This window comes from Bradyrhizobium sp. UFLA06-24 (assembly GCF_054967145.1).
In genome coordinates, this window is record NZ_JADFUE010000003.1 from 114,778 (window position 1) to 172,448 (window position 57,671).

Annotated in this window: 52 protein-coding genes (2 of these 52 only partly in view); 22 read left to right on the forward strand and 30 right to left on the reverse strand. The window is 64.7% G+C overall.

Going from position 1 to position 57,671, the window contains the following annotated elements:
* Positions 1-555, reverse strand: partial view of an FtsX-like permease family protein gene (locus tag IF809_RS04455; protein WP_462836939.1) — the 5' portion only. 1,908 nt of this gene lie to the left of the window's left edge; the window shows 555 of its 2,463 coding nt (coding positions 1-555); it begins with the start codon at positions 553-555; the stop codon falls past the left edge of the window.
* Positions 552-1,205, reverse strand: a complete 654-nt coding sequence (locus IF809_RS04460; protein WP_128968957.1) for an ABC transporter ATP-binding protein — start codon at positions 1,203-1,205, stop codon at positions 552-554. Before IF809_RS04460 ends, IF809_RS04455 begins: the two co-directional genes overlap by 4 nt.
* 144 nt (positions 1,206-1,349) lie before the next feature.
* Here IF809_RS04460 and IF809_RS04465 point away from each other — a divergent pair, with 144 nt between their 5' ends.
* Entirely contained in the window at positions 1,350-2,693 is a 1,344-nt protein-coding gene (locus IF809_RS04465; RefSeq protein ID WP_128968956.1) for an MFS transporter, read from the forward strand.
* Positions 2,694-2,741: 48 nt separating this feature from the next.
* On the opposite strand, the gene IF809_RS04470 is transcribed toward IF809_RS04465, so the two are convergent.
* From IF809_RS04470 to soxX, 11 genes are all read right to left on the reverse strand, one after another.
* Positions 2,742-4,457: an N-acyl-D-amino-acid deacylase family protein gene (locus tag IF809_RS04470; protein ID WP_462836940.1), complete on the reverse strand. Its 1,716-nt coding sequence runs from the start codon at positions 4,455-4,457 to the stop codon at positions 2,742-2,744.
* A gap of 131 nt (positions 4,458-4,588) precedes the next feature.
* Complete coding sequence (locus IF809_RS04475) at positions 4,589-5,797, reverse strand: MFS transporter (protein ID WP_128968954.1); 1,209 nt, start codon at positions 5,795-5,797, stop codon at positions 4,589-4,591.
* Positions 5,798-6,120: 323 nt separating this feature from the next.
* Positions 6,121-6,300, reverse strand: a complete 180-nt coding sequence (locus tag IF809_RS04480; RefSeq protein WP_128968953.1) for a hypothetical protein — start codon at positions 6,298-6,300, stop codon at positions 6,121-6,123.
* Between the two features lie 3 nt (positions 6,301-6,303).
* A complete protein-coding gene (locus tag IF809_RS04485; RefSeq protein WP_128968952.1) occupies positions 6,304-7,344 on the reverse strand; it encodes an MBL fold metallo-hydrolase in 1,041 nt (346 codons plus the stop codon).
* A 328-nt stretch (positions 7,345-7,672) separates the two neighbouring features.
* The gene (locus tag IF809_RS04490; RefSeq protein WP_462836941.1) at positions 7,673-8,131 is read right to left on the reverse strand and encodes a DsrE family protein; all 459 of its coding nucleotides are present in this window, start codon (positions 8,129-8,131) and stop codon (positions 7,673-7,675) included.
* Between the two features lie 2 nt (positions 8,132-8,133).
* The gene (gene soxB / locus IF809_RS04495; RefSeq protein ID WP_462836942.1) at positions 8,134-9,879 is read right to left on the reverse strand and encodes a thiosulfohydrolase SoxB; all 1,746 of its coding nucleotides are present in this window, start codon (positions 9,877-9,879) and stop codon (positions 8,134-8,136) included.
* 54 nt (positions 9,880-9,933) lie between these two features.
* Positions 9,934-10,239, reverse strand: coding sequence for a hypothetical protein (locus tag IF809_RS04500; RefSeq protein ID WP_462836943.1), 306 nt, complete (start codon positions 10,237-10,239; stop codon positions 9,934-9,936).
* Complete coding sequence (gene soxA, locus IF809_RS04505) at positions 10,236-11,099, reverse strand: sulfur oxidation c-type cytochrome SoxA (RefSeq protein ID WP_462836944.1); 864 nt, start codon at positions 11,097-11,099, stop codon at positions 10,236-10,238. The genes IF809_RS04500 and soxA overlap by 4 nt, the downstream gene beginning before the upstream one ends.
* A complete protein-coding gene (soxZ, locus tag IF809_RS04510; protein WP_128968948.1) occupies positions 11,099-11,410 on the reverse strand; it encodes a thiosulfate oxidation carrier complex protein SoxZ in 312 nt (103 codons plus the stop codon). The genes soxA and soxZ overlap by 1 nt, the downstream gene beginning before the upstream one ends.
* Positions 11,411-11,430: 20 nt before the next feature.
* A complete protein-coding gene (gene soxY, locus IF809_RS04515) occupies positions 11,431-11,916 on the reverse strand; it encodes a thiosulfate oxidation carrier protein SoxY (protein ID WP_462836945.1) in 486 nt (161 codons plus the stop codon).
* 22 nt (positions 11,917-11,938) lie between these two features.
* Entirely contained in the window at positions 11,939-12,295 is a 357-nt protein-coding gene (soxX, locus tag IF809_RS04520; protein WP_462836946.1) for a sulfur oxidation c-type cytochrome SoxX, read from the reverse strand.
* A 233-nt stretch (positions 12,296-12,528) separates the two neighbouring features.
* On the opposite strand from soxX, the gene IF809_RS04525 reads away from it, so the two are divergent.
* Complete coding sequence (locus tag IF809_RS04525) at positions 12,529-13,203, forward strand: DUF938 domain-containing protein (RefSeq protein WP_453980997.1); 675 nt, start codon at positions 12,529-12,531, stop codon at positions 13,201-13,203.
* A gap of 12 nt (positions 13,204-13,215) precedes the next feature.
* Here the strand turns inward: IF809_RS04525 and IF809_RS04530 are convergent, their stop codons facing one another.
* The gene (locus IF809_RS04530) at positions 13,216-15,285 is read right to left on the reverse strand and encodes a prolyl oligopeptidase family serine peptidase (protein WP_462836947.1); all 2,070 of its coding nucleotides are present in this window, start codon (positions 15,283-15,285) and stop codon (positions 13,216-13,218) included.
* Between the two features lie 188 nt (positions 15,286-15,473).
* Here IF809_RS04530 and IF809_RS04535 point away from each other — a divergent pair, with 188 nt between their 5' ends.
* Together IF809_RS04535 and IF809_RS04540 are read left to right on the forward strand one after the other, a co-directional pair.
* Positions 15,474-16,721 (forward strand): MFS transporter, encoded by a 1,248-nt coding sequence (locus IF809_RS04535; protein WP_128968943.1) that lies wholly within the window; start codon positions 15,474-15,476, stop codon positions 16,719-16,721.
* A gap of 173 nt (positions 16,722-16,894) precedes the next feature.
* Positions 16,895-18,130, forward strand: coding sequence for an MFS transporter (locus IF809_RS04540; protein WP_462836948.1), 1,236 nt, complete (start codon positions 16,895-16,897; stop codon positions 18,128-18,130).
* 259 nt (positions 18,131-18,389) lie between these two features.
* On the opposite strand, the gene IF809_RS04545 is transcribed toward IF809_RS04540, so the two are convergent.
* Together IF809_RS04545 and IF809_RS04550 are read right to left on the reverse strand one after the other, a co-directional pair.
* Positions 18,390-18,884 carry a VOC family protein gene (locus IF809_RS04545; protein WP_128968941.1) on the reverse strand — a complete coding sequence of 165 codons (495 nt, stop codon included), beginning with the start codon at positions 18,882-18,884 and terminating at the stop codon, positions 18,390-18,392.
* Between the two features lie 90 nt (positions 18,885-18,974).
* Positions 18,975-19,520, reverse strand: a complete 546-nt coding sequence (locus tag IF809_RS04550; protein WP_128968940.1) for a carboxymuconolactone decarboxylase family protein — start codon at positions 19,518-19,520, stop codon at positions 18,975-18,977.
* Between the two features lie 137 nt (positions 19,521-19,657).
* Here IF809_RS04550 and IF809_RS04555 point away from each other — a divergent pair, with 137 nt between their 5' ends.
* Both IF809_RS04555 and IF809_RS04560 read left to right on the forward strand, forming a co-directional pair.
* The gene (locus tag IF809_RS04555; RefSeq protein ID WP_128968939.1) at positions 19,658-20,872 is read left to right on the forward strand and encodes an acyl-CoA dehydrogenase family protein; all 1,215 of its coding nucleotides are present in this window, start codon (positions 19,658-19,660) and stop codon (positions 20,870-20,872) included.
* A gap of 157 nt (positions 20,873-21,029) precedes the next feature.
* On the forward strand, positions 21,030-22,169 hold the full coding sequence (locus tag IF809_RS04560; RefSeq protein ID WP_128968938.1) for an acyl-CoA dehydrogenase family protein: 1,140 nt from the start codon (positions 21,030-21,032) through the stop codon (positions 22,167-22,169).
* A 256-nt stretch (positions 22,170-22,425) separates the two neighbouring features.
* Here IF809_RS04560 and IF809_RS04565 read toward each other — a convergent pair whose 3' ends face one another.
* From IF809_RS04565 to IF809_RS04610, 10 genes are all read right to left on the reverse strand, one after another.
* Complete coding sequence (locus IF809_RS04565) at positions 22,426-23,463, reverse strand: amino acid ABC transporter substrate-binding protein (protein WP_462837012.1); 1,038 nt, start codon at positions 23,461-23,463, stop codon at positions 22,426-22,428.
* A gap of 88 nt (positions 23,464-23,551) precedes the next feature.
* Positions 23,552-24,145 carry a L,D-transpeptidase gene (locus IF809_RS04570; RefSeq protein ID WP_128968937.1) on the reverse strand — a complete coding sequence of 198 codons (594 nt, stop codon included), beginning with the start codon at positions 24,143-24,145 and terminating at the stop codon, positions 23,552-23,554.
* Between the two features lie 363 nt (positions 24,146-24,508).
* Entirely contained in the window at positions 24,509-25,483 is a 975-nt protein-coding gene (locus tag IF809_RS04575; protein WP_164938945.1) for a hypothetical protein, read from the reverse strand.
* Positions 25,484-25,567: 84 nt separating this feature from the next.
* Positions 25,568-26,134: a thioredoxin family protein gene (locus IF809_RS04580; protein WP_462836949.1), complete on the reverse strand. Its 567-nt coding sequence runs from the start codon at positions 26,132-26,134 to the stop codon at positions 25,568-25,570.
* A gap of 28 nt (positions 26,135-26,162) precedes the next feature.
* The gene (locus IF809_RS04585; protein ID WP_128968934.1) at positions 26,163-26,861 is read right to left on the reverse strand and encodes a cytochrome c biogenesis CcdA family protein; all 699 of its coding nucleotides are present in this window, start codon (positions 26,859-26,861) and stop codon (positions 26,163-26,165) included.
* A 292-nt stretch (positions 26,862-27,153) separates the two neighbouring features.
* A complete protein-coding gene (locus IF809_RS04590; protein ID WP_128968933.1) occupies positions 27,154-27,765 on the reverse strand; it encodes a sigma-70 family RNA polymerase sigma factor in 612 nt (203 codons plus the stop codon).
* Between the two features lie 269 nt (positions 27,766-28,034).
* Positions 28,035-28,775: a response regulator gene (locus tag IF809_RS04595; protein WP_128968932.1), complete on the reverse strand. Its 741-nt coding sequence runs from the start codon at positions 28,773-28,775 to the stop codon at positions 28,035-28,037.
* 24 nt (positions 28,776-28,799) lie between these two features.
* Complete coding sequence (locus IF809_RS04600; RefSeq protein WP_128968931.1) at positions 28,800-30,545, reverse strand: ATP-binding response regulator; 1,746 nt, start codon at positions 30,543-30,545, stop codon at positions 28,800-28,802.
* Positions 30,515-32,545 (reverse strand): sensor histidine kinase, encoded by a 2,031-nt coding sequence (locus IF809_RS04605; protein ID WP_164939077.1) that lies wholly within the window; start codon positions 32,543-32,545, stop codon positions 30,515-30,517. The genes IF809_RS04600 and IF809_RS04605 overlap by 31 nt, the downstream gene beginning before the upstream one ends.
* A 55-nt stretch (positions 32,546-32,600) precedes the next feature.
* Positions 32,601-33,596 (reverse strand): TRAP transporter substrate-binding protein, encoded by a 996-nt coding sequence (locus IF809_RS04610; RefSeq protein ID WP_462836950.1) that lies wholly within the window; start codon positions 33,594-33,596, stop codon positions 32,601-32,603.
* Between the two features lie 315 nt (positions 33,597-33,911).
* Between IF809_RS04610 and ugpB the strand changes: the two genes are divergently transcribed.
* From ugpB to IF809_RS04660, 10 genes are all read left to right on the forward strand, one after another.
* Positions 33,912-35,216 (forward strand): sn-glycerol-3-phosphate ABC transporter substrate-binding protein UgpB, encoded by a 1,305-nt coding sequence (gene ugpB / locus IF809_RS04615; RefSeq protein ID WP_462837013.1) that lies wholly within the window; start codon positions 33,912-33,914, stop codon positions 35,214-35,216.
* 184 nt (positions 35,217-35,400) lie between these two features.
* Positions 35,401-36,351: an aminoglycoside phosphotransferase family protein gene (locus tag IF809_RS04620; protein ID WP_128969517.1), complete on the forward strand. Its 951-nt coding sequence runs from the start codon at positions 35,401-35,403 to the stop codon at positions 36,349-36,351.
* A gap of 374 nt (positions 36,352-36,725) precedes the next feature.
* A complete protein-coding gene (locus IF809_RS04625) occupies positions 36,726-38,348 on the forward strand; it encodes an ABC transporter substrate-binding protein (protein WP_128968928.1) in 1,623 nt (540 codons plus the stop codon).
* A gap of 181 nt (positions 38,349-38,529) precedes the next feature.
* Entirely contained in the window at positions 38,530-39,543 is a 1,014-nt protein-coding gene (locus tag IF809_RS04630) for an ABC transporter permease (RefSeq protein WP_462836951.1), read from the forward strand.
* A 9-nt stretch (positions 39,544-39,552) separates the two neighbouring features.
* A complete protein-coding gene (locus IF809_RS04635; protein WP_128968926.1) occupies positions 39,553-40,452 on the forward strand; it encodes an ABC transporter permease in 900 nt (299 codons plus the stop codon).
* Between the two features lie 97 nt (positions 40,453-40,549).
* Positions 40,550-42,280, forward strand: a complete 1,731-nt coding sequence (locus IF809_RS04640; RefSeq protein WP_462836952.1) for a dipeptide ABC transporter ATP-binding protein — start codon at positions 40,550-40,552, stop codon at positions 42,278-42,280.
* Positions 42,281-42,298: 18 nt separating this feature from the next.
* A complete protein-coding gene (locus IF809_RS04645; protein WP_164938943.1) occupies positions 42,299-42,478 on the forward strand; it encodes a DUF4089 domain-containing protein in 180 nt (59 codons plus the stop codon).
* A gap of 7 nt (positions 42,479-42,485) precedes the next feature.
* Positions 42,486-43,880, forward strand: a complete 1,395-nt coding sequence (locus IF809_RS04650) for an AtzE family amidohydrolase (protein ID WP_462836953.1) — start codon at positions 42,486-42,488, stop codon at positions 43,878-43,880.
* A 12-nt stretch (positions 43,881-43,892) separates the two neighbouring features.
* Positions 43,893-44,285 carry an oxalurate catabolism protein HpxZ gene (hpxZ, locus tag IF809_RS04655; RefSeq protein WP_128968923.1) on the forward strand — a complete coding sequence of 131 codons (393 nt, stop codon included), beginning with the start codon at positions 43,893-43,895 and terminating at the stop codon, positions 44,283-44,285.
* Positions 44,286-44,289: 4 nt separating this feature from the next.
* The gene (locus tag IF809_RS04660) at positions 44,290-45,012 is read left to right on the forward strand and encodes a GntR family transcriptional regulator (RefSeq protein ID WP_164938941.1); all 723 of its coding nucleotides are present in this window, start codon (positions 44,290-44,292) and stop codon (positions 45,010-45,012) included.
* A gap of 147 nt (positions 45,013-45,159) precedes the next feature.
* Here the strand turns inward: IF809_RS04660 and atzF are convergent, their stop codons facing one another.
* Together atzF and IF809_RS04670 are read right to left on the reverse strand one after the other, a co-directional pair.
* Positions 45,160-46,965: an allophanate hydrolase gene (gene atzF / locus IF809_RS04665; RefSeq protein ID WP_462836954.1), complete on the reverse strand. Its 1,806-nt coding sequence runs from the start codon at positions 46,963-46,965 to the stop codon at positions 45,160-45,162.
* A 193-nt stretch (positions 46,966-47,158) separates the two neighbouring features.
* The gene (locus tag IF809_RS04670) at positions 47,159-47,653 is read right to left on the reverse strand and encodes a MarR family winged helix-turn-helix transcriptional regulator (protein ID WP_128968920.1); all 495 of its coding nucleotides are present in this window, start codon (positions 47,651-47,653) and stop codon (positions 47,159-47,161) included.
* Between the two features lie 151 nt (positions 47,654-47,804).
* On the opposite strand from IF809_RS04670, the gene IF809_RS04675 reads away from it, so the two are divergent.
* Positions 47,805-49,652, forward strand: a complete 1,848-nt coding sequence (locus tag IF809_RS04675; RefSeq protein WP_462836955.1) for a feruloyl-CoA synthase — start codon at positions 47,805-47,807, stop codon at positions 49,650-49,652.
* 286 nt (positions 49,653-49,938) lie between these two features.
* Here the strand turns inward: IF809_RS04675 and IF809_RS04680 are convergent, their stop codons facing one another.
* Entirely contained in the window at positions 49,939-50,445 is a 507-nt protein-coding gene (locus IF809_RS04680) for a MarR family winged helix-turn-helix transcriptional regulator (RefSeq protein ID WP_128968918.1), read from the reverse strand.
* An 83-nt stretch (positions 50,446-50,528) separates the two neighbouring features.
* Here IF809_RS04680 and IF809_RS04685 point away from each other — a divergent pair, with 83 nt between their 5' ends.
* The 4 genes from IF809_RS04685 to IF809_RS04700 all read left to right on the forward strand — a co-directional run bounded on the left by IF809_RS04685 (position 50,529) and on the right by IF809_RS04700 (position 55,155).
* Positions 50,529-51,737: a cytochrome P450 gene (locus IF809_RS04685; protein WP_462836956.1), complete on the forward strand. Its 1,209-nt coding sequence runs from the start codon at positions 50,529-50,531 to the stop codon at positions 51,735-51,737.
* Between the two features lie 12 nt (positions 51,738-51,749).
* Positions 51,750-52,073: a 2Fe-2S iron-sulfur cluster-binding protein gene (locus IF809_RS04690; RefSeq protein WP_453980973.1), complete on the forward strand. Its 324-nt coding sequence runs from the start codon at positions 51,750-51,752 to the stop codon at positions 52,071-52,073.
* A gap of 54 nt (positions 52,074-52,127) precedes the next feature.
* Entirely contained in the window at positions 52,128-53,339 is a 1,212-nt protein-coding gene (locus IF809_RS04695; RefSeq protein ID WP_128969515.1) for an ABC transporter substrate-binding protein, read from the forward strand.
* Between the two features lie 145 nt (positions 53,340-53,484).
* Complete coding sequence (locus IF809_RS04700) at positions 53,485-55,155, forward strand: tannase/feruloyl esterase family alpha/beta hydrolase (protein ID WP_244659474.1); 1,671 nt, start codon at positions 53,485-53,487, stop codon at positions 55,153-55,155.
* Between the two features lie 85 nt (positions 55,156-55,240).
* Here IF809_RS04700 and IF809_RS04705 read toward each other — a convergent pair whose 3' ends face one another.
* Positions 55,241-56,506, reverse strand: coding sequence for an NAD(P)/FAD-dependent oxidoreductase (locus tag IF809_RS04705; protein WP_462836957.1), 1,266 nt, complete (start codon positions 56,504-56,506; stop codon positions 55,241-55,243).
* Positions 56,507-56,808: 302 nt separating this feature from the next.
* Between IF809_RS04705 and IF809_RS04710 the strand changes: the two genes are divergently transcribed.
* A protein-coding gene (locus tag IF809_RS04710) for an ABC transporter substrate-binding protein (RefSeq protein WP_462836958.1) crosses the window boundary here: on the forward strand, positions 56,809-57,671 show its 5' portion. Its footprint extends 310 nt past the window's final position; 863 of the gene's 1,173 nt are visible here — the first part of the coding sequence; its start codon is at positions 56,809-56,811; its stop codon lies beyond the right edge, outside the window.

Here is a 57,671-nt window from a genome sequence, read left to right on the forward strand (position 1 = left end):
CGCGACGCCGATATCGACCACCAGCACGTCGGGCACGAGCTGCGGCAGCACATGCAGCGGCGGCAGCTTCGCGCCGCTGCTGATCGACGGCGTTGCGCCTTCACTCTCCTGTAAGTCTCGGAGCGTCTCCCGCGCCACCAGCGTCTGCCCGGGCGCCGCGACGAAGCTGCTGAGATCCGCGGCGCCGAGGCGCGGCGCATTGCCAACATCGGCCGGCAGCGTCACCGGCTCGATGCCGAGCAGCCGCATCGATCGCCCGTTGATCTGCACCCGCCCTTCCAGGGCAGGTGAAACCGGCCAGCCCCCGCGGCGAAGCTTGACGAATAAATCCTGCGGGAACGTCGCCGCCTCAGGCGCGACCAGCGTCGCCGTGCGCACGCCGCCGAACGTCGCCGCCGCGCGGTCGTAGGCTGTGCGGGCCTGCTGGTTGATCGCCTGCACGCCGCTCCACAGCGCGGTGGCCGCGATCAGCCCGATCAGCAGCGTCGCGAACTGCATTCGGTGTCGCCGCCAATGGCTGAGCAGCACCGCCAGCACCCACAGCGCGCGCCTCATGCGATCCGCCCTGCGTGCAACACGATGTGGCGGTCGAGCGTTCCGGCCAGATGCAGGCTGTGCGTCACCATCAGGAAGCCGCAGCCGGTGCGCGCGACGAGGTCGCGCGTCAGCGCCAGCACGTCATCGGCGGTGGCTTCATCCAGATTGCCGGTCGGCTCGTCCGCCAGCAGCAGCGACGGTTTTGTCGCCAGGGCACGGCCGATCGCGACGCGCTGCTGCTGACCGCCCGATATTTGCTCGGGATAACGCCTGAGCAGGCCGCCGAGCCCGAGCCGCTCGACCAGCTCCCTGGTCCAGGCGGCGTCATGCCGACCGGCAATGCGCGCCTGGAAGGCGAGATTGTCCGCGACCGACAGGCTCGGGATCAGGTTGAATTGCTGAAACACCAGGCCGATCCGGTCGCGGCGCAATTCGGCGCGGCCCGCATCCGTCAGCCCGGTGATCTCGGTATCTCCCAGCCGGATCGAGCCGGCATCGGCGGCGTCCAACCCCGCGATCAGGTGCAGCAGCGTGCTCTTGCCGCTGCCGGATTCGCCCGTGAGCGCGACGCGTTCACCTGCCCTGAGGTCGAGGTCGACCCCGCGCAGCACATGGACCGGCTCGCCGGCCGAGGTGAAGGTCTTTGAGAGGTTTCGGATGCTCAGCAAGATCAGTGCGCCGGACGGAATTTACTCGATGTTGCGTAGCACACCTGGCGTGGAAATGCCGGGGTTGCGTTGCCGTTCAAGCCGTTGTTAGCTCGCGGGACGGCCAAATCAAAAGTGCCGACAAAAGAACATGCGGGGAGAACGATGAGCGCTCAGGGAACGCCCAATATGGCGGGCAGGACGGCAGGGACGTCCCAGGGGACGACGGCGACGCCGAAGGGCGCCTGGACCGTCACTTTTCTCCTCTTCCTCTTCATGGTCGTGAACTTCGCGGACAAGATTGTCGTCGGCCTCGCCGGCGTGCCGATCATGACCGACCTGAAGCTCCAGCCGGAGCAGTTCGGCCTGCTCGGCTCCTCGTTCTTCTTCCTGTTCTCGATCTCGGCCATCGTGGTCGGTTTCATCGTCAACAAGGTCGCCACGCGCTATGTGCTGCTGACCTTGGCGGTGATCTGGGCGCTGGCGCAGTTTCCGATGGTCGGCACCGTCTCCTTCACCACGCTCTTGATCTGCCGCATCGTGCTCGGTGCGGGCGAAGGCCCGGCTTTCTCGGTCGCGGCGCATGCGATCTACAAATGGTTCCCGGACGAGAAGCGCACGCTGCCGACCGCGATCCTGTCGCAGGGCTCGGCGTTCGGCGTGATCCTGGCCGTTCCGGCACTGAACTGGGTCATCGTCAATCATTCCTGGCACTATGCCTTCGGCGCGCTCGGTGTCGTCGGCCTGATCTGGGTCTGCGCCTGGCTCGCGCTCGGTGTGGAAGGCCCGCTCGAGGACACGCAGGCGCTCGCGGTCAATGAGCCGAAAATTCCCTACCTCCAGCTTCTCACCTCGCGCACCTTCCTCGGCTGCGTGATTGCGACCTTCGGCGCCTATTGGGCGCTGTCGCTGGGGCTCACCTGGTTCACGCCCTTCATCGTCAAGGGGCTCGGCTTCTCGCAGAGCCAGGCCGGCTTCATCTCGATCCTGCCCTGGGTGTTCGGCGCCACCATCGTCATCCTGACGGGCTGGATCTCGCAGGTGATGATGGCGCGCGGCTACACCACCCGCATCTCGCGCGGCGTGCTCGGCTCGGTGCCGCTGATCATCGGCGGCCTGATCCTGGCGATGATGCCGCATGTTGCGGGTGCGGGCCTGCAGATTGCCCTGCTCGTGGTCGGCTCCGGCCTGTGCGGAGCGATCTATGTGGTCTGCCCGCCGATGCTCGGCGAATTCACGCCGGCCTCGCAGCGCGGCGCCGTCATCGCGATCTACGGCGCGCTCTACACGCTCTCGGGCATCATCGCGCCGATGGTGATGGGCACCGTGATCCAGCGCGCCGGCAGCATGCTCGACGGCTACATGACCGGCTTCACCATCAACGCAGTGGTGATGATCGGCTCCGGCGTCATCGGCCTGCTGCTGTTGTGGCCGAACACCGAAAAGGCGAGGCTGACGCGCGGCGCGGCTCCGACCGCTTCGCTGAAGCGTGCGGTGTCGCCGACGTAACGGCGGCGCGCTTTCTTACCCTCCAGGGGGAGGTAAGCGGCAGCCGCGCTACTGCATCCCCTGCGTGCCACGAACCAGCTTCCCCGGCCGGCGTCCGGTTGCCTCGCCGTGCCGCCGCGTCACCACGCCGGACACGATCGTCGCCTCATAGCCGTCGACATCCTGCAACAGCCTGCGGCCGCCGACCGGCAGGTCGTAATGCACCTTCGGCGGATGCAGATGCAGCCGGTCGTAGTCGATCACGTTGACGTCGGCCTTGTAGCCCGGCGCGATCAAGCCGCGGTCGGTCAGCCCCACCGACAACGCGGTCTTGCGTGACTGCGCGGCGACCACGAACGGGATCGTCAGCTTCTCGCCGCGCGTGCGGTCGCGCGTCCAGTGCGTCAGCAGATAGGTGGGGAAGCTTGCGTCGCAGATGATGCCGCAATGGGCGCCGCCGTCGGAGAGGCCGGGCACCGATCGCGGATCGATCAGCATCTCGCGCGTCGCATCGAGATTGCCGTCGGAATAGTTGAGGAACGGCACGTAGAGCATGCCGCGGCCCTCGTCCGACAGCATCGCGTCGTAGGCGAGCTCCTCCGGCTGGCGTCCCTGCCGGCGCGCCTGCGGGCCCAGCGCGTTCTCCGGCGGCTGCTCATAGTCGGGGGGATCGCCGAGCAGGAACATCTTGTCGTAGTTCGGACGGAAGAACAGCGGGTCGTCGGTCGCGGTCGCCGTCTCGCTCAGGATCGCTTTGCGCATCTCAGGTTGCCGCAGCCGCGCCAGCCTCTCCCCAAGCGGCAGATGCGCGATGGCCTTGTAGCTCGGATGGGTCTGGAACGGATTGCGCGACAGTTCGAGCCCGAGCAGCAGCCCGACCGGACGCGCCGCGATCTGCGCGGTGATGGAGAGGCCGCGCCTGGCGGCCGCATTGATCTCGTCCAGCGTCTGGCGCCAGCGGTTGGGTGATCTGTCGTTCTGCGTGATCGAGAACGAGATCGGGCACTTTGTGCTATCGGCCACCCGCAGCATCATCGGCAGGTCTTCGTGGATGGTGGAGAGGTCCAGCACGAATTGCAGCACGCTGCGGCCTTGGCTGTGCATCGCGCCCGCGATCGCGGTGAGCTCGTCCTCGCCCGCCTTCAAGGTCGGGGTGAAATCGCCGGTCGAGGTGCGATGGTTGAGCGTGCGCGAGGTGGAGAAGCCGAGCGCGCCCGATCGCACCGCTTCGCCCGCGAGCTTCGCCATTGCTGCGTTGTCCTCGGCGGTCGAGGGATCGCGGCGCGCGCCGCGCTCGCCCATCACATAGACGCGCAGCGCGGCATGCGGCAACTGCGCACCGATATCGATGTCGAAATCGCGCTTCGACAGCCAGTCCATGTAATTGGGAAAGCTCTCCCAGGCCCAGGGAATGCCGGCGCTCAGCACCGGCTCCGGAATGTCCTCGACGCCTTCCATCAGCTGGATCAGCCTGACGTGGTCTTCAGGCTTGCAGGGCGCAAAGCCGACGCCGCAATTGCCCATGATCGCGGTGGTGACGCCGTTTTGCGACGACGGCGTGATGTCCTGGCTCCAGGTCACCTGCCCGTCGTAATGAGTGTGGACGTCGACGAAGCCCGGCGTCACCAGCTTGCCGCGCGCATCGATCTCTTCGCGGCCCTTGGCCGAGACTTTACCCACCTCGCTGATCCTGCCGCCTGTCATGGCGACATCAGCCTCGAACAACTCGCCGCCATTGCCGTCCGCGACGGTGCCGCCGCGGATCACGAGATCAGGGGTGCTCATGTGTTTCTTCCCGTTTTGTTGTTTATTGTGTTGTCGCTCTATCGTTTCGTCGTCCGGACAAGCGCAGCGAAGCGGAGCGCCGATCCCGGGACCCATAACCACGGGGAACAATTTGGCGAAGACTCGGATGCTTAAGCCTTCGCTTGCGCCTTCCGCTCAGTGAACGGCGACAGCACCACGGTCGCCACCATGAAGATCACTGACGCCCCGAACACCCAGTGCGGCGCGCTCTGGTCCATGATCCAGCCGAACAGCAGCGGTGAGATGATGCCGCCGAGATTGAAGCCGGTGGAAACGATGCCGAAGGCGCGGCCTGCGGCACCGGGAGGCGCGGCGTTGCGCACCAGCATGTCCCGCGACGGCGCGATCACGCCGGAGAGGAAGCCGGCAATCGCCATCGTGGCGGTGAGCACCCAGACAGGCAACGTGATCAGCGCGATCAGCAGCACGATGGCGGCATTGGCGGCAAAGCAGGCGGCGGCGACATAGCCGTGGCGCTCGGTGTGATCGGCGAGGAAGCCGCCCGCGAGTACGCCCGCGGCGCTGGAGCCAAGGAAGGCGGTCAGCATGACGTTGGCAGAGGAATAGGAGGCGCCGTAGCCACCCATCAGCGCGACCACGCCGAAATTGTTGATACCCGCGACCGATAGGCTGAGCAGCATGAACAGCACGGTGAGCGCGATCAGGGCCGGCGTGATCACGGCCTGCTTCGGTGCGTTCTCGGCGCCGGGCTTCGTCTTGTGCGCACCGGCATCGGGAATGCTCATGACCACTAGCAGCAGCGCCACCGACACGCCGATTGCGCCCGAGGCGGTCAGCGCGCCGCCGCCGCCGGAGACGGTCACGAGCGCGGCGACAATCGCCGGTGCCACGGCGCCGCCGAGAAAGCCGGCGAAGGTGTGGATCGAGAAGGCGCGGCCCATGCGGGCCTCGTCCATGTGCTCGGCCAAAATCGCGTAGTCGGCAGGATGATAGACGCTATTGGCGAGCCCGAGCAGCACGGCGCAGGCGATCAGCGAAGCGTAGCTGAGGTGCAGGCCGAGCATGATCAGCGCGAGCCCGCCGAGTATCAAGCCGCCGAGCAGGATCCTGCGCGCGCCAAAATGGTCGACGAGATAACCGGTCGGCGCCTGCGTCAGCCCGGAGACGACAGCCGACACGGTCAGCGCAAAGCCGAGCTCGACATAGCCGACGCCGAGCTGGTTCTTGAGGAACGGGAACAGCATCGGCAGGACCAGCAGATGGAAATGGCTGACCCAATGGGCGATCGAAATCCCGATCAGCGTGCGTAGCGCGCTGTCCGCCTTGCCTTGTTGCGGTGCGGCGAGAACGTCGACCATTGCAGTTCCGTTTCACGTCCTGGAAGCGCGCAAATTATCGAGGACGGCGGTTGTTTGTCCATGAACGCAGGCGCATGGCAGGTAGCAGAGGTCGCTCGTTGCGATCGCGACCATCCAGTAGAGCACACTGCGCTCCCTCCCCCCTTTGTGGGGGAGGGTGGGGGAGAGGGGTAGCCCAGGAAAAGGTATTCGTTGTCGCGAAGAAGATCTTTCGCGCGATCGATGGAGTCCCCGTGTGGCACCCCTCTCCCTAGCCCTCCCCCACAAGGGGGGAGGGAACGTACCGTTCGTCGTGTAAGATCACCTTCTACTACGACTTCCCCTCACAGCGGCTCGTCGTCTGTCCCGTAACGATCAAGCTTCGGCGTCGCGATGTCGCCGTCTTCGTAATCGTCGTCGGGGTCGCGTGGCGGCTGGGGCTTGCCGGCCTTGTGGTTCACAGTCTTCGGTGGTTCGCCCGGCTTGGCGGTCCTGTTTCCGGTCTTGTTTTCGATTTTCGCCATGACTCAGCCGTGCACCACCGGCCCGCCCGCCTTCTTCCACGCATCGATGCCGCCGGCGATATGGGCGGTGTTGGCAAGGCCTGCGCCTTTCGCCGCGGCGACAGCCATCGCCGAGCGCTCGCCGAAGGCGCAGAAGAACACGACGCGGCGGCCGGTGGCGGCGGCGACCTCGCGCAGCATGCCGCCGGGCTTGAGGCTTTCCTCGACGCTCGGATAGGGCGTGTGCAGCGCGCCTTCGAGCATGCCGTGCTTGATGCGCTCGCTGGTCTCGCGCAGATCGACCAGCAGGATGTCGGGCCGGTGCAGGGAGCGGATCGCCTCGACGGCGCTGAGCGCGCGGCCCTCTTTCTCCAGCTCTTCCTGATGCAGGCCGACATGCATGTTGGCCGGCACCGCCACGTCCATCATCTTCGGGTTGGGCAGCTTCAGGTTCGCCATCAACTCGATATATTCGTCGACCGAGCGCACCTGCAGCCGCGGATTGTAGCGTTTCTCCTCGCCGATGGTCGAGACGGTGTCGCCCTTGTAGTCATGCGCCGGGAAGACCATCGTCTCGTCAGGCAGCTTGAGCAGCCGGTTGAAGATCGAATCGTATTGCGCGCGCGACGAGCCATTCTGGAAATCGGTGCGGCCGGTGCCGCGGATCAGAAGCGTGTCGCCGGTGAAGACGCGATCGCCCATCAGATAGGAATAGGAATCGTCGGTGTGACCCGGCGTGTACATCACGTCGAGCGACAGGCCCTCGATCGTCACCTTGTCGCCGTCGGCAACCCGCATTGCCACCACGTCGGCCTTGGTCTGGTCGCCCATCACGGTCATGCAATGGGTGCGGTCGCGCAGCTCGCCGAGCCCGGTGACGTGGTCGGCATGAAGATGGGTATCGACCGCCTTGACCAGCTTGAGATCGAGCTCGCGCAGCAGCTGGCAATAGCGATCGACCTTCTCCAGCACGGGATCGAGGATCAGCGCCTCGCCGCCGGCGCGGCTGGCGAGGACATAACTGTAGGTGCCCGAAACACTGTCGAAGAGCTGGCGGAAGATCATGGCAGGAACCCGGCGTGGACTCGTTTCTAACAATTCTACTACGCCAGAGCCTCGGGAGAGAAGTAATTCACTGCAGAAACAAGAAAATCTAGAAGATTCTTATTGTAGGGGGCGGCTGGGGTGGCTGCTTATCGTTGCCGCGAAGGAGGTGCGCCCCCTCTCCCGCTTGCGGGGGAGGGGTGGGGATGTCTCCGCAACGGGACAGTCGCCAAGAGAAAACAGCCCCCACCCGGCGCTTCGCGCCGACCTTCCCCGCAAGCGGGAGAGGTTGAGCAAGCCCGCGGCCTACTCATCCCATCAAATAACCATCGGAGGGTACGCAGGCCTGTTACGGCCGCACCACCGTGTACCCGTTCTCCGCCAGGAACAGGATCTGCCCTACGCCCACCTGCACCGGGGTCGCAGCCGGAATGAACTCCGGCCGCTTGCCGGTCTCCCGCTCGATCGTGTCCACCGTGTTGAGGCAGATATCGAAGCGCACGCCCTGCGCGATCAGGCTTTCGACCTGCCTGCGGCGCTCGTTGCCCGACAGCAACAGATCGATGCCGGGACCGAAGGTAACGACCTCGACGGCGATCTTGTCGGGGTCGTAGGCCTTCAGCAGATTGTTGGCGACGCTCAGCACCAGCGCCTGCTTCTTCACGTCGCTATCGGAAAGTTGGAGCACGATCTTGTGCTCGGCGAACGGCTTGTCCTGGAGCGGGACCTGCTGCGCGAGAGTGAGCGGCATCGCCGCCCATGTGAGCAGCGCCACTAGCATCGCGCTGAAGATTTGCGACCGCGTCATCGCTATCCTGCTATGCCCGGATTGCCGTCGACGCCTTTCAGTGTGACGCCGGTGCCGAGCCGCTCGGGCATCATCCGCCCCGAGCGCAGATATTTGGCGACCACGTCCCACACCGGCGCGCCCTGCTGAGCATTGACCGAGGCCCAGCCCGCGACCTTGTAGTGCCTGTTGGCACTCAGCGCCTTGCCATTGGCGAGCTTTAGCTCGGAGATGCGGCTGCCTATCGCGTTGGTGGGACTGCAGGCGTAGCTGAGGCCGCCGGCGCGCACCATGTCGCCGCCTTGCTGGTAATAGGGATCGGCGTTGAAGAGATTGTCGCAAACGTCTTCCAGCACGTCCTTGATCTGCGCGCCGGTCATCTCCTGCACATAGGTTTCGGGATAGGTGATCGCGGTCTCCGCGAGCACGTCCTCCATCGTCAGCGGCTGGCCGGACAAAGCGGTGAGGCCCCAGCGGAAGCCAGGCGACAGCGCGATCTCGGCGTTGAGCTCGGTGCGCAGCGCGGTGCAGATCAGTTCGTCGACGGGGCCCGCGAAATTGTCGCGCCGATAGAGCAGCCGATCGGGCGTGGCGATCTTCTCGGACCAGTCGGTCACATGCTGTGCGCGCAGCTTTCCGATCAGATCGGCCATCGCAGGATCGGGCTTCAACAGCTCCGAATAAACCGGCAGCAGATGATATCTGACATCGCCCACCTTGCCCTTGTCGAGCGCGAGATCGAGCACGCCGAGGAATTTTCCGTTGGAGCCGGCGTTGGTGACGAGCGTCGTGCCGCCGGCGTTCTTCACCAGGATCGGCTGCGGTACGGCGTCATGGGTATGGCCGCCGAGAATGACATTGATGCCCGTGACGCGGCTTGCAAGCTTGAGGTCGACGTCCATGCCGTTGTGCGACAGCAGGATCACCGCATCGACCTTGTCCTTGCCGCGCAGTGCATCGACATGCCTTTGCAGCTCTTCCTCGCGGATGCCAAAGCTCCAGTCCGGCGTGAACCGCTTGGGATGGGCGATCGGCACGTAAGGAAAGGCCTGGCCGATGATCGCGACGCGATGGCCGCCGAGCTCCTTGATAACAGACGGTTTGAATACACGGCCCGTCGCCTTGTCGAAGGCGGGGGCGTCGTTGAACGCGGCCTCTTCGGTCAGGAAGACGTTCTGCGCCAGGAACTCGCCCTTGAAGTGCTCGAGATTTTCACGCAGCACCTCTTCACCATAGGTGAATTCCCAATGCCCTGTCATCGCCTCGATGCCGAGCAGATTGGCGACCTCCACCATGTCGCGGCCTTGCATGACATTGGCGAGCCCGGTGCCCTGCCAGAGATCGCCGCCGTCGACCAGCATGGCATGCTTGTCGCCGACATCGTTGCGCAGCCGGTCGATCAGCGTCTTCAGATGGGCGAAGCCGCCGAGCTTGCCGAAACGGCCGGCGGACCTTTCGAATTCGACACAGGTGAAAGCATAGGCGTCCGCGCTGTCAGGCCGGATGCCGAAGCGCTCCAGGAAGGCGCGACCGACCAGATGCGGCGGCCGCCCCGCCATCTCGCCAATGCCGATATTGACGCCGGGCTCGCGGAAATAGACCGGGTTGAGCTGCGCGTGCGTATCGGTGAGGTGCAGGATCCGCGCGTTGCCGAAACGCTCGATATCGTAGATGCTCGCGGCTTCAGCGCCGCGCGCGAGCCGCGGCAGGCCGAGCGAGCTGGCGACAGCAACTGTACTCTTCAAAAAGTCCCGGCGGCGGATCGCCATGCCACATTCTCCGCGCCGATTCCCGGCAGGTCGATAGTTCCACGAGAACTCACTCTAGCGGATTTCCATCGCCTTCCAGGCGTCTTTTTCCGATGTCGCCTGCACAATCGATGCCTTTGCCAGCGCTTCGGCCTCTTTTGCGGCGGCCACGGCGCGGTCGAAATCGCCGCCATCGCCCGCCTTCTTGGCGGCCGCCAGCGTCGCGACCGTCGTGGTCCACTGGTTGCGCATGCCGGCTGCCTCCTTGGACGCGGCCTCCGCAGCAGCATAGGCCGCTTTGTAGTCCGCTTCATTTGCGGCATGCGCCGCCGGCGCAAAGCTCAAGGCGAGCAGCATGGCGAGGGCAAGTGACCGCTTCATGGCCGCGCTCCCGGGCCCGATATCGGCAGGCCGTTGGCGACGTAGGACAGGAAATATTCGACGTCGCGATATTCGTCCGCCTGCGGCTCCAGCGGAACCGCGCGGGTCTGGCTGTTGCAGGTCATGAGGCGGCGGGTGGTGGTGCCCATGCCACTCCATTCGGAGCGGTAGATCGGCATCGCGTTGAGGATGCCGAGCGCGGGCGCCAGGATCTCGGCGCGGATGCGCTGGCCCGGGCTCTGCACATGGCAGCTCGCGCAGGAGAAATTCAGCTGGCCGCGGCGCGTGTAGAAATAGCGCTTGCCGTTCTCGAACGCCTCGAGCGCGCGCGGATCATCGGGAATCTTGATGTCCATCGGCTTGCCGCGCGAGGTGAAGGCCATGTAGGCCGTGAGCGAGGCCATCTCGTCCTTGACGTAGGAATAGGGCTGTTCGCCATTGGCCTCGCGGCAGCGGTTGAGCGCGAGCTCGAGCGTGACGACCTTGCCCTCCTTGGTGTCGAAATAAGGATAGTTCTGGCGAATGCCGATGCCGCCGTTCGGGAAGCAGTCGGCATAGGTCTTGCCGTTCTTGAACGGCGTCGCGAACATCTCCTTGCCGGCATCGAGCGCGAACTCGTAGGGCGGGAATTCTTCCTTCTCCTGCCACTGCCGCTTCATGTCCTCGTTCATGGAATAAGGACCGTTGACGAAATCCTCGTGCTTCACGTCAGGAAACTTCTGGAAGAAGAAGTTCTGGAACGCCTTGGCGTCGGCGGCGGGATCGACCTTGTCGGCCGCGATCACGCGCGGCGAGGTGAGCACGAACGCGATGAGCGCGGCGCTCAGCGAGCCAAGCAGGAGGGAGGAGCCGGCCTTCATCACGCGATCTTCGCGGTGGTCTGGTCGGACCCGCCCTTGTTGTCGGTCCAGGAGATTGTGAGATCGTCGCCCTTCTTGGCGCCCTTGAAGCTGAACTTGATATAGGGGTCCTTGGAGACCGCCGGTCCCCAATCGGCGACGAACACCTCCTTGCCGTTACAGGCGAACTTCAGCTCCTGGATGAAATGCGGCGGGATCAGCTCGCCCTTGGCGTCCTTGACGAAGCCGGAATCCATGGGGTGCTGGATCAGCGCCTGCACTTCGGTGATGTCGCCGTTGGCGGTGGCGCGGACGCGAATGCTGGATGCCATGTTCGATCTCCTTTCGCGCCTCAGCCGCCGCAGCCGCCGACGGTGACCTTGACTTCCTTGGTCGCGCTGAAAAGCTTGCCGTCGGCTTCCACGATCGCGACCACATTGGTGGTCTTGGCCATCTTCAGGCGGTTGGCGACGACGGGCATGGTGCCGTCGGGAATCTTGTAGGACGCCGCGAGCGCATTCGGGTTCTCGGCGACGAAGAACGAGATCGAGGTGACCTTGTCCAGCGTCGTCGTCACCGAGATCGGCACTACCGCGCCGTTCTCGGCGATCTCGGGCGCATCGAGCTTGACCTTGTCGGAAGGCTCGGCGGTCTTGCCGTAGAGCGCCTTGACCGCGTCGGCCTCGCTCTTCTGCTTGAACGCCTCTTCCGGATATTTGTCGTTCGCCGCGGCCTGCCCCGGCGTGAACGGTAGATTGCCGAGGCCGATCAGCGCGACCGTAACGGCACCCTGAAGGATCAGGCGCCGGGTCGGTTGAGGGCCGATATGCGTCGTCATCTCGAGTCTCCTTGGCCCGCCGTTACAGCGTTTGCAGGAAATCAACGATCGCGTTGATCTCCCGTTCAGTGAGGATTCGGTTGCGGCCGAACGGCGGCATCATGGTCTGCGGGTTGCGCTTGGTCTCGTCGAACAGGATCGCGGCCAGCTCGTTACGATCAGGGTATTTGGCCTTGAGGTCCTTCAGCTCCGGTCCGATCGTTCCCGGCAGATCGCCGCCGTTGATGACGTGGCAGGTCAGGCAATTGCCCTTGCCGCGGTCGAAGGCGAGCTTTTGGCCCTCGGCGACGGTCGATTGCGCCCACGCCGGGCGCGCGGCGAGGCCAGCGAGGACGACCAGCGCGAGGAGCAGGGCGGGCTTGCGAAAAAAGGCGGTCAAGGCGTCGTTCCGAGGCGTGATTTCGAAGGTCTGGTAGCGGAAATATGGTGCTCAAAGCACAAACGACATGCCCTGACAATCAACACTATGCAGGGCGCAAAATGGCGTTAATATCTGCCGCATTGCAACTGAAGAGATAGATCGTTCATCAAGCCGGCTTTGCCGGGCTGCGTTTTGGGGCGTTTGGTCCTTGCTCGCGTTTTGGACTGCTTTCTCATTTCCGGGGACGTGAATTGGCTGAATATGTCGTCGAATTTGGCAGGGACGGCGGCCGGGTCGAGCCTGACGGTCGCCTTGATGCGCCCGCCTTCCACCGCAATCACGAACCGCTCTGGGCCGCGCTGGCAAAGCATCTCGCCGGGCGGTCGGGCGACGTCGTCGAGGTCGGCAGTGGAACCGGCCAGCACGTGGTGTATTTCGCCCGCCATACGCCCGATCTGGTTTGGTGGCCGAGCGATCTCAACCAGCGGCACGTGAAGAGCATCGAGGCCTGGCGCGTGCATTCGGGCCTGACAAACATCCGCAGCCCCCTGCGGATCGATCTGTCCGATCCCGATTGGTGCCCCGAGATGCGAAACGGGCAGGGGCCGAGCGATCTTTCGGCCGTGTTCTGCGCCAATGTCATTCATATCGCGCCCTGGGCGGTGGCGGAGGGGCTGTTTGCCGGCGCTGGCCGCTACTTGCGGTCCGACGGCGAATTGTTCCTTTACGGCCCGTTCAAGCGCGACGGCAAGCACACCGCGCTCAGCAACGCCGTGTTCGACACCTCCTTGCGTGAAGGCAACCCCGAATGGGGCGTGCGCGACCTCAGCGACGTCGAGACGCTCGCGCGCGGTGTGGGCTTTCGTCTCATCGATACGATCGAGATGCCCGCCAACAATCTGACGCTGGTGTTCGCGCGTGGGTGAGGCGCGGGGCCGTCAGGCCTCGCCGCCCCGCCACCCGATCTTCTCCTTCAAGAACTGAAAGCCCAGCACCTGGAAGCCGGCGCGCTCCTTGTTGTCCTTGCCGTAGCCGTGGCCGCCGGCGGCGGGCTCGTAGAACCAGGCTTCATAGCCCATCGCCTGGAGCTTGGCCGCCATCTTGCGCGCGTGGCCGGGATGGACACGGTCGTCGCGCCGCGTCGTGGCGATCAGGATCGGCGGATAGGCCTGGCCGGGCTTTGCGTTGTGATAGGCCGAGTAGGTCTTCAGCCATTCCCACTCTTCCGGCTTGTCGGGATCGCCATATTCGGCGATCCAGCTCGCGCCCGCGAGCAGTTTCGTGTAGCGGCGCATGTCGATCAAGGGAATCGTGCAAAACAGCGCGCCGAAGCGCTCGGGATAGCGCACCAGCATGTTGGTGATGAGGATGCCGCCGTTCGATCCGCCCTGCGCGGCGATGCGTTTCGGCGTTGTCACGCCGCGCCGGACCAGATCGGCGGCCACGGCCGCGAAATCATCGTGCGACAGCTTCTTGCCGGCGTAGCGGCCGGCATCGTGCCAGCGCGTGCCGAACTCGCCACCGCCGCGCAAATTGGCCTGCACAGTGGTGCCGCCGCGCTCGAGCCAGAGCTTGCCCAGTGATGAATTGTATTGCGGCCTCACTGCGAGGCCGAAGCCGCCATAGGCGGTCATATAAACCGGCGCATCGCCTGACACGCCGGCCGGGCCGGTCTGCACATAGGGGATGCGCTCGCCGTCGACGGAAACCGCCTCGTGCTGCGTCACCACGAGGCCGTCGGCGTTGAAGGTCTTCGGTGCCTGCTTCAGGACGACAGGGCTTCCGACGCCGCGCTCGAGCAGCATCAGCGAAGGCGGCGTCAGCGGGTCCTGCACATTGGCAAGCAGGTCGCCATTGCTCTCGGATTCGTGGGCATCGAGACCCCAGACGTCGACCACACCGATGTCGGGAAGCCCTTGCAGCTTCTGCCGGCTCCAGCCCGACGCTGAGGGCGTGCAGAGCTCGAACACCGGCCGCAACTCGTCGAGGATGGAGAGCAGGAGCTTGCCGCCGCTCCAGGAGAAGCCTTGCAGCGCCCGCCGCGGGCCCGGCTCGAACAGCACCGTGAAGTCGCGGCTGCCCGCCATGAACGCGGACAGCGACATGCCGAGCATTGCGTCGGCTTCATAAGTGTGTCCCGCAACCGACCAGGTCTCGCGCGGCTTGACCGACAGCCAGTCGCCGTGGGTCTGCATCCAGATATTGCTGGGCAGGTCGAGGGTGGTGGTTGCACCGGCCGTAGTGCCGAGCGAGGTACGGAAATTGAAGAAGTCGGTCTGGTCGATGAACCAGATGCGCTGTGACGGCACGGTGTTATCGACGTAGCTGTACACCCGCATGTGGTCGGCGCTCGTCTCGAACACCACCGGCGCCTGCTCGACGCCGGTCCCGCGCCGCCACAGCCGCACGGATCTCGCGTAGCCCGAGCTTGTCGCCATGCCCTCGCCGAGCGCGCTGGACAGTAGCAGCGTGTCGGCATCGACCCATTCGGCGCTGCTCTTGGCCTCCGGCAGAAAAAAACCGTCCACCACAAAGCTCCTGGTGTCGGTGTCGAATTCACGCAAGGTCACGGCATCGCTGCCGCCGCGCGAGAGGGCCAGGATCACCCGCGTGCTTCCGGGCCGGGACGACGCGCCGCTGAACAGCCAGTCCTTGCCTTCCATCGCGGCGAGCTGGTCGATGTCGAGCAGGATCTCCCAGGACGGCGTCGCCGTACGAAATTCCGCAAGCGTGGTGCGCCGCCATAGGCCGCGTGGATGCTCTGCGTCCTGCCAGAGATTGTAGAGGTAGCCGTCACGCCGCCGCACATAGGGAATGTTGTCCGGCCGATCGAAGATCGCCGCGAGCAGGTCACGATCACGCTCGAACGCCGCGCCGCCGTATTTTGCCAGCGTCAGCTGGTTCTGCCGCTCGACGAATTCGAGCGCGCGGGCGCCTTCAACCTCTTCGAGCCAGAGCCATGGATCGTCGTCGGGAGCGCTGAGCGTGGGCCTGCTGTCGACGGACATGAGCGAAACTCCCTGTAACGGCGGCGGGATAGGATTTGATCGAACGCAAGCCGTCAAGGGCGCGGGCCTGATATCATGCGCCTGATTGCGTCAGAGGCATGGCCTGCGCCCGTTTGCGCCGGTTGCCCGGCTGTTTCGGCCCCTCCATAGTGCCGGGAATCAAGAAGGCCCCTTGGGCTGAAGTGCCGATGATAGACGTGACTGCCACCAACGAGATTGCCGATGACGCCCGTGCGCGCGCCAATGTGCTGCGCCTTGCCGCTGCGCAGGCGCTGACCGGCGCCAACTCGGCGGTGATCTTCGCCACCGGCTCGATCGTCGGTGCCATGCTCGCACCCGACATCTCGCTCGCCACCGTGCCGCTGTCGATGTACGTCGTGGGCCTCGCCGCCGGCACGCTGCCGACCGGCGCGATCTCGCGCCGCTTCGGCCGGCGCGTCGCCTTCGTGATCGGCACCGGCTGCGGCGCGCTCACCGGCCTTCTCGGCTCGTTCGCGATCCTGCATGCTTCGTTCGCGCTGTTTTGTCTGGCGACCTTCCTCGGCGGCCTCTATGGCTCGGTGGCGCAATCCTATCGCTTCGCGGCTGCGGACGGCGCCAGCGCCGCGTATCGCCCCAAAGCCGTGTCGTGGGTGATGGCGGGCGGCGTGTTTGCCGGCGTGCTCGGTCCGCAGCTCGTGCAATGGACCATGGACGTCTGGTCGCCTTATCTGTTCGCCTTCAGCTTCCTGGTCCAGGCTGCGGTCGCGCTTGTCGCGATGGGCATCGTCGCCGGCGTCGACATACCCAAGCCCGCCCCATCAGATCTGCATGGCGGCCGGCCCCTGCTCACCATCGTGACCCAGCCGCGCTTCATCGCCGCCGCGCTGTGCGGCGTCATCTCCTATCCCATGATGAATCTGGTGATGACCTCGGCGCCCTTAGCCATGAAGATGTGCGGGCTCTCGGTCTCCGATTCCAATTTCGGCATTCAATGGCACATCGTCGCGATGTATGGGCCGAGCTTCTTTACCGGCGCGTTGATCTCTCGCTTCAACGCACCGAAGATCGTGGCCGCCGGCCTGTTGCTGGAAGCCGGCGCCGCTACCATCGGGCTGTCGGGCATCACCGCGATGCACTTCTGGGCCACGCTGTTCGTGCTCGGCGTCGGCTGGAATTTCTCCTTCATCGGTGCCTCAGCGCTGGTGCTGGAGACGCACCGTCCGCAGGAGCGCAACAAGGTGCAGGCCTTCAACGACTTCCTGGTGTTCGGCATGATGGCGATCGGCTCGTTCTCTTCCGGACAGCTGCTTGCGAATTACGGATGGTCCGCGGTGAACCTGGTGGTGTTCCCGCCGGTGGTGATCGGCCTCGTCGCGCTCTCGGTGGCGTCCTGGGCCCGCCGCCGCAAGGCCCGGCTCGAGGCCGCGATGGGCGAGTTCCCGGACGCGATCTGAATTTGGCAGGAGACTGTCAGCAACGTTGATAGTTTGATCGCTGTCGAAGTGATTTTCTGAGATGATTGACTAGATGATGCGTCATGGCCGGGCTTGTCCCGGCCATCCACGTCTTGAACGCGCAGATCGACGAGGATGTCCGGGACAAGCCCGGGCATGACGGAGTGGTTAGTATGCTTGACAATCCACAGATTCCGCCGGTCGACGAATCCTCGCTCCGCTATCAAGGCTGGCGCATCGTCGCCGTCTGCTTCCTGCTCGCGACGTTCGGCTGGGGGCTCGGCTTCTACGGCCAGAGCGTCTATGTCGCCGAGCTCCAGCGTGCGCATGGCTGGTCGGCCTCGCTGATCTCCGCAGGCACCACGTTCTTCTACCTGTTCGGCGCGCTGCTCGTCGTGTTCGTCGGCGAGGCCGTCCAGAGATACGGTGCGCGCCTCGGCCTGATCGCCGGCACGCTGGCGATGGCGGCAGCGAGCGTCGCGATCGGCGCGGTGCGCGAACCCTGGCAGCTTTATCTCGCCGACGCGGTGCTCGCCTTCGGCTGGGCCGGCACAAGCCTTGCCATGATCACCAACACCATCAGCCTCTGGTTCGACCGCAAGCGCGGCATGGCGATCAGCCTGGCGCTCAACGGTGCCAGCTTCGGCGGCATCGTCGGCGTGCCGCTGCTGGTGAGCCTGATCAGCCACATCGGTTTCGCCAACGCGATGTATACCGCCGCCGGCGCCATGCTGGTGCTGCTCGTGCCGGTGATCCTGCTCGTGGTCGGCCGGCCGCCCGATCTTCACGGCTGGCGTGGTGTCGCGAAAGCAAAGCCGCAATCCTCCACGGAGGTTCGCAAGCGCGCGCTGCGCGATATCGGCTTCCTCACCGTCACGATCGCGTTCGCGCTGGTGCTGTTCGCGCAGGTCGGCTTCATCGTGCACCTGATCTCGTTCCTCGATCCCGTGATCGGACGCGAGCGCGCGGCGGTCGCGGTCGCGGTGCTCACCGCGATGGCGGTGGTCGGCCGCGTGCTGTTCTCGCTGGTGATCGATCGCCTCAACCAGCGGCTCGCGTCAGCGCTGTCGTTCCTGAGCCAGGCGGCTGCGCTCTGCGTCGTGATCAATCTGCACAATGACTACGTGTTGATCGCGGCCTGCGCCGTGTTCGGCTTCTCCGTCGGCAATCTCATCACGCTGCCGTCGCTGATCGTGCAGCAGGAGTTCGATTCGGCCTCGTTCGGCGTGCTGATCAGCCTGAACACCGCGATCAACCAGGTCACCTATGCGTTCGGCCCCGGCGTCGTCGGCTTCTTGCGCGATTGGTCCGGCGGCTATTCGCTGCCGTTCTATCTCTGCATCGCTCTGGAAGTGACAGCTGCGGCGCTGATCATGATGCGGGGCAAGTCAAGAGCAAAACTCTCGTAGGGTGGGCGAAGGCGCACAGCGCCGTGCCCACGACCTATATCTATATCGCGAGATCGGTGGGCACGCTTCCGCCTTCGCTCTTCGAGCTACGGCGGACAAGTCGCTTTGCCCACCCTACGGCAGCTGCGCAAAGACGCGACGCCGCCTCCACACACACCGTCATTGCGAGCGCAGCGAAGCAATCCAGAATCTTTCCGCGCAGGGATCCTGGATGGCTTCGTCGCAAGGGCTCCTCGCAATGACGAGGAGAGAGCGGGGCTCACGCCTCGCGCTGCTTCAACAACCCCTCCACATCCAGCCGCTTGGTGAACATCGCGAGCTTCCCATCCGGCCCGAACGGCCATTGCTCTCGCGGCTTGTCCCAATACAGCTCCACGCCGTTCTGATCAGGATCGCGCAAATACAGCGCCTCGCTCACGCCGTGGTCGCTGGCACCGTCAAGCGCAATGCCGGCCGAGAGGACGCGGTGCAGCGCATCCGCCAGAGCCGCCCGTGTCGGATAGAGGATCGCGGTGTGAAACAGTCCGGTGGTGCCCGGCGGTGGTGGCGAGCCGCCCTTGCTCTCCCAGGTGTTGAGCCCGATGTGGTGATGATAGCCGCCGGCCGAGATGAAGGCCGCGCCCGAGCCCATGCGCTGCATCAGCTCGAAGCCGAGCACGCCGCAGTAGAAGCCGAGCGCGCGATCGAGGTCGGCGACCTTGAGATGGACGTGGCCGATGCGGGTGCCGGCGGCAATGGCTGATGTTTGCGACATGATGTGGCTCCGTTGATCAACCCCACATAAGGCGCGCTTCGGAATGCCGCCACCGGCTCATCCCGAAACCCATCGTTTCCGGATATGAAACTATGACAGCTCCGGCGCTTCGCCCTCCGGCAGCCCGAACTCGAATGTGTTCAGCGTCATCGAGACCATCGTGTAATAGCCGCACAGTCCGATCACCTCGACCACGCCGCGCTCGCTGAGCAGTTTCACCGCCTCGTCGTAGAGTCCCTTCTCGACCCCGCGGCCCTCGTGCAGCGACTTCGCGAGGTCGTAGATCATCTTGGCCTTGGGATCGTCGAACGCAGGCGTGCGGCGGTCGCGGATCGCATCGATGATTTCGGGGGCCATGCCGCCGGCGAGCGCGAGCCGTTTATGCGCATACCATTCGTAATGCGCGGTCCAGTGCCGCGCCGTCACCAGGATCGCGATCTCCGACAGCTTTGCCGGGAAGATCGTGTCGTAGCGCAGCACCTCGCCGAGCCGCGTGGCGTGACGGGCCATGTCGGGGCTGTTGAGCCAGGCCATCATCGGCGCCGGCGGCTTGCCGCGTTTGCCGGCAATCGATTCGTCATAGGTCTGCCGCTGGCTCTCGCTCATTTCGCCAGGCGAAAGAAGTTTCAGGCGCATTCGCGTTTCCTCTTTGTTTTCAAGCACCGTCGTGTAGCGACTATAACCCATGACGGAGTGCGGAAGTGGTTGAATTCCGCGAGGGCTTGGCCCAGAGTCGCCGCCAACAAGTCTGATGTGATTGATGGAAACGACCCATGCCTGACTCCCAAGCCAGTGAGATCGAGAGCGCCGAGCTCGAGCAATTCCGTAACGAAACGCGAGCCTGGCTGGAAGCCAATTGCCCGCCGGAGATGCGCAAGCCCGCGACCTCGGATGCCGACGTGTTCTGGGGCGGACGCAACGCAAAGTTCTCGTCCGAGCCGCAACGCATCTGGTTCGAGCGCATGCGCGACAAGGGCTGGACCGTGCCGGACTGGCCGAAGGAGTATGGCGGCGGAGGCCTCAGCGCTGCCGAGCACAAGGTGCTGCGCAGTGAAATGGCGAAGATGGGCGCGCGTCCGCCGCTGTCGAGCTTCGGCATCTGGATGCTCGGGCCGGCGTTGCTGAAATACGGCAACGAGGCGCAGAAGAAGGAGCATCTGCCGAAGATCGCGGCGGGCGAAATCCGCTGGTGCCAGGGCTATTCCGAGCCGAACGCCGGCTCCGACCTCGCTTCGCTGCAGACCCGCGCCGAGAGCGACGGCGACGACTTCGTCATCACCGGATCGAAGATCTGGACGTCCTACGCCAACTACGCCGACTGGATCTTCTGCCTGGTCCGCACCGATCCCACGGCCAAGAAGCACGACGGCATCAGCTTCATCCTGTTCGACATGACTTCGAAGGGCGTCACCACCAAGCCGATCCTGTTGATCTCGGGCTATTCGCCGTTCTGCGAGACCTTCTTCGACGGCGTCCGCGTGCCGAAATCGCATGTGGTCGGCACCGTCAATCGTGGCTGGGACGTCGCAAAATATCTGCTGCAGCACGAGCGTGCGATGATCTCGGGGATGGGCGAGCGCGGCGTCGGCCGCCCGCTCGGCCAGATCGCGGCGGATTCCGTCGGCACGGACGCGCAAGGCAGGCTCGATGATTCCATGCTGCGCGGCCGGATCGCGACGTTCGACGTCGATGAAGCTGCGCTTGCCGCCTGCGCCGAGCGCGCGGTCGATCTCGCCAAAGCGGGGCAGGCGCATCCGGCGTTTTCGTCGGCGATGAAATATTACGGCACCGAGCTCAACAAGCGCCGCTACGAGATCCTGATGTCGGCCGGCGGCGTCGACGCGCTGGAATGGGAGAGCGAACGCTCCAGGCAGGGCGCCCGTCCGCGCGCCTGGCTGCGCACCAAGGCGAACTCGATCGAGGGCGGCACGTCCGAGGTCATGCTCGGCATCGTCGCCAAGCGCATCCTGGATCTGCCGGGAGCGTAAGGCACGCACTCACCACCCGTCATTCCAGGGCGCGCGGAGCGCGAGCCCGGAATCCATCAGGCGGCATTCTCTGCGGCGAAATGGATTCCGGGTCTGGCCCTTCGGGCCATCCCGGAATGACGAGCTACAAATAGAACGTTGATCGGAAAACACACCCATGGCCCTCGTCCTCACCGAAGAACAATCAATGCTCCGCGACTCGGCGCGCGGTCTGATCAGCGACAAGGCGCCTGTGTCGCACCTGCGGTCCTTGCGCGACTCCAAGGATCCCACCGGCTTCTCCAAGGAGCTGTGGCATTCCTTTGCCGAGATGGGCTTTGCCGGCCTCCTGGTGCCGGAGGAGTTTGGCGGCTCGGGCCTCGGCTTCATGGAAGCCGGTGTCGTGATGGAGGAGATCGGCCGCACCTTGATGCCATCGCCCTTCCTCGCCACCTCCGTGGTCGCGGCCTCCGCCTTGAACCGCGGCGGCAATGCCGCGCAGAAGTCGGAATATCTGCCGAAGATCGCAAGCGGCTCGCTGCTGGCGACGCTTGCGATCGACGAAGGCGCCAAGCATCGCCCGCTCCAGACCAACCTTCAGGCCGTGCGCGCCGGCAACGGCTTCAAGCTTTCCGGCGCCAAGGCGCTGGTGGTCGACGGCCACGTCGCCGACCTCCTCATTGTGGCCGCGCGCACGGCCGGTTCGGCCGGCGAGCGTGATGGCTTGACACTGTTCCTGGTGAACCCTGCGGCGAAGGGTGTCGCGATCGAGCGCACCATCATGGTCGATGCGCACAATGCCGCGCGGCTCGAGCTTTCCAATGTCGAAGTCACCGCCGACAGCGTGCTCGGCGAGGTCGATCAGGGCGCTTCGCTGCTCGACGGCGTGCTCGACATCGGTCGCGGCGCGGTCGCCGCCGAGATGGTGGGGCTCAGCGACGAGGTGTTTGGCCGTACCGTCGAGTATCTCAAGAGCCGAAAGCAGTTCGGCAAGCTGATCGGCGAATTCCAGGCGCTGCAGCACCGCGCCGCCGAGCTCTACATCGACATCGAGATCACCCGCGCCGCCACCATCAAGGCGCTGCAGGCGCTGGATGCGGACGTCGCCAAGGCCGCATCAAGCGTTGCGGTCGCCAAGGCCCGCGCCGGCACCACCGCCACCCGCGCGGTGCAGGAAGGCGTGCAGATGCACGGCGGCATGGGCATGACCGACCAGTTCGACATCGGCTTCTTCATGAAGCGGGCGCGGGTGTGCGAGGAGCTGTTCGGCGATGCCAATTACCACACCGAGCAGCTCGCGCGCGCGCGGGGGTATTGAGTCGTACCGGCACATACGTTGTCATCGCCCGCGGAGGCGGGCGATCCAGTACGCCGCAGCCCCTCCGCATACGATTGACTTCTCGGATTACTGGATCGCCCGGTCAAGCCGGGCGATGACAATTGAGTGGGTGGAAAGTGCACGCCCCAATCTCATCATTGCGAGGAGCTCTTGCGACGAAGCAATCCAGACTGTCACCACGGAGGGATTCTGGATTGCTTCGCTTCGCTCGCAATGACGAGTGGAGAGAGCTGCCCTACCTCATCGGCGGCGCATATTGCACGCCGCCCGCGTTCCACAGCTGGTTCATGCCGCGCGGGATCTTCAGCTGCGACTTCTCGCCGATGTTGCGCTCGTACATCTCGCCGTAATTGCCGACATGGCGGATGATGCGCACCGCCCAGTCCTTGGTGAGGCCGAGCTGCTCGCCGTAATTGCCTTCGGTGCCGACCAGGCGCATCACCTCGGGTTTCTTCGACTTGAGGGCTTCGTCGATATTCTGGGAGGTGACCCCGAGCTCTTCCGCGTTGATCATTGCGTAGAGTGTCCACTTCACGATCATCATCCAGTCGTCGTCGCGCTGGCGCACGACGGGAGCGAGCGGCTCCTTGGAGATCATGTCGGGCAGGATCATGTGGTCGCCGGGCTTCGACAGGTTCAGCCGCAGCGCGTAAAGCTGGGAGACGTCGGCGGTCAGCGTGTCGCACTTGCCGGTGTCGTAGGCCTTCACGACGTCTTCCAGCTTGTCGAACTTCACCAGCTCATACTTCATGTTGTTGGCTTTGAAGTAGTCGGCGAGGCTGAGCTGCGTGGTGGTGCCTGATTGCACGCAGACCTTGCTGTCGGCGAGATCGAGCGAGGTCTCCTTGTTGCGCGACCGCGGCACCATGAAGCCTTCGCCGTCGTAATAGGCGACGGCAGGGAAATAGAGGTCGTAGTCGAGCTCGCGCGCCATGCTCCAGGTCGAGTTGCGCGAGAGGATGTCGACTTTCCGGCTCTGCAATTCCTTGAAGCGCTCGCTGGCGTCGAGCGGAACGAATTTGGCCTTGTTCGGATCGTCGAAGATCGCCGACGCCACCGCGCGGCAGAAGTCGACGTCAAAGCCGGTCCAGTTGCCCTTGTCGTCGGGGATGGAGAAGCCCGGCAGGCCCTTGTTGACGCCGCACAGCACTTCGCCGCGGCGCACGGTGCGCTTCAAGGTGCGGGTGTCGTAGAATTCGTAGGTGATGGCCAAGGCAGCGACCAGCACGGCGACCGCGAGCCCGATCAGCAGGCCGCCTCGAAATGTGCGCATCATGTTGCTCTCTCGAAAAATCGGGAAAAGGAATTTTGGCGAAGGCGGGAGAGCATGGTCGGGAGGACCATGCTCCGAAGCATGGCCGTCAGAGTTCGGGCTTCTGCCGGATGACTACCTTGGTCCCGACAGGCACGCGATCATAGAGATCGGCGACGTCGTTGTTGACCAGACGGAAGCAGCCCGAGGACACCTTGGTGCCGATCGTATCAGGACGGTTGGTGCCGTGGATGCGGTAGACCGTGGTGCCCAGATACATGGCGCGCGCGCCCAGCGGATTGCCGGGGCCGCCGGCCATGAAGCGCGGCAGATAGGGCTGGCGCTGGATCATCTCCGGCGGCGGCGTCCAGTCCGGCCACTCCTTCTTGTTGGTGATCTGCACCAGCCCCTGCCATTGGAAGCCGTCGCGGCCGACGCCGATGCCGTAGCGGATCGCGCGCCCGCCGGGCTGGACCAGATAGAGGTGACGCTCCGATGTCGAGATGATGATCGTGCCCGGCGCCTCGGTGGTGCGGTAGTACACGACCTGCTTCTGCCATTCCGGATCGAGCTGGTAGCTGTCGTCGGCGATCAGGCCGGGCTCATCGCCGCGGTCGGGCTGCTGGGCGAAGGCTTGGGGCGAGGACAGGATCAGGCCGATCGCAGCGACAAACGCCCCGGTCAGGCGACGAACATCGGTCATTTCAGGCTCTCCCCCGCTGCCACAGCGCAAATCAATCCGAACCATCTGAACTCAGGGGCAGCTTCGTGGCAAGTTCAAGGCGTGCCCAGCGAGTATGTCACGAGAATGCTTTGGTTTTTTGACGACGCGGCGCAATGCCATGAATGAGGGATGGCGCGAAAAGCAGTGAGCTTGGCTCGATGCGCTCCCTCCCCCGTTTGTGGGGGAGGGTTGGGGAGAGGGTGTCTCCGCATTGGGATACTCCCCCAGAGGAAAGAACCCTCACCCGCCCCGCGCGGGACGATGCTTAGCATCGGCCGGGGCGTGTCGACCTCTCCCGCAAGCGGGGAGAGGCGCAGAGCGAGCCCATGGCAACAGGGGGCCTTAGATCTGGTTCGCCTCCGGCCCGATCCCGAGCCGCCGCACGATCTCGGCGCCCACGGCGCGGGCCTCCGCGCGGGAGCCGATGCGCGGGCTGCGAAACCGTCGTCCTGAAAGCAGCCGGATCACGACGATGCAATGCTCGTCCTCGGAGCGGCCGCGACGCTCGATCGTGATCGCTTTGACGTCATGTCCTTCGATCTGGTCCGTGCGCGGCTGCCCATTGCCCCAGAGGCGTTCGATGCGGATATCGGCCTCGCGGACAATCCAGAAGGCGCCGGTGAGGAGATTGGCAAATCGGTAGACGCCGAACGCCGCGATCGCCCCAAGCGGCAGCAGCATATAGTCGATCCACTGGGGCTGCAGGCCGCGCCAGAGCCTGTAGGCGTAAGGTGCGACACTCAGCGCGACGACGATCAGCGCCGCAATCCTTATGTCCCTCTGGGAAAAAGGCTCGATGGGGTCGCCGAGACGCATCTCGGGATTGCTGGCATCAAGCGGGTTGACGGGCGCCTCGACATTGGGGACGTCGAATTGCGTTGCGATCCTCGCCACGGTGTCATGCACATGGGTGACGTCGGCGAGCGGCGGGGAGATCAGGCGTTCGCCCGAAGCCAGCGTGAAGGCCAGCTGGAAGCGGGCTTTGGCGGTCTTGCTGCCGGGAACCTGTAATCCAGCGATGTCATCCTTCGTGACGACCCGGGTCTGCAGCTTGCCAAACGGACGCTGTCGTCCGATCAGGATCTGCTCCGGCGTGATGATCCACACCACGGCCGGTGTCAGCATGATCACGCCGACAAACGCCGCGCCCGCCAGCAGTGCGACCACCGAGATGATGATCTCGAGCGCATCGTGCGTGAACAGGCCCGGAGTAAAGCACAACGCCACGGCCGCCGCCGAGCCGGCCACGACCAGCCGCTGCGCGATCGAGGAGCCTTCGCGAAGGCGGATGTCGTTGCTGGCGGTCGCGTCGTCCATTGCGGGCGGCTGATTTCGTCGCTCGCGAACCTCCACGGACGGGTCCGTGGAGTCAAGCAGCAACGCAATGCCGCTGACTCGCAATCAGCTACTGGCGTTCAGCAGCTTGGCCACGGTGCGGTCGATCTCGTCATAGCGGCCTTCGCCTTCGTGCTGGAACACGATCTTGCCGCTCTGGTCGATGATGTATTGCGCCGGCCAATATTGGTTGCGGTAGGCGTTCCAGGTCCTGGACTCGTTGTCCTGCGCCACCGGATAGGTGATGCCGTGGCGCTTCAGCGCGGCCTGCACGTTGGAGGCTGACCGCTCGAACGGGAATTCCGGCGTGTGCACGCCGACCACGACGAGGCCCTTGTCCTTGTACTTGGCATAGAGGTCGGTGACGTGCGGCAGCGTGTTGACACAGTTGACGCAGCCATAGGTCCAGAAGTCGACCAGCACGACCTTGCCGCGGAGGTCGGCCATATGAAGCGGCTTCGAGTTGAACCAGTTGCTGATGCCGGCGAAATCGGGCGCGGTCGCCGCCTCGCTCGCGGCCGCGACCTTGACCGGCGCAGCTTGAATCGCCTCGTCGCAGAGGCCGGGGATGACAGCGCCGGTGACAGAGACGCCGATCAGCGCGGCGGCAACAGTGAGCAGTTTGAAAGTCATGGTCGTGTTCTCCGTTGAGGTGAAGCCATCACAGGCCGATCTGGCCGATGGGATAGATCGAGGTGAGCCACGCCACGATCAGCGTGTCGTATTGGAAATAGGCGGCGAGCGCGAAGGCGATCACGACCACGCCAAAACCCTGCTGTATCAGCGGCGAGATCCGCGCCAGGCTGCGCACGCGCGTGGTCGCGGCCTGACCGCCATAGGCGATCGCCAGCATCGGGATCGCAGCACCGATCGCGTAGGCGATCAGCAGCGTGCCGGCCCAGGCCAGATTCTTCGACGTCGCGACCAGCGTCAGGATCGAGCCGAGCACGGGGCCGGCGCAGGGCGTCCAGACCAGGCCGAGCGTGGTGCCGAGCACGAGGCCGCCGAGCGCGCCCTCGCGTTGCGCGCCGCCGGCGTTGCCGAGATTGAGCCAGCCATTGAGCCGGATCGAAAGCCATTCGAACGGCGCCGGCCACAGCATCAACAGGCCGAAGCCGAGCAGCAGGATCGCGGCGGCCTCGCGCAGCACGTTCGGATCGATATCGAATGCCTGCGTCAGCGCGCCGAGCAGCAGCGCCACCGATGAGAACGAGACGACGAAGCCGAGCGCGATCATCGCCGGCCGTAGCTGCGACGTCCGACCGATCGAGGCGCCGAGCAGGATCGGCAGCATCGGCAGCGTGCAGGGCGCGGCGATGGTGAGGATGCCGGCGAGGATGGCGAAGAAAAGCTCGAGCATGGGGCACTCGTGATGGAGGTCACGAGGGCAGTTCGCGCCCGACGCACCCGTCGTTACGCGCCGTCACGCGCTCGTGACGGGCGCCCACATACAGAACGACCCGGAGGGGGGCATCCCGTCCGGGTCGTTGGAGGTCCTTGGGAGGTTTAAGCAAAACCGTATGTGAGCTTTATAGGGACGAAGTTTTTCCGCCTGATGTTGTGCTTTGTTTCATTTGTTTCGTCGGCGGTAACGCTTTCGTGTCCCGGGATGGGGCCGGAAATCCGGCCCTATCCCCTTGAAATCGTTGACTTCACGCGGCGAACCGGTCGACCCCGCAACCCTTAAGCAGACCGGCCAGCTGCTTGCGGGCGTAGAACATCCGCGTCTTCACCGTGCTCTGGGGGATGCCGATGATCTGTCCGACCTCCTCCACCGACTTCTCATGGTAGTAGACGAGGGTGATGATCTCCCGATGCGCGGGCGACAGTTTTGCGACGCAGGCGCGCAGGATGGCGCTGGTGTCGCTGCGGTCGAGCGAGGTCTCGGGCGTGTCGCAGCTATCAGGAATCTGGCGCACGTCTTCCTGGTCGATGTCCTCGAACCGGCGCTGGCGCATCGCGGTCAGCGCCTTGAAGCGGGCGATCGAGAGCAGCCAGGTCGACACCTGCGAGCGGCCCTGGAATTGGCCGGCGGTCCGCCACACGTCCAGAAACACCTGGCTGACCAGATCTTCCGCGGTGGTGGCATCGCGCACGATGCGCAGGATGAAACGGTAGACCCGCACATTGTGCCGGCAATAGAGGATGTGCATGGACGTCCGGTTGCCGTCGGCAATGCTTTCCAGAAGCATGTCGTCCGAAGTCGCCTGAGCGGCAATGATGCTCTGACTGGCCTGGGCGTTGATGGCGATGACGTTCCGCATTGACTTGGCTCCCCGGTGCGCCGCAACCGAGCGGCGTTTCCTTGGACCGAAGTGTTAATGAGCCAACGTTTCGGGACGTCTGCACGAAAAGCGGAAAATGGTTTCGTGCGCCGCTAAATTGTTTCGTCGGCCACGCCGCGACGAAACATTCGGGCCAAAAAAGCGTGGAATTTCAAAGTGCGGAAAATGCGGTCCTGCGGATTTGGACTGGGAGGAACCAATTTCCGGGACTTGCGTTTGGCCGGGCCACCCTATGGCCCCTACTGTCCCTACGCCTTCTCGCCCTGCGGCGAGAACAGATAGCCGCCGCCGCGGATGGTGCGGATCACGGCGGGCTTGGTCGGGTCGGGCTCGATTTTGCGGCGGATGCGCATGATGCGCAGGTCGACGGCGCGGTCGAACGCCTCGGCGTCGCGCGCATTGGCCAATTCCAAGAGGCGCTCGCGCGACAGCACCCGCTTCGGATTGGCCGCGAACACTTTCAGCAGCCCGAACTCGGACGCCGTCAGCGGATGCTCGTTGCCCTCGTCGTCGCGCAGCGCCTGGGCTTCGAGGTCGAGCCACTTCGTCCCGAACCGTACCAGTTGCTGGTCCTTGTCCGATTTCGCCGGCGCTGCGTCAGTACTTGCGGTCTTCGCCGGCACGCTCCGCCGTAAGACGGAGCGGATGCGCGCCATCAGCTCGCGCAGCTCGCAGGGCTTTGCCACGTAATCGTCGGCGCCGAGCTCGAGGCCGACGACGCGGTCGATCGGGCTCGCGGTCGCCGTCAGCATGATGACGGGAACGTTGGTGCGGCTCTTGAGGTCGCGGATGATCGAGAGGCCGTCTTCCTCGGGCATGTTGAGGTCGAGCACGACGAGGTCGGGCATGCCGCCGTCGATCGCGGCGCGCAGACTCTTGCCGCCGTCGCACAGCGTCACGGTGAAACCGTGCATCTTGAGGTAATCGCCGACCATCTCCCGGGCCGGGGCCTCGTCGTCGACGATCATGATGTGCTGGCTTTGGGTCATGTCACTCAGATCTCAGGACTTGAATCACGGCATATCGGTCGCGGGCAGGGTGATGGTGAAGGTCGATCCCTTGCCGGGACCTTCGCTCTCGGCCGTCACCTCGCCGCCATGCATGTCGATAATACGCTTGACGATGGAGAGCCCAAGCCCCGTCGAGCTCTCGCCCGCGGTCGGCTTGGCTGACAGCCGCTGGAATCGGCCGAACAGGCGGCCGAGATCTTCCGGCGACAGGCCGGCGCCCTCGTCGCTGACGCGGACGGTGGTGTCGCCGTCATCATGGCTGACGGCGACGAAGATCTTGCCGCCGATCGGAGAATATTTGATGGCGTTGCTGATGAGATTGTCGATCGCCTCGCGGATCCGGTCGGTGTCGCACATCGTGACGATGTTGGCCGGCGCGCTGACGCTGATCGTCTGCTGCTTGTTGACCGCGAGCGGCTGGTTGGCCTCGGCAACCTCTTTCACGAGCGTCGCGACGTCGACCGGCTCGCGGCGGATGGTGATGTCGAAGGCATCCGCCATCGCATCCGAGATCAGATGATCGACCATCGTGGTCAGGCGCTTGGTGGCGTCTCTGATATGATCGACCTGGGCGACCACGCCTGACGAGGAGGCGCCGGTCGAGATCAGCTCCTTCAGCATCTCGGTGCGGCCGAGGATGACGCCGAGCGGGTTCTTCAGATCGTGCGCGACGGTGCCGAGGATCTCGTTCTTGAAGCCGTTGGCGCGCTGCAACCGCAGCCATTGCGCCGAGAGGCGCCGGTTGGCCTGCATCAGCGCGCGGGTGCGCTGGGCGACGCGGTCTTCCAGCTGGGTGTTTGCCTCCTGGAGCTGCTGGTAGAGGATCACGTTGTCGAACGCGATCGAGAGCCTGGAGGAGAAGATCTCGACCAGCGAGCGGTCGGTCTCGGACAGATCGCGCTCGGACTGCAGCAGCACCACGACCTCGCGGCCGGAGCCGGTGCGCAAATAGATCACGCTGCGATGGTCGGCGAATTCATTCTTGCGGCCCTGGAAGGCGGCTTCCACCATCGCCCGCAGGTCGGGGTCGAGCGCCTTCGACGAGGTCGTGCCGATGAAGCGGCTGTAGCAGCCGCTGCCGGCGAGCACCGAGAGCTCGGCGTCCATGCCGCCATTGTCGCGCAGCACCAGGATGCCGGCGCAGTCGACATTGAGCAGCGAGGCGAGCTGGGTCAGCACGCCCTCGGCGAGCCGCTGCATCGACTTGAAGTCGTACAGCGTCGAGGCCGCATCGATGATGATCTCGAGCCCGCGCCGCGTCTGCACCATGCGCTCGAGCTGCTGGTAGGAGCGCAGCGCCGCGGTCAGCGAGGTGAACAGCTTGTCGGCGGTCAGCTCGGTCTTGGCCTTGTAGTCGTTGATGTCGTACTGGACGATGACGCGCCGCTCCGGCGCCTGGCCGGGCTGGCCGGTGCGCAGGATGATGCGCACCGTCTCGTTCTTGAGCACGTTGCGGATGTATTCGACCAGCTCGAGGCCGGCGACGTCGGTCTCCATGATGACGTCGAGCAGCACCGCGGCGATGTCGTTGTGCTCGGCCATCAGCTTGCGACCTTCCGCCGCGGAATGGGCCGAGAGGATTTCGAGGCCAAGGCCGTTGAGGTTGTAGTCGGACAGCGCGAAGCGGGTGCCGTCATGCACGGCCGGATCGTCGTCGATGACGGCGATCTTCCATTTCCGGGCGTCCAGATCCTCCGACGCGGTACCGGTGTCGTCGATCAGGTGGAGGACATCGTCCTGTTCGGCCATTGAGAAGTCCCGTCGCTTTCAGTGCTTTGCGCGCCGCCCTTGGCGATCCGCGGCATGATAATCCGGAAAGTCGTGCCTTGTCCCAGCTTGGATTCCAGCATCATCCGCCCGCCGAGCTGCTGGGTGACAAGGTTATAGACGATATGCAAGCCCAGTCCCGTCCCACCTTCATTGCGCCTGGTGGTAAAGAATGGGTCAAAGGCCTGCCGTTGCACGTCGGGGGTCATGCCGGCCCCGTCGTCGGCGAAAATGATCTCGATATCGTCGGTGCCGCGCGGCCGGGCCGAGATCGTGATGGTGCCGGCCCGGCCGTCGGCAAAGGCGTGATTGGCGGCGTTGAGGAAGAGATTGGTCAGGATCTGGCCATAGGAGCCGGGATAGCCGTCCAGCAGGAGCCCCTCGGGCACGTCGACTTGCAGCGTGATCGGCGAACGCTTCAGCACCGGCCGGAGGCTCGCGATGATCTGGTCGGTGGCTTCGCCGAGCGAGAATTGCCGCCGCTCGGCATGGGAGCGGTCGACCGCGACCTGCTTGAACGACTGGATCAGCTCGCCGGCGCGTTGCAGGTTGGCGACCAGCTGCTGCGAGGCGTCGCGCGAGGACTGCACGAACTCCTCCAGCTGCGAGCGGCGCAAGCCGCCCTCGCCCCTGAGCTGGGCCTCGAAGATCTCGCTGCGCCTCGCAAGACTCGAGGCCACCGTCAGGCTGATGCCGATCGGGTTGTTGACCTCATGCGCGACGCCCGCGACGAGGCCGCCGAGCGCCGCGAGCCGCTCGGCGTCGATCAGGTTCTGCTGCGCGGTGTTGAGCTCGAGCAGCGCGCTCTCGGCCTTTTCCTTGGATGCGCGCAGCTCGTCCTCGGTCTTGCGCTTGGCGATCGCATTCTCGCGGAACACTTCCACCGCGCGCGCCATGGCCCCGACCTCGTCGCGCGCCCCGGTGCCCTGCACCTCGCGACCGAGATCGCCGAGCGTGATCGCGCGCATCGCCGTCATGATCTGCTGCAACGGCAGCCGGATCGAGAGTGCGATCAGTACGCCGGCGGAGAGGATGATGCCGAGAAAGATCACCGCGATCGACAGCACGCGGCGAGAGATGTCCGCCAGCGTGCGGTCGAAGGTCTCCTGCGCCTTCTGCTCGCGCTGGCGCATCTTGGTCGAGAGGTCGTCGATCGCCCCGATCGCCTCGGCCTGGCTGGCGTCGATGGTGTTGCGCAAGAGTTCGGTGCGGTTGGTGAGCTGCTCGCTGAGCTTGGCAAAGCCTTCGCGCAACGCGGCGGTACGGGCGCCGAGCTTTTGCAGCGCCATCTTCTGGAGATCGTTGTCGGCGAGATCGATCATCACGGGAATGGTCTTCTCGATCGTCTCGGTGTTGCGGCGTGCATCGTCGGCCGCACCAGGCGACAGCGACAGGTAATAGGAATTGGCCGCGACCAGCATCGCGGTGAAGGCCTCGCGCGACTTGCCGAGCGAGGGCCAGATCAGCGCGTCGCGATGGCCGGTGGCGCCCTCGATGATCGAATAGAGGCCTGCCATGTCCCTGGCCGGGCCCTGCACCTGCTCCTCGTAGGTCTTGGCGATGGTGGCCTGCACGGTGCGCAGCTCGCCGAAGCCGTTGAGGAAGCGGTCGGTGGTGCGCTCCAGCTCCTCGACCGACCCAGACAGCATCGGGTCCTTGGCGGCGCGGTCGGTCAGCGTGCCCAGCACGGCCTCGCGCAGCAGCAGGATCTCGGCGAACAGGTCCGGGCTCGGCTGGTTGATGTAGCGGTGGATCAGGTTCTGGAGCCGTCCGGTCTCGCTTTCGAGCAGCGCCAGGATACGGTCGGATTCGCGCACCTGGCGGACGTCGTCCCAGGCCGAGCCCAGCACCTGCGCGCCGTTCCAGATCATCGCCACCAGCACGATCACCACGGCGGAGTTCAGCGCCGCGATCGACAGGATGCGCCAGCGGATCGGCACAGCCCGCAGCAGGCCGACAAGGCGCGCGCGGAGCCGCCCGATTGGGCCGGGTGGCCGTTCCGCGATCTCGCTGGTGCCGGGCGCGATCAAAGCAGCGTCACTCCACCTTGCGAATGCGTTCGATCAGCGCCGCCGCAGCGGGGTCCTGCGCCGCCTTGGCGTAAACAGGCGCCATGGCGTCTTCGAACGGCTTGCGGTCGATATCTCTGGTCACGGTGATGCCGGCGGCCTCCGCCTTGTGCTGCGACTGCTCTTCGAGGTCGCGCCATTTCTCGCGCATGAACCGGCTGGAGCGCAGCGCGGCCTCCCTGAAGATGGTCTGGTCCTCGGCCGACAGGCTGCGCCAGGCCTTGAGCGAGATCACCAGCACCTCCGGGCTCATCGTGTGCTCGGTCAGGGTGTAATAGCCGGCATATTTGTAATGGTCCGTGGTCACGAAGGAGGGCCAGTTGTTTTCCGCGCCGTCGATCAGATGGGTCGCGAGCCCTGTCAGCACCTGCCCATAGGGCAGTTCGACCGGCTCGGCGCCGAGCGCGCGGATCATCTCGCTCATCAACTCCGATTGCTGCACCCGGATCCGCAATCCCTTGAGGTCGGCAAGGCTCTTCACGGGGCGTACGGCATTGTAGATCGAGCGCGCGCCGGAATCGTAGAAGCAGAGCCCGACGAAGCCGTAGGGCTCGAAGCTGTCGAGAATCTCCTGGCCAACAGGTCCGTCCAGCACCTTCTGCATGTGCTCGATGGATCGGAACAGAAACGGCATGGCGAGCACATTCATCGCCGGGACGAAGTTGCCGATCAGGGCAACGTTGGTCCGGTTGAGGTCGATCGCGCCGGCGCGGGTCTGTTCGATCGTCTCCTTCTCCTCGCCGAGCTGGCGGGAGTGAAATACCTTGATCTCGTGGCGGCCCTTGGTGCGCTCGGCGATCAGCGCGCCCATGTAGCGCAGCGCCTGGACGGTCGGGTAGTCCTCGGTCTGGGTGTCGGCGGCGCGGAATTCGCGCGCGACTGCGCTCGTCGCGCAGATCGCGAGCAGAAGCGCGACGAAGATCACCCCGGTCCGCGAGAGTTCGGCACGGTTCAGCACTGGCACACTCAACCCCTCGGTGATGGAGTCTATGGCGGGACCAAAAGGTTCAATGCAATCTAAAGCGTTTTCAAGCGAAGTGGATACCGGTTCGCGTAAAGAAAACGCGTCAAACTGAGAATCTGGAGCCCCGTTCCGGTCGGAACGGGGCTCCAGCAAATGGTAAAGGGAAGGCCATCCCGGTCCGCCCGTGGCGCGATTGTGCGGCGCGGCCGGCCTTCATTCCTGGTTGAAACCGGAAGTGGCGCGCCTTAAGCAGGGTGCGGTCGCCTTTTACCGCGTGATCCGGGAAGAGCCATTGTGATTTCACGTTTGCGCCTTTTGCAGGTCGCCGCCGCCACTTTGGCCGTCGCCTTGAGCTGTGAGGCGCGCGCGACCACGGACATCGCCTGGTGGCACGCGATGTCGGGCGAGCTCGGCAAGCAACTCGAAAAGCTCGCTTCCAACTTCAACGCCTCCCAGTCCGACTACCGGATCGTACCTGCTTACAAGGGCAACTACACCGAGACGGTGACGGCTGCGATCTTCGCCTTCCGCTCGCGCAGCCAGCCCGCCATCGTTCAGGTCAACGAGGTCGCCACCGCCACCATGACCGCGGCGAAGGGTGCGATCTATCCGGTCCACAGCATGATGCGCGACATGGGTGAGCCGTTCTCGCTCAACGATTACCTTCCGGCGGTCTCCGGCTATTACACCGACGCATCAGGCAATCTGTTGTCGTTTCCGTTCAACTCGTCGACGCCGATCCTCTATTACAACAAGACCATGTTCCGCGACGCCGGCCTCGATGCCGAGGCGCCGCCGAAGACCTGGCCCGAGCTCGGCGCCGCGGCAAAACGCCTGCGCGAACGCGGCGCGGTCTGCGGCTTCACCACGTCCTGGCCGTCCTGGATCCATGTCGAGAATTTTTCGGCGTTTCACAATCTGCCGCTGGCCACGCGCGCCAACGGTTTTGCCGGCCTCGATGCCGAACTGACCATCAACAATCCGGTCCTCGTCAAGCACGTCGCCCAGCTCGCCGAATGGCAAAAGACGAAACTGTTCGACTATAGCGGGCGCGGGCAGGCGGCCGAGCCGCGCTTCCAGAACGGCGAATGCGGCATCTTCATCGGCTCCTCGGCGACGCGCGCCGACATCAAGGCGAATTCGAAATTCGAGGTCGGCTACGGCATGCTGCCGTATTGGCCCGAAATTGCGGGCGCGCCGCAGAACTCCATTATCGGTGGCGCCACGCTGTGGGTGCTGCGCGACAGGCCGCGCGAGGAATACAAGGGTGTGGCGCGCTTCTTCGCCTATCTGTCGCAGCCCGGCGTGCAGGCCGCCTGGCACCAGAACACCGGATATCTGCCGGTGACCCGCGCCGCCTTCGAGCTGACGCGCGCGCAAGGCTTCTACGATCGCAATCCCGGCTTTTCGATCTCGTTCGAGGAGATCACGCTGCATCCGCCGACCGAGAACTCGAAAGGCATCCGGCTCGGCTCCTTCGTGCTGATCCGCGGCGCGATCGAGGATGAGCTCGAGCAGGCCTTTGCCGGCCACAAGAGCGCCCAAGCCGCGCTCGATGCCGCGGTCGAACGCGGCAACAAGCTGCTGCGCCAGTTCGAGCGCGCGAGCCCGGACCGGTAATGTTACGAATGAGCGTAGCTGTGGCCGCGAGCACGGTGCGCTCCCTCCCCCGCGTGCGGGGGAGGGTTGGGGAGAGGGTGTCTCCACTCGCGAGAGCCCCCCAGAGGAGAAAGCCCTCACCCGGCGCGTTGCGCCGACCTCTCCCGCAAGCGGGAGAGGTGCACCGTTTGCTTGGTTTGCAGCGATGACTACCGCTTCATTGCCGACTTTCGCCGACCCCAAGGCCTTTCGCGCCTGGCGTTCCCAGCCCCAGCAATGGCTCCCGATCGCCCTCGACATCGCGCGCAGCCACGGCCTCGACGTCGCTTCGTCTCATGTGTTCTCGACCGGCACCAATCTCGTGGTCGGGCTCGGCGATCATCTGATCCTGAAAATCTTCCCGCCGCTGCTGCGCGCGCAATTTGTCTCGGAGCGCGGCTCCTTGAAGCAGCTTGCTGGCCGGCTGCATCTGCCGATCCCCGAGATCATCGCGGAGGGGGAGCGCGACGGCTGGCCCTATCTCGTCATCACGCGCCTCACAGGCACGCTCGGTTCGGAGGTCTGGCCTTCATTGCCGGAGGCCGAGAAGGATCGCGTGCTGCGCCAGATCGGCGAGACCATCGCCGCCGTGCAGCGCGCGCCGCTCGGGCCGCTCGCAGAGATCGAGCCGCGCTGGGATGCGTTCATGCGCGCGCAGATGCAAGGCTGCAAGGCACGGCACACCCGACTAGGCCTTGCACCGAAATTCCTCGAAGGCCTCGATGACCTCTTGCGCGATGCCGCGACGGTGATCCCGATGGACGCGCCGCCGGTGATCCTGATCGGCGAATACATTCCGGAAAACTTCCTGCTCGCCTGTCACGACGATCAATGGTCGCTCGCCGGCCTGTTCGACTTCGGCGACGTCCGCGCCGGCTGGCGCGATTACGATCTGCTGGGCCCGAGCGCCTTCATGGCCGCGGGCTGGCCGGGGAGGGTGCGCAGCCTGCTGGAAGGGTTCGGCTACGCGAAGCCCGATTTCGCGCTGAAGCGGCGCCTGATGGCCTTGATGCTGCTGCACCATGCCAGCGATCTCAACAGCCACATCTGCATCGAGGGCTGGCAGGACAAGGCCGGCGATCTCGTGGAATTGCAGGATCTGATCTGGGCGGAGTGACAGCGCCAGCCGTCATTGCGAGCCCAGCGAAGCAATCCAGGCTGCTTCAGCGGAGAGACTCTGGATTGCTTCGCTACGCTCGCAATGAGGAGTTTGTTGCACGACCCCGATCCTCTCCAAGGGCCAGCCCGTGGATGAGGCGCCCGAAGGAGGTGGCGATAAATCGGGCTCCCTAGTGCGTCTGCTTAATATTTGATCAATGTCGCATCTTTGTATGCAATTTTCAGGTTTGATTGCGGTCATCCCTGTAATCGGAAATGCTCGTATGTTCGTTGCTTATCAGAGGCTTATGCGGCCTTCAGGTCTCCAATAAACCTTGGCACGAACCTTGCGATCCCCGTTCCAACCAAAAACGTTTGTGTTGGAGCGATTTCATGAAGCGTCGCGATTTTCTCAAGTCCGTGTCCGGATTGGCCGCCGGCGCAGCGCTTCCGACGGTGCCGCAAGTGATCTCCTCGGCCTATGCCGATGCGCGCTCGGAGACACTGCTGATCGTCTCGGAAGGCGGTCCCAACAATCTCGACATCCATGGCGTCGGCACCAACGTGCCGGGCTATGAGGTTTCCTGGAATTGCTACGACCGCCTGATCAGCCACGAGATGAAGAGCGGCCCCGGCGGCGTGCCCTATTACGATCGTGACAAGTTCAAGGGCGAGCTCGCCGAGGATTTCAAGATCGACGACATGTCGGTCACCTTCAAGCTGCGCAAGAACGCCAAATTCCACGACGGCACGCCCGTCACCGCCAAGGACGTGAAATGGTCGCTCGACCGTGCGGTCAGCGTCGGCGGTTTCCCGACCTTCCAGATGAGTGCGGGCTCGCTGACCAAGCCGGAGCAGTTCGTCGTGATCGACGACTACACCGTCCGGGTCGACTTCCTGAAGAAGGATCGGCTGACGATCCCCGACCTCGCCGTGATCGTGCCCTGCATCGTCAACTCCGAACTGGTGAAGAAGAACTCCAGTGAGAAGGACCCTTGGGGGCTCGAGTTCACCAAGCAGCAGACGGCGGGCTCCGGCGCCTACAAGGTGACGAAGTGGACCGCCGGGACCGAAGTGATCATGGAGCGCAATGACGACTGGGTCTGCGGTCCGCTGCCGAAGATCAAACGCGTGATCTGGCGCATGGTGCCGCAGGCCGGCAACCGCCGCGCGCTGCTCGAGCGCGGCGACGCCGACATCTCCTACGAACTTCCGAACAAGGATTTTCAGGAGATGAAGGCCAACGGCAAGCTCAACGTGGTGTCGCTGCCGTTCTCCAACGGCATCCAGTATATCGGCATGAACGTCACCAAGCCGCCGTTCGATAACCCGAAGGTGCGTCAGGCGGTCGCCTATGCGCTGCCCTATCAGAAGATCATGGACGCGGTGATGTTCGGGCTCGCCAACCCGATGTTCGGGGCGCCCCAGGACAAGCCGACCGAAGTCGCCTGGCCGCAGCCGCACAAGTACAACACCGACATGGAGAAGGCGAAGGCGCTGATGGCGGAGGCCGGTTACGCCGGTGGCTTCGAAACCACGATCTCGTTCGATCTCAACTTTGCCGGCGTCAACGAGCCGCTCTGCGTGCTGGTGCAGGAGTCTCTCGCGCAAATCGGCATCAAGGCCACCATCAACAAGGTGCCCGGCGCCAACTGGCGCACCGAGTTGAACAAGAAGGAGATGCCGCTCTTCACCAACGTGTTCTCGGGCTGGCTCGATTACCCCGAATACTTCTTCTACTGGTGCTATCACGGCAACAATTCCGTCTTCAACACCATGAGCTACAAGTCCGCCGAGATGGACAGACTGATCGACGGCGCGCGCACCGCGGCCGCCGCCGGCGACACCGCGGCCTATGATGCGGACGTCAAAGGCTTCGTCGATCTCGCCTACACCGACATCCCGCGCATCCCGCTGTACCAGCCCTTCGTCAACGTCGCGATGCAGAAGAACATCAGTGGCTATCAATACTGGTTCCACCGCAGGCTCGACTATCGCGCGATGGCGAAGGGGTGAGTGAGGTGAGCACGCTCTTCAGGCTCCCTCCCCCCTTGTGGGGGAGGGTTGGGGAGAGGGGTAGCCACGAACTCCGACCTCTCCCGGAGCCGCCCCCCTCCCTAGCCCTCCCCCACAAGGGGGGAGGGAACGCAGCGGAGCATGCGGCTAGCATCGTGCGCACTATCCGCCGGAGCACGCCATGCTCACCATGATCGGCAAGCGCCTGATGTTCGCTGTTCCCTCGCTGATCGGGGTCGTCATCGTCACCTTCCTGCTGACGCGCGCGCTGCCGGGCGATCCCGCCGCGTATTTCGCAGGCCCCGCTGCAACCAAGGAAGCCGTCGAGCAGATCCGGAAAAAACTCGGTCTCGACAAGCCGCTGATCGAGCAGTTCTTCCGCTACACCAACGACCTCGCTCATGGCGATTTCGGCAACTCTCTCACCACAGGCCAGCCGGTCGCGGCCGAGATCCGCAACCGCCTGCCGGCCTCGGCCGAATTGACCCTGCTCGGCCTCATCGTCTCTATCGTCATCGCCATTCCGCTCGGCGTGCTCGCGGCCACGCGGCCGGGCTCGTGGATCGATCATCTCTGCCGCGTCACGACCACGGCCGGCGTGTCGCTGCCGGTGTTCTTCACTGGCCTGGTGCTGGTCTACGTCTTTTATTTCCGGCTCGGCTGGTCGCCCGCGCCGCTCGGCCGGTTGGACGTGTTCTACAGCGCGCCGCCGACGGTGACGGGCTTCTATCTGATCGACACGCTGCTCGCGCGCGACGTCGAGGCCTTTCGCTCGGCGCTCAGCCAGCTGATCCTGCCGGCGACGACGCTCGCGATCTTCTCGCTGGCGCCGATCGCGCGCATGACGCGCGCCTCGATGCTGGCGGTGCTGGCGTCCGAATTCGTCCGCACCGCGCGCGCCAGCGGCCTGTCGCCGACGACCGTCATCGTCACCTACGCCTTCCGCAACGCCATGTTGCCCGTGATCACCACGCTGAGCATGGTGTTCTCGTTCCTGCTCGGGGCCAACGTGCTGGTGGAAAAAGTCTTCGCCTGGCCCGGCATCGGCTCCTACGCGGTGGAAGCGCTGATCTCCTCGGACTTCGCTCCGGTGCAGGGCTTCGTGTTGACGATGGCCGTGATGTACGTGCTGCTCAATCTCGTGATCGACATCTTGTACGGCGTGATCGATCCGCGCGTCCGGTTGGAAGGGTAGGGGGTCTCAATGAGTACCGTTGCGCCTGCCGTTGAACCCGCCAGTCCTGCCCGTACCTCCGGGTTCACTGCGATCCTCGAACAAACCCGCTACGTGCTGGGCGAGAACAAAGTCACCGGCTTTGCCTTCGCGCTGCTGATCCTGATCCTCATCGCCGCGATCTTCGGCCCCTATGTAGTGCCCTATGATCCGCTCGCCTCGGACACCGCAGCGGCTTTGAAGCCGCCGTCGGCGGCGCATTGGTTCGGCACCGACCAGCTCGGACGCGACATCTTCAGCCGCGTCGTGGTGGCGACGCGGCTAGATACCTTCATCGCGGTCGCCTCCGTCGTGCTGGTGTTCCTGATGGGCGGCCTCGCCGGCATCGCGGCCGGCTATTTCGGCGGCTGGACCGATCGCATCGTCGGCCGCATCGCCGATACCATCATGGCCTTTCCGCTGTTCGTGCTCGCCATGGGCATCGTCGCCGCGCTCGGCAACACCGTGCAGAACATCATCCTCGCCACCGCGATCGTGAATTTCCCGCTCTACGCGCGCGTCGCGCGCGCCGAGGCCAATGTCCGCCGCAACGCCGGCTTCGTGCAGGCCGCGCGGCTGTCAGGCAATGGCGAGTTCCGTATCCTCCTGGTGCACATTCTGCCGAACATCATGCCGATCATGATCGTGCAGATGTCGCTGACCATGGGCTACGCGATTCTGAATGCCGCGGGCCTGTCCTTCATCGGCCTCGGCGTTCGTCCACCCACCGCCGAATGGGGCATCATGGTCGCCGAGGGCGCGGGCTTCATGGTGTCAGGCGAATGGTGGATCGCGCTGTTCCCCGGCCTCGCGCTGATGATCGCCGTGTTCTGCTTCAACCTGCTCGGCGACGGCCTGCGCGACATCGTCGATCCCCAGCGGAGGACGTGATGATCGCTGGCGTCAGGCAAAAATTCTCCAATGAATCCAATGCCGCTTCTACTGTGCATGGGGTTGTTTTCGACTTTGTGAGCGATGGGAGGCCCGCATGACCGCCCCACCGCTGCTCGACGTCCAGGACCTCACCGTCGAATTCACCACCCGACGCGGCATCGTCAAAGCCGTGCAGCACGTCAACATCTCCGTCGCCAAGGGCGAGACGCTCGCGATCGTCGGCGAGTCCGGCTCCGGCAAGTCGGTGACGTCCTATGCGGTGATGCGCATCCTCGACCGTGCCGGGCGGATCGCCGAGGGCTCGGTGATGTTCTCCGGCATCGACGTCAAGGCCGCGAGCGAAGGCCAGATGCGCGATCTGCGCGGCCGCGAAGTCTCGATGATCTTCCAGAACCCGCGGGCGGCGCTGAACCCGATCCGCAAGGTCGGCGATCAGATCGAGGACGTCCTGCGCACCCATGTGCAGCAGGCTCAGGTTGCCGACCACGGCGAGAAGGCGATCGAGGCGCTGGAGCAGGTCAAGATCGCCCGCCCGCGCGAGCGCTATCACGCCTATCCGTTCGAGCTCTCGGGCGGCATGTGTCAGCGCGTGGTCATCGCGCTGGCGCTCGCCTGCAATCCGCAGCTCTTGATCGCGGACGAGCCGACCACCGGCCTCGACGTCACCACGCAAAAGGCGGTGATGGACCTGATCGTCGAACTGACCAGGCGGCGCGGAATGTCGACCATCCTGATCACCCACGACCTCGGCTTAGCTGCGGCCTATTGCGACCGCGTCGTGGTGATGGAGAAGGGCCGCGTCGTCGAGACCGCCAAGGCCGCCGACATCTTCGCGATGCCGCAGCACCCCTACACCAGGAAGCTGATGCGCGCGACGCCGCGTCTGGGTGTGTCCTTGCGGGATCTGTTGCCGGAGGAAGAGACCTTTGCCTCTCCCCACGTGCGGGGAGAGGCCGACACGCGCACAAGCGGGGCGACGGAGAAGGACCAACCCCTCCTCATCATCGACAAGCTGGTCAAGGAATATCCCCGCCAGGGCGCCACGGCCACGCTCGGAAAACTGTTCGGCCGCAAGCCGCCGGTGGAGCCGGATGTATTCCGCGCCGTCGACGGAATCAGCTTCTCGATCGGCCACGGCGAGAGCGTTGGCCTCGTCGGCGAATCCGGCTGCGGCAAATCGACCACGTCGATGATGGTGATGCGGCTCCTGGATCAGACCTCCGGCCTGATCCAGTTCGACGGCGAAGACATCGGCGGCATCGCGCCATCCGCCTTCGCCCGCCTGCCGCAGCGCAGCCGCATCCAGATGGTGTTCCAGGATCCGACCGACAGCCTCAACCCGCGCTTCACAGCCGCGCGTGCCATCGCCGATCCGATCATGCGACTGGGCGACATCAAGAGGCGCGATGCGCTCCGCGCCCGCTGCGAAGAGCTGGCCACCATGGTCGGCCTGCCACACAATCTGCTGGATCGCTTCCCGCATCAGCTCTCCGGCGGCCAGAAGGCCCGCGTCGGCATCGCCCGGGCGATCGCGCTGCACCCCAAGCTGGTCATCCTGGACGAGCCCACGGCGGCGCTGGACGTCTCGGTGCAGGCCGTCGTTCTGAATCTGCTCCAGGATCTCAAGGCGCGGCTAGGTATGAGCTATCTGTTCGTCTCGCATGATTTGAATGTAGTGCGCTTGTTGTGCGATCGTGTCATTGTGATGCGGACGGGTCGAATCGTGGAAGAGGGCACTTCCGAGAGGGTGTTGAGCGATCCGCAGGACGACTACACCAAGGAGCTGCTGACCGCGATCCCGCATCCGCCGCTGCCGGTGCATTGAGAGATTGTTGGGAGCGTGATGGCCGAACCGCTGGACGATTATATCGACGCCGTATCGAAAGCGCTGGCGCTGCCGGTCGAGGACGCCTGGCGGCCCGCGGTGCGCGCCAATCTCGAAGTCTCGCTGCGGCTCGCCCGCCTGGTCGACGAATTCGCGCTGCCGGACGAGACCGAGCCGGCGCCGATCTTCACGGCCTGATGCTGCCATGACCAGCAAGCCTGAGATGACGGCCGCCGACATCGCGAAAGCGGTGAGCGGGGGCAAGATGTCCGCGCTCGATGCCACCGAGGCCGCGCTCGCGCGCATCAAGCAACACGACACCATCCTTAATTCCTTCACCGATGTTACCGCCGATCGTGCCCGTGCGAAAGCGCGCGCCATCGATGCCGACATCGCCGCCGGCAAGACCGTCGGCCCGCTCGCCGGCGTGCCCTTCGCGGTGAAGAATCTGTTCGACGTTGCGGGTCTGCCGACCCGCGCCGGTTCGAAGATAAACCGCGACCTCGCGCCCGCCATGCGCGACGCCACGTTGATTGAGCGCATGGAGTTAGCCGGGGCCGTTCTCGTCGGCGCACTCAACATGGGCGAATACGCCTACGATTTCACAGGCGAGAACGTTCACGACGGCCCCTCGCGCAATCCGCATGATACGACGCGGATGACCGGCGGCTCCTCCGGCGGCTCAGGCAGCGCCGTCGGCGGCGCGCTGGTTCCGATTGCGCTCGGCTCGGACACCAACGGCTCTATCCGCGTGCCCTCCTCGTTCTGCGGCATTTTTGGTTTGAAGCCGACCTATGGCCGGCTGTCACGGGCACGCTCGTTCCCGTTCGTGGCGAGCCTCGATCATCTCGGGCCGTTCGCACGCGATGTCACCGATCTCGCGCTCGCCTATGACGCGATGCAGGGGCCCGATACCGACGATGCTGCCTGCACCACGCGCGGCCTCGAGCCGACGCTGCCGCTGATCGCCAATCCGATCTCGGATCTGCGCATCGCGATCGCAGACGGTCACTTTCAGAAGAACGTGTTTCCCGAAGCTGTCGAAGCCGTCAGTCGTGTCGCCAAGGCGCTTGGCGCGACCAAGGTCGTCGACGTGCCCGAAGCCTCGCGGGCTCGCGCAGCCGCTTACGTCATCACCACCACTGAAGGTGCCTCGCTGCATCTCGATCGACTGCGCAAGCGCCCGAACGATTTTGATCCCGCCGTGCGCGACCGGCTGATCGCCGGCGCCATGGTGCCGGCCGCACTGGTCGACCGCGCGCAGAAATTTCGCCGCTGGTATCGCGCGCAGCTCGCCGAGATATTCAAATCCGTCGACGTGCTGATCGCGCCCGCAACACCATGCACCGCGCCAAAGCTCGGCCAGGTGAATTTCAATCTCGACGGCGTCGAGCTGCCGTTGCGTGCCAATATCGGTATCCACACCCAGCCGATCTCGTTCGTCGGCCTGCCCGTGGTCGCGGTGCCGGTGCCGCTCGAGCCGCTGCCGATCGGTGTGCAGATCATAGCAGCACCCTGGCGCGAGGACATTGCGCTCCGCGTCGCCTACGCATTGGAAAAGATGGGTGTCGTCGCCGCGCCCAGCCCAAGGGGACTTTAAGAGGAATTCGAGATGGAGATCGATCTCCCCGACGTGATCGCGGAAGTCAAAGCCGCGTTCGAGCGCTATGAGCAGGCCCTCATCAGCAACGACGTCGCCGTGCTCGGCGAGCTCTTCCGCAACGATCCCCGTACGCTGCGCTACGGCATCGGCGAGAATCTTTATGGCTATGAGGCGATCTCCGGCTTCCGCGCCGGCCGCTCGCCGGTCGGTCTCATCAGGCGCACGGCCAAGACGGTGATCTCGAGCTATGGCCGCGACACGGCGGTCGCCTCCACGCTGTTCTACCGCGATACGGCACCCGGCAAGGTCGGCCGACAGATGCAGACCTGGATTCGCTTCCCGGAGGGCTGGCGCGTCGTCGCTGCCCATGTCAGCATCATCGACGAGCCGAAAGAGATCTGACTGCATGTCGCTTGATGATTTTCCGTCCGGGACCCTGCCGGCTGAGCCGGTGGTGCCCCGCGTCGACCGTGCTTCGCCATCGGTGCAGAAGATCACGCGTGCCGAGGAGCTGCGTCTTCAGCTTGCCGACGAGATCGTGCGCGGAGCTCTCGCACCGGGCGCGCCGCTGGACGAGACCGAGATCGCGCGGCGCTTCAGCGTCTCACGCACGCCGGTGCGCGAAGCGCTGCGCCAATTGGTCGCGAGCGGCCTGGTCGAGGCGCGCCCCCATCGCGGCGCGGTGGTGGCGCAACCGTCGATCGAGCGGCTGACAGGCATGTTCGAGGCGATGGCGGAGCTGGAAGCGCTGTGCGCAGGCCTTGCCGCCGAACGCATGTCTGCGGCGGAGCGTCACGGGCTCGAAGCGATCCACGAAGAGCTGCGCGTTCTCAGCTACGCCGGCAATCCCGATCGCTTCCACGAGGTCAACGAGCGCTTCCACAATGCGATCTATGCGGGATCGCAGAACGGCTACATCGCCGAGATCACGCTGGCGACCCGCGTGCGCGTGCAACCGTTCCGCCGCGCCCAGTTTCGCAATCTCGGCCGTCTCGCCAAGTCGCAAGCCGAGCACGACCGCGTCGTCGTCGCCATCATGCGCGGTGACAAGCAGGGCGCCGCCGCCGCGATGCGCGCGCATATCGAGCTGGTGCGCGGGGAATACGAGATCTACGCGGTGTCGGTGTGAGGCTACACGTGTGTCCCGGACGCGGTGCACGCGCAGCGCTGCTCCGCAGCGCCGGGACCCATCTATCCATTCCGCAAGTCGCTTCATGGGTCCCGGTTCAGCAGCGCATCACTGCGTGATGCACTGCGCCCCGGGACACGAGATTGTTTACGTCTTTGCGACTTCAGCCATATACTTCCGCCAACCACCATACGCCGTGATGTCGCGCGCCTGGCTCAGCACCTCCGGCTCGACGATAAAGCCCTTCACGTCGCGGCCATCTGCGAGCCTGATTGTCCCGATCGCCATCGGTGCAGGAATCGCGTTGACGAACTTGCCGAACGCCGCCGCCGACAGCGACCAGATCTCCAGCTCGATCGATGCGCCGTTGCCCGCTTCAACGCGCAGCAGGCCCGGCTTCGGCGGCGTGGTTTTCAGCGCATAGAGCTTGTAGTCCGGTGCGGTCCTTGCTGCCTCGATCAGCGTTGCGTTCAGCGCCTTCAATTCGCTGTTCAGCGCCATCCCGGAGAGATGGGCGCCGACCACGGCGATCGGGATGTCGTCGCTGCTGCTTGCGGGAGGTGTCACGGGCGGTGCTTGCACCACGCCCTTCGCGCCAAGCGTCAGCCCGGTATCCGCATGGAACACGCGGCCTAGACTCGCAAGCATCGCGTCGCGTCCCGCCGGCGCCAGCAGCGTGATGCCGAACGGAATGCCGTCCGCGCGCATCGAGGCCGGCACCGCGAGGCCGCAGAGATCGAGCAGGTTGACGAAATTGGTGTAGGTGCCGAGCCGGCTGTTGAGCTCGATCGGATTGGCCAGCACCTGCGCTGTCGTGTAGGTCGTCGGTGCCGTCGGCAGCACCAGCGCGTCGACATTCGCGAACGTCCGTTCGGCGATCTTGCGCAGCCCCTGGAGGCGATAAAGCGCGGAGAAGGTTTCGGCCGCCGTCAGCCGCGCGCCAGCCGCGGTGATCTCGCGCGTGATGGGATGAATCGCATCAGGGGCCGAGGCCAAGAGATTCTTGATCACGAGGTAGCGCTCGGCGACCCAGGGTCCTTCATAGAGCAGCCGCGCCGTCTCGTACAACGGCTCGAGGTCGAACTCGACCAGCGTGGCGCCCAGCGCGGTCCAGCGCTTCAGGGCTTCGCCGTAATCGGCCTCCGAATTCTTGTCGCCGAAGAAGATCAGCTGTCCATCGCGCGGCACGCCGAGGCGCAGATTCGTCGGGAACGGCGTGGTTGCACCCAGCGGCCGGTCGCGCGAGAATGGATCGGCCTGGTCCGGGCCTGCCATCACGGAGAGCGCGAGCGCGGCGTCGTCCACCGTCAGCGCAAACACCGAGATGCAATCGAGCGTGCGGCAGGCCGGCACGAGGCCAGCGGTCGAGATCATGCCGAGGCTCGGCTTCAGCCCGACGATGTTGTTGAGCATCGCCGGCACGCGGCCTGAGCCGGCGGTGTCGGTGCCGAGCGACAGCGGCACCAGGCCCGCACCGACCGCCACCGCGGAGCCCGAGCTGGAGCCGCCGGGAATGAGATCCTCGCGAAGCGAATTTTTGGGAATGCCATAGGGTGACCGGACGCCGACGAGACCGGTAGCGAACTGGTCGAGATTGGTCTTGCCGATGATGATCGCGCCGGCCGCGCGCAGCCGCTCGACCGCGGTCGAGTCGTGCATCGGCATGTAGGAGAAAGCCGGGCAGGCCGCCGTGGTCGCAAAGCCCAGCGCGTCGATATTGTCTTTCACCGCAACCGGTACGCCATAGAGCGGCAGGCTCGCCGCATCCTTTTCGGCGAGCTTCTCGGCTTCCGCGATCGCGTCCCTCTCGTCGCGCAGGCTGATGAAGATGGCTGGATCGTTGTGGTCTCGGATGCGCTGGTAGGTCCGCGCGACCGTCTGCGCCGGCGTCACCGTACCCGCGCGATGCGCGGCTACGATCGCAGCGATCGTTTCAGGCTGCTCAGCCCCCATGGCGATAAAACTCCGGCAACGTGTCTCACCCGCATTGAAGCAAGCGATGTGCCATTGTGTACATTATCCGGGCAGGCGCGGTGCCGCGGATACTATCGCAAGATCAGTGCCTTGGGCGATGCACTGACCGGCGAGCAGGCGGCCGGATCAGAGCCCTGTCCTGGGCATTTGCCCAAATCATGGGCAGCTCGGATCAGCTGAAGCCAGCAAGGATCTGAAGCAGGCGCTCCCGGTTCGCCTTACCAATCTTGTCTTCGACATGCCGCTCGTGCTCGGCAGCCAGCCGCTTGAACTTGGCAAGCGCCGTCTCGCCCTGCGCGGTGAGGTGAAGCGCGTGCGAGCGCCGGTCGGCCTTCGACTTGATCCGCTTCACCAGCTTGCGCTGCTCCAGGCTGTCGAGCAGATGCACCAGCCGGGCGCGCTCGATGCCAAGGCGTTTTGCCACCGCCATCTGCGACAGGCCCGGATTGGCGCCGATTACGGTCAGCACCGAATATTGCGTGGGCCTGATGTCGACCTCGCTGAGCGTCCTGATGAAGTCCTGGAAGATCCAGATCTGGAAGCGCCGCACCGCGTAGCCGGCATGCCCGACCAGCGCGTCGAGGCCAATCTCGTCCGCGTCGATCTGCGGCCTCAGGCCGTTGCTTTTTCGTTTGCGCGGGGAAGTTCGGGTTGCGGTGGTTGTCACATCGCTTCTCCTGTTGGGCGACCTTAGCGACTCGAGGTCCGAAGCGGAAGATTGTTGTTGACGACAACAATTGTCCTGCCCAACATTATGGCCAAGGCGGCCCGGAACGAGGCTGCGGCCGATCCGGGCGTCCGGGGGCGAGGAGGAAATCATGATGACCGCCACCCGCGGTGAGGCTTCGAGCCTGTTCGCAACGCCCAGGACCGTCGCGGAGCATCGCACGGACGGCAGCATCGTGCTGCGCTCTCCCGAGCCTTTGCGCGACAGCGCGCGCTGCGTCGGCGATTGGCTGGAGCAATGGGCACGGCAAGCGCCGGACAAGGTCTTCCTCGCCGAGCGCGATAGCGCCGACACGCCCTGGGCGACTGTGACTTACGCAGGAGCCTTGCGGCGGGTGCGCGCAGCGGCGTCCTGGATCCTGGCGCACCGGCTCAGCGCGGAACACCCGGTTGTCATTCTCTCGGACAACAGCATCGACCACGCGCTGCTCGCGCTTGCCGCACAGCATGTCGGCGTACCTTCAGCCGCGATCTCACCGGCTTATTCGCTGATATCAAGGGATTACGACAAGCTGAAAAGCATGATCGCGCTGCTTGAGCCCGGCGCGATCTATGTGTCCGGCACCAAGCCGTTTGCTGCGGCCCTCGCTGCGATCAAGCCGCTGCACAAGGCGCAGATCATCAGTGGCAATGCTGACGATGCTGATGCGCTTGCATTCCGGACCATTGCCGCAACGCCGGAAGCGCCGGAGGTCGCATCAGCCTTTGCCGCGGTCACGCCCGACACCGTTGCAAAGTTTCTGTTCACCTCGGGTTCAACAGGCACGCCGAAGGCCGTCATCAACACCCAGCGCATGCTGACCTCCAGCCAGCAGGCCAAGGCGCAGACCTGGACGTTCCTTGAGCGGGGCGACGACCTCGTCATCCTCGACTGGCTGCCGTGGAGCCACACCTTTGGCGCCAACCACAATTTCAACCTCGTGCTGCGCAACGGCGGCTCGCTCTATATCGATGGCGGCAAGCCGGCGCCCGGCCAGTTCGCGACATCGCTCGCCAATCTGAAAAGCGTTATGCCGACGGTCTACTTCAACGTGCCGCGTGGCTTCGACATGCTGATCGCGGCGCTACGCGCTGACGAGGAACTGCGCCACCGCTTCTTCAGCGACGTGAAATTCGCCTTCTATGCCGGCGCCGCGCTGCCGCAGAATCTCTGGGATGCTCTTGAAGAGCTCTCCGTCGAGACCGTCGGCCGCGCGATGCCGATGGTGTCGGCCTGGGGCTCGACCGAAACCTCGCCGTTGGCGACCGATTGTCATTTCCTCGCCGACCGCTCCGGCAATATCGGCGTGCCGATTCCCGGCACCGAGCTGAAGCTCGTCACCTCCGGCGACAAGCTGGAGGTGCGTGTGCGCGGTCCCAACGTGACGCCGGGCTATTGGAAGGCGCCAGAGCTGACCAAGCAGGCGTTCGACGAAGAGGGCTTCTATCTGATCGGCGATGCCGTGAAGCTCGCCGATGTCGAGCGGCCCGAGCGCGGCCTGTTCTTTGACGGCCGCGTGGCGGAGGATTTCAAGCTCAATTCCGGCACCTGGGTCAGCGTTGGGACGCTGCGTGTCGCAGGCATCGCAGCACTTGCGCCGTTCGCGCAAGATATCGTCGTGACCGGCCATGGCGGCGACGAGGTGCGGTTCCTGGTATTTCCGAACATCGCCGCGTGCCGCGCCCACGCCGGTCTGTCCGAAACAGCAAGCGTGAATGATGTGCTGGGGCATGACAAGGTCCGGACCGCGATAGCGCAAGGCCTGGCAAAGCTGAAGCAGCAGAGCGGCAACTCCTCCGGCCACGCCACGCGTGCGCTGCTGCTCGTCGAACCGCCGTCGGTCGACGGCGGCGAGATCACCGACAAGGGCTACATCAACCAGCGCGCCGTGCTGACGCGCCGCGCCGGTGCGGTGGAGCGACTGAACGACGATTCGTCGGCGGAGTGGATCGGCATCTAGCTCGCTTGGCTTACTGGGCCGCGGCTCTGCGGCGCGTCGTTGCCGCGCCTTGTCCGGGACAGGAGGTCTGGTGCTCGATTACGCCAGCCAACCTGCCGCAATATCCTGCATGATTATTTTGTTGCCTCGGCAACTAATATGTGCGAACCATTCCGAGTCAGCAATGACGGCGGGCGAACCGCCGCGTCTGATCTTGGAGGAAACAATGCGCGGCAGGAACGGTGCCGTCGGCAAACGCAGGTGCGTGTCAGGAGATGATGCCGGATCGCGCTCGGTGCGCGAGCTGTCACGCGTCTGTGCTGCCGGTCACCGCGTCGAGATTCTCGTGCAGGCGGCGGAGCAGGTCGATCAGCACCTCGCGCTCGTCCTTGCTGAGGCAGGACAACAGGCGTCGCTCGCGCTCGAACGCCGCCACGATGACCCTGTCATGGGTAGCGCGCCCTTTCGTCGTCAGCGCGATCGAATGGGTGCGGCCATCGTTGGGGTCGGTGCGGATCGAGACCAGCCCGCGATTCTCCAAGCTTGCCAGCGTTCGGCTCACCGGGCCCTTGTCGAAGCCGATGACTTGGCAAATGCGCGAGGCGGGAATGCCGGGCTCGATTGCCAGCAGCGACATGATCCGCCATTCCGTGACGTTGACGCCGAATTCCCGCTGATAAAATGCGGTCGCGCTGTTCGAAAGCTTGTTGGCGATGAAGGTGATGAAGGCCGGAACGTACCGGTCGAGGTCAAGCGTCGGCCCGCTCTCGGCAGGTGCGGGTTTCTGACGGGCTTTGGTCGAAGACGGTGGCATATCGGCCTTGTGACTCGCGGCGTGTCCGCAGACCTAAAGGCAAGCGCCGTCCTTTCACAAGATCAAAATGAGGGAGGTGTCCAATGAGCGCATCCGGCTCGGCCGCATCAGGCGTCCCGCATCTCGACGTCGATCCGTTCGCCATGGACTTTTTCGCTGACCCCTATCCAAGCCACGAGCGACTGCGCGAGGCGGGGCCGGTGGTCTATCTCGACCAATGGAACGTCTATGGCGTGGCACGCTATGCGGAAGTGCATGCCGTGCTGAATGATCCCGCGACCTTCTGCTCCAGTCGCGGCGTCGGCCTGTCCGACTTCAAGAAGGAGACGCCGTGGCGACCGCCAAGCCTGATTCTTGAGGCCGATCCGCCCGCGCACACCCGTACTCGCGCCGTGCTGTCGAAAGTGTTGTCGCCGAGTGTGATGAAGCAGGTGCGTGACCGCTTTGCGGCGGCGGCGGAGGAGCGCGTCGACGTCCTGCTGGAGCAGCGCAGCTTCGATGCGGTTGCCGACCTCGCCGAAGCCTATCCGCTCTCGATCTTTCCCGATGCGCTCGGCCTGAAACCCGAGGGACGCGAGCATCTCATTCCCTATGCGAGCGTCGTATTCAACGCCTTCGGCCCGCCCAATGAACTGCGCCAGGAGGCGATCGCGCGCTCGGCACCGCATCAGGCCTATGTCGCCAAGCAGTGTCAGCGCGAGAATCTTGCGCCGGGCGGCTTCGGTGCCTGCATCCATGCTCAGGTCGACGAAGGCGCGATCACCGCGACCGAGGCGCCGCTGCTGGTGCGCTCGCTGCTGTCGGCCGGCCTCGACACGACGGTCAACGGCATCGGCGCCGCGCTCTATTGCCTCGCGCGCTTCCCGGAGCAATGGCAGCGCCTGCGCGGTGATATCACGCTGGCGCGCAACGCCTTCGAGGAGGCCGTCCGGTTCGAAAGCCCGGTGCAGACCTTCTTCCGCACCACGACGCGCGAGGTCGAGCTGTCGGGCGCGCGCATCGGCGAGGGCGAGAAGGTGCTGATGTTCCTTGCCGCGGCCAACCGCGATCCGCGCCGCTGGGAGAGGCCTGACAGTTACGACATTACCCGCCGCACGTCCGGGCATGTCGGCTTTGGCTCGGGCATCCACATGTGCGTCGGCCAGCTCGTGGCGCGCCTCGAGGGCGAAGTGATGCTGACCGCCCTGGCGCGACGCATCGCGTCCATCGAGATCACGGGCGAGCCGAAGCGCCGCTTCAACAACACGCTGCGCGGGCTCGACAGCCTGCCTGTCACCATCACCCCGGCCTGACAAGGAACCCCGATGCCGACGATCAGCTTCATCCACCGCGACAGCAATTCCGAGCGCGTCGAGGTCTCAGACGGGGAAAGCGCCATGCAGGCAGCCACCCGCCACGGCCTCGACGGCATCCTGGCCGAATGCGGCGGCAACGCCATGTGCGCGACCTGTCACGTCTATGTCGACGATGCCTGGGTCGCGCGCCTGCCCGCGATGGCCGAGGACGAGGACGCGCTGCTCGAGGGCGCCGCGGCCGAGCGGCTGCCGAACAGTCGGCTGTCCTGCCAGATCAAGATCACGCCCGAGCTCGACGGACTCGTGCTGAGGCTGCCGGAGCGCCAGGTCTGAAATTCCAGCCGCGGCGGCAACGACCGGCGGGCAAATCAAACAGGGGAGGTAATGATGAAAGTTCTGCGGTGGACGCTCGCGCTCGCGGCAAGCCTGGTGAGTGGCATGGCGAATGCCGAGATCTCCGACAATGTCGTGCGCGTCGGCGTGCTCAACGACATCTCCGGAATTTTTCAGGACACCAATGGCATGGGCTCGGTGGAGGCTGCGCGCATGGCGGCGGAGGATTTCAACGGCGGCGGTAAGGGCATCAAGGTCGAGATCGTCTATGCCGACCACCAGAACAAGGCCGATGTCGGCAATGCCATCGCGCGCAAATGGCTCGACGTCGAAGGCGTCGATGCCATCGTCGACGTGCCGAACTCGGCCGTCGGCCTTTCCATCAACACGCTGCTGCGCGGCAGCCGCATGACCTTCCTGGCATCCTCGACCGCAAGCGCCGATCTCACCGGCAAGGCCTGCTCGCCCAATACAATCCAATGGGTCAACGATACCTGGGCGACCGGCAACACCACCGCAGCCGCGATGATGTCGCGCGGCGGCAAGGACTGGTATTTCCTCACAGTCGACTACGCGCTCGGCAAAGGCATCGAGACGGAAGCGCAGAAATATATCGAGAGCCACGGCGGCAAGGTGCTCGGCTCGTCGAAGCATCCGCTCGGCACGGCGGACTTCGCCTCCTTCCTGTTGCAGGCGCAGAATTCCAAAGCGGAGGTGATCGGCCTTGCCAACGCTGGCGGCGACACCATCAACGCCGTGAAGCAGGCGGCCGAGTTCGGCGTTCAGCAGGGTGGCCAGAAGCTGGTTGCGTTCCTGCTCTTCATCAACGACATCCACGGCATGGGCATCAAGGTCGCGCAGGGCCTCCAGCTGATGGAGGCCTTCTACTGGGACATGAACGACGACACCCGTGCCTTCGCAAAACGCTTCGCCGGGCGCCCCGGCATGAACGGCAAGATGCCGAGCGGCAACCAGGCCGGCGTTTATGCGTCCACGCTCGCTTTTCTCAACGCGGTCGCTGCCACCGGCAGCGACAATGCGAGGGATGTCGTGCCGGAGATGAAGAAATTCAAAGGCAGGGACAAACTGTTCGGCGACACCGCGATCCGCCAGGACGGCCGCGTCGTGCATCCGATGTATTTGTTCGAGGTGAAGAAGCCGGAGGAGTCGAAATATCCCTACGACTATTACAAGCTGGTCTCGACGATTCCCGCCGACCAGGCGTTCCGCACATTGGCGGAGGGCGGATGCGAGCTGGTCAAGTAGAAGGTCTTCTGCCCCGACGCTGGTCCCCCATAGCGCGGCAGAGCCGGTGCGTCCCGGACGCGAGCTCAAGCACTTGCCAAAGTACGAAATGGAGGTAATGATTATAACATATAACTAATAGGGAGGGTCCGTCGTGAGGATTGGCTTGATATCATCCGCTGCGCTGGCCGCGCTTCTGGGATCGACCGCGCTGGCTCGCGCCGACGGCGAGGCCTGCTCGCCTGTCACCACGGCGTCGCTTGGCATTTCCGGCATTGAGATTACCGGGTCCAAAACGCAAGACGCGGCCAATGGTCTCCCCAGGCATTGCATCGTGACGGGCCTTGCCAACCAGCGCACCGGGGTCGACGGGAAATCCTACGCGATTGGGTTCGAGATGCGGCTGCCGGCCGAGTGGAACGGCCGCTTCCTGCATCAGGTGAATGGCGGAAATGACGGCGTGGTCGTGCCCGCTCTTGGCAGCCTGCCCGACGGGGCGTCATCCGGCGGCACCGTGCCCCTGGCGCGAGGCTTTGCCGTGCTGTCGTCGGACAGCGGCCATTCCGGCGCAGACCCCGCGAACAAGTCGCTGGGCCTGACTGCGGGCGCGGCGTTCGGCCTCGATCCGCAGGCGCGCCGCGACTATGGCTATGCCGCCGACATGACGCTGTCACCGGTCGCAAAGCAAATCATTGCCGTGCATTACGGACGCAAGCCGGATCGCTCCTATATGGCGGGATGCTCGAACGGCGGGCGTCACGCCATGGTGGCGGCGTCGCGCATGCCGGAAAATTACGACGGCTTCCTCGTCGGCAATCCGGGCTTCGACCTGCCGCGCGCTGCGATCCAGCATGCCTGGGACGTGCAGGCCTTTCTGAAAGTCGATCCCGATCTGCGCAAGTCCATCACCAAGGAGGACGCTCAGCTCGTTTCCTCGCGCATTACGGAGGCCTGCGATGGGCTCGATGGCGTCAAGGACGGACTGACGGCCAATCTCGCCGCCTGTCAGAAGGCGTTCGACCTCAAGAGCCTGATCTGTGCGCCGGGGCAGAACAGCGCCTGTTTGTCCGAAGCCAAGGTCGATGCCCTGAAGACGAGCCTCGCTGGACCGAAGAATTCGAAAGGTGAGGCGCTCTACTCAAACTGGCCCCTCGATGGCGGAATCGGCACCGGCAATTGGCGCACCTGGAAGGTCGAGAGCCCCATCGCGCCCTGGAACAATTATCCGATCATCGCCACCATGGGCGCAGCGTCGCTGAACTACATCTTCTCGACGCCGCCGGTCGCGGTCGAAGGCAGCAACGAGAAGCTGGTTGAGGCATTGAAGGCCTATGACTTCGACAAGGACGCGCCGAAGATTTTCGCCAAGGACGCGACCTTCACGGAATCGGCCATGGACTTCATGACGCCGCCCGACGTCGATGATCCCCAGCTCGCATCGCTGCAGAAGTCCGGCGGCAAGATGCTGGTCTATCATGGTCAGGCCGATCCGGTGTTCTCGGTGAACGACACCATCCGCTGGTACGACCGGTTGAACAAGAACCTGCAGGGGCACGCCGACAGCGTCGCGCGCCTGTTCACGATACCCGGCGAAACGCATTGTGGCGGCGGCGTCACCCTCGACAAGTTCGATGCACTCACCGCACTGACCGACTGGGTGGAGAAGGGCAAGGCACCCGAGCGCATCATCGCGTCTGCCAGTCCCGCCAACAAGGAAGTCCCCGCGTCCTGGAGCCCGGGGCGCACGCGGCCGCTGTGCCCGTATCCGAGCTACGCGGCGTATTCCGGGCAGGGCGACAGCGAGGACGCCGCGAATTTCGTCTGCAAGACGCCGTAGCGCGTCGCGGCATCGGCATCGTCGTGCCCCGGACGCAGCGTCGCGACATCAATGCCGCGCCGCGTCCGGGAGGTGAGGGTGACTGTCATCCCACCACCTTGCTGCTGCCCTGCGTGATCAATCGCGCGGCCCGCTGGTCTCTCGCATAGATCCACAGCCAGCTCAGCGCGACGCTGAGACGGTGCCGGAGGCCGATCAGGAAGTAGATGTGGGCGATGCCCCAGATCCACCATGCGATCGTTCCGCGCAATTTCACCTTGCCGAAATCGATCACCGCGAGCCGCTTGCCGATCTGCGCGAGGCTGCCGGCGTGCTTGTAACGGAATGGACCCTTGCTCTCACCGCGCAGCCGCGCCCTGATGGTCTCGGCGACGTGGCGGCCCTGCTGCTTTGCGGCCGGTGCGATGCCCGGGACCGGCTTGCCCTCCCAGGCGTTGATGCTCACGGTGTCACCGATCGCAAAAATCTCGGGATGGCCGGGAATGCTGAGATCGTCGTTCACTTGCACGCGCCCGGCGCGATCGCTTGGCGCGCCCAGCCATTCGGCGGCCGGTGAGGCACGCACGCCGGCAGCCCAGATCCGCGTCTTGGCCTCGAGCAACTTGCCGCCGAACACGACGCCCTCGCGGTTGATCTCGGTGACGGCTTGGCCGAGCACGACCTCGACGCCGATCTTTTCGAGCGAGGCCTGCGCATAGGCGGAGAGATCGTCGGGGAAGCCCGCCAGCACGCGCGGGCCGGCCTCGATCAGCACCACGCGCGCTTTGTGGGTGTCGATGTTGCGGAAGTCGGCGGGCAGCGTGTGATGCGCCATCTCGGCGATGGTGCCGGCGAGCTCGACGCCCGTGGGGCCGGCGCCGACAATGACGAAGGTCAGCCGGGCGGCGCGCCGCGCTGGATCAGTCTCGCGTTCGGCGCGCTCGAATGCCACCAGGATGTGACGACGCAGCGTGGTTGCGTCCTCCAGCGTCTTCAGGCCTGGCGCCCACGTCTCCCACTCGTCATGACCGAAATAAGCGTGACGCGCGCCGGTGGCGAGCACCAGCGTGTCGTACGGCACCTCGCTGCCGTCGTCGATCAGGACGCGGCGCCTGTCCGTGTCGACGCCACTGACGGTCGCAAATAGCGTCGTGACCTCGCGCCGGTCGCGCATGAGATGGCGGATCGGCCAGGCGATCTCGCTGGTGGCGAGGGAGGCGGTCGCAACCTGGTAGAGCAGCGGCTGAAATAGATGATGGTTGCGGCGGTCGATCAGGGTGATCTCGACCGGCGCCCCTGCGAGCCGGTAGGTCGTCTCCAGTCCGCCGAAGCCGGCCCCGACGATGACGACGCGATGGGGATTTGCGGCCATGATGCATCCTCGAATCTCGCTGCTTCACTCACTTATTTAAGTGCGGATTGGGTGCCGTGGTCCAATAGCCGTCATCAATGACGGAATAGGCTTGGCGTATCGATATTCGCCGCGCAAAAGCGCCGCAGGCTTGAACGAAGTAAGTAGAATTATATTTCTTGCCATCCCCGTTTAGGGCGAAATATGGTGCAGAGGCGGGCGCTGACCCATTGGCGGCGCGACAGATTTTGCGTTCAATAGAGACAGACCCGGGAGCGGCGATCACCCCGTTTCCGGGATCCATAATAGGGAGGGGAGTTGTTATGAGGACGGCATTCTGGCTGGCGGGCGCAGCGGCGCTGGTGCTGGCGAGCCCGGCATTCGCCGGCGACACCATCAAGATCGGTTTCGTCTCGACCTTCAGCGGCCCGACCGCCGTGATCGGCAACGACATGCGCAACTCGTTCGAGCTCGCGCTCGATCATCTCGGGCGCAAGATGGGCGGCAAGCCGGTCGAGGTGATCTACGAGGACGACGGCCAGAAGCCCGATGTCGGCAAGCAGAAGACCGAGAAGCTGGTGCAGTCCGACAAGGTCGATTTCCTCGTCGGCTATATCTGGTCGAACGTGCTGCTCGCCTCGCTCAAGACCGCGGTGGACTCGCAGACCTTCATGATCTCGGCCAATGCCGGTCCGTCGCAGCTCGCGGGCGAGTTGTGCTCGAAATACGTTTTCTCGACCTCGTGGCAGAACGACCAGACGCCCGCCGCCGTGGGCCTTTACATGAACTCGAACGGCGTCAAGAGCGTGTTCCTGATCGGCCCGAACTATGCCGCCGGCAAGGACATGCTCGCGGGTCTCAAGAGCACGTTCAAGGGCGAGATCAAGGGCGAGGAATACACGGTCTGGCCGAGCCAGCTCGATTTCTCCGCCGAGCTCTCCAAGGCGCGCGCCTCCGGAGCCGAATCGATCTTCGTGTTCTATCCGGGCGCCGCCGGTGTGCAGTTCCTCAACCAATACGCGCAGGCTGGCCTGAAGAGCACGATGCCGCTCTACACCGCCTTCACCATCGACGAGCTGTCGCTGCCGCTCCAGAAGGAGAATGCGCTCGGCGTTCCCGGCGCGCAGGAGTGGGTCAACGATCTCCCCAACGAGCAGAACAAGCGCTTCGTCGCCGACTATCGCAA

Coding starts and splice junctions, on each gene's coding strand:
- IF809_RS04680 (WP_128968918.1), bottom strand. CDS start 50,445: ATGCCACCGTCTTCGACCAAAGCCCGTCAGAAACCCGCACCTGCCGAG.
- IF809_RS04535 (WP_128968943.1), top strand. CDS start 15,474: ATGATAGACGTGACTGCCACCAACGAGATTGCCGATGACGCCCGTGCG.
- IF809_RS04600 (WP_128968931.1), bottom strand. CDS start 30,545: ATGGCCGAACAGGACGATGTCCTCCACCTGATCGACGACACCGGTACC.
- IF809_RS04480 (WP_128968953.1), bottom strand. CDS start 6,300: ATGGCGAAAATCGAAAACAAGACCGGAAACAGGACCGCCAAGCCGGGC.
- IF809_RS04530 (WP_462836947.1), bottom strand. CDS start 15,285: ATGTCCGTCGACAGCAGGCCCACGCTCAGCGCTCCCGACGACGATCCA.
- IF809_RS04620 (WP_128969517.1), top strand. CDS start 35,401: ATGACTACCGCTTCATTGCCGACTTTCGCCGACCCCAAGGCCTTTCGC.
- IF809_RS04585 (WP_128968934.1), bottom strand. CDS start 26,861: ATGCTCGAGCTTTTCTTCGCCATCCTCGCCGGCATCCTCACCATCGCC.
- IF809_RS04475 (WP_128968954.1), bottom strand. CDS start 5,797: ATGGTCGACGTTCTCGCCGCACCGCAACAAGGCAAGGCGGACAGCGCG.
- IF809_RS04595 (WP_128968932.1), bottom strand. CDS start 28,775: ATGACCCAAAGCCAGCACATCATGATCGTCGACGACGAGGCCCCGGCC.
- IF809_RS04560 (WP_128968938.1), top strand. CDS start 21,030: ATGGCCCTCGTCCTCACCGAAGAACAATCAATGCTCCGCGACTCGGCG.
- IF809_RS04550 (WP_128968940.1), bottom strand. CDS start 19,520: ATGCGCCTGAAACTTCTTTCGCCTGGCGAAATGAGCGAGAGCCAGCGG.
- IF809_RS04630 (WP_462836951.1), top strand. CDS start 38,530: ATGCTCACCATGATCGGCAAGCGCCTGATGTTCGCTGTTCCCTCGCTG.
- IF809_RS04645 (WP_164938943.1), top strand. CDS start 42,299: ATGGCCGAACCGCTGGACGATTATATCGACGCCGTATCGAAAGCGCTG.
- atzF (WP_462836954.1), bottom strand. CDS start 46,965: ATGGGGGCTGAGCAGCCTGAAACGATCGCTGCGATCGTAGCCGCGCAT.
- IF809_RS04640 (WP_462836952.1), top strand. CDS start 40,550: ATGACCGCCCCACCGCTGCTCGACGTCCAGGACCTCACCGTCGAATTC.
- IF809_RS04590 (WP_128968933.1), bottom strand. CDS start 27,765: ATGCGGAACGTCATCGCCATCAACGCCCAGGCCAGTCAGAGCATCATT.
- IF809_RS04575 (WP_164938945.1), bottom strand. CDS start 25,483: ATGGACGACGCGACCGCCAGCAACGACATCCGCCTTCGCGAAGGCTCC.
- IF809_RS04570 (WP_128968937.1), bottom strand. CDS start 24,145: ATGACCGATGTTCGTCGCCTGACCGGGGCGTTTGTCGCTGCGATCGGC.
- IF809_RS04485 (WP_128968952.1), bottom strand. CDS start 7,344: ATGATCTTCCGCCAGCTCTTCGACAGTGTTTCGGGCACCTACAGTTAT.
- hpxZ (WP_128968923.1), top strand. CDS start 43,893: ATGGAGATCGATCTCCCCGACGTGATCGCGGAAGTCAAAGCCGCGTTC.
- IF809_RS04650 (WP_462836953.1), top strand. CDS start 42,486: ATGACCAGCAAGCCTGAGATGACGGCCGCCGACATCGCGAAAGCGGTG.
- IF809_RS04705 (WP_462836957.1), bottom strand. CDS start 56,506: ATGGCCGCAAATCCCCATCGCGTCGTCATCGTCGGGGCCGGCTTCGGC.
- soxB (WP_462836942.1), bottom strand. CDS start 9,879: ATGGCGATCCGCCGCCGGGACTTTTTGAAGAGTACAGTTGCTGTCGCC.
- IF809_RS04690 (WP_453980973.1), top strand. CDS start 51,750: ATGCCGACGATCAGCTTCATCCACCGCGACAGCAATTCCGAGCGCGTC.
- IF809_RS04555 (WP_128968939.1), top strand. CDS start 19,658: ATGCCTGACTCCCAAGCCAGTGAGATCGAGAGCGCCGAGCTCGAGCAA.
- IF809_RS04695 (WP_128969515.1), top strand. CDS start 52,128: ATGAAAGTTCTGCGGTGGACGCTCGCGCTCGCGGCAAGCCTGGTGAGT.
- IF809_RS04580 (WP_462836949.1), bottom strand. CDS start 26,134: ATGACTTTCAAACTGCTCACTGTTGCCGCCGCGCTGATCGGCGTCTCT.
- IF809_RS04565 (WP_462837012.1), bottom strand. CDS start 23,463: ATGCGCACATTTCGAGGCGGCCTGCTGATCGGGCTCGCGGTCGCCGTG.
- soxZ (WP_128968948.1), bottom strand. CDS start 11,410: ATGGCATCCAGCATTCGCGTCCGCGCCACCGCCAACGGCGACATCACC.
- IF809_RS04465 (WP_128968956.1), top strand. CDS start 1,350: ATGAGCGCTCAGGGAACGCCCAATATGGCGGGCAGGACGGCAGGGACG.
- IF809_RS04685 (WP_462836956.1), top strand. CDS start 50,529: ATGAGCGCATCCGGCTCGGCCGCATCAGGCGTCCCGCATCTCGACGTC.
- IF809_RS04540 (WP_462836948.1), top strand. CDS start 16,895: ATGCTTGACAATCCACAGATTCCGCCGGTCGACGAATCCTCGCTCCGC.
- IF809_RS04490 (WP_462836941.1), bottom strand. CDS start 8,131: ATGACGCGGTCGCAAATCTTCAGCGCGATGCTAGTGGCGCTGCTCACA.
- soxY (WP_462836945.1), bottom strand. CDS start 11,916: ATGACGACGCATATCGGCCCTCAACCGACCCGGCGCCTGATCCTTCAG.
- IF809_RS04635 (WP_128968926.1), top strand. CDS start 39,553: ATGAGTACCGTTGCGCCTGCCGTTGAACCCGCCAGTCCTGCCCGTACC.
- IF809_RS04545 (WP_128968941.1), bottom strand. CDS start 18,884: ATGTCGCAAACATCAGCCATTGCCGCCGGCACCCGCATCGGCCACGTC.
- IF809_RS04625 (WP_128968928.1), top strand. CDS start 36,726: ATGAAGCGTCGCGATTTTCTCAAGTCCGTGTCCGGATTGGCCGCCGGC.
- IF809_RS04675 (WP_462836955.1), top strand. CDS start 47,805: ATGATGACCGCCACCCGCGGTGAGGCTTCGAGCCTGTTCGCAACGCCC.
- IF809_RS04470 (WP_462836940.1), bottom strand. CDS start 4,457: ATGAGCACCCCTGATCTCGTGATCCGCGGCGGCACCGTCGCGGACGGC.
- IF809_RS04660 (WP_164938941.1), top strand. CDS start 44,290: ATGTCGCTTGATGATTTTCCGTCCGGGACCCTGCCGGCTGAGCCGGTG.
- IF809_RS04500 (WP_462836943.1), bottom strand. CDS start 10,239: ATGAAGCGGTCACTTGCCCTCGCCATGCTGCTCGCCTTGAGCTTTGCG.
- soxA (WP_462836944.1), bottom strand. CDS start 11,099: ATGAAGGCCGGCTCCTCCCTCCTGCTTGGCTCGCTGAGCGCCGCGCTC.